General features: G+C 45.4%; 42 protein-coding genes, 1 tRNA gene, 1 rRNA gene and 1 riboswitch (1 of these 45 running past the window's edge). Of the genes, 34 read left to right on the forward strand and 10 right to left on the reverse strand.

What is annotated here, in order from left to right; genetic code table 11:
- Positions 1-3: 3 nt before the first annotated feature.
- A 5S ribosomal RNA gene (gene rrf, locus L3V31_RS18915) occupies positions 4-120 on the forward strand.
- A gap of 41 nt (positions 121-161) precedes the next feature.
- Positions 162-238, forward strand: a tRNA-Asp gene (locus L3V31_RS18920).
- A gap of 634 nt (positions 239-872) precedes the next feature.
- On the opposite strand, the gene L3V31_RS18925 is transcribed toward L3V31_RS18920, so the two are convergent.
- Positions 873-2,231 carry a sodium:proton antiporter gene (locus tag L3V31_RS18925; RefSeq protein ID WP_237318334.1) on the reverse strand — a complete coding sequence of 453 codons (1,359 nt, stop codon included), beginning with the start codon at positions 2,229-2,231 and terminating at the stop codon, positions 873-875.
- Between the two features lie 192 nt (positions 2,232-2,423).
- Here L3V31_RS18925 and metH point away from each other — a divergent pair, with 192 nt between their 5' ends.
- Positions 2,424-6,104, forward strand: coding sequence for a methionine synthase (gene metH, locus L3V31_RS18930; RefSeq protein ID WP_237318336.1), 3,681 nt, complete (start codon positions 2,424-2,426; stop codon positions 6,102-6,104).
- Positions 6,105-6,167: 63 nt separating this feature from the next.
- Here metH and lysC read toward each other — a convergent pair whose 3' ends face one another.
- On the reverse strand, positions 6,168-7,520 hold the full coding sequence (lysC, locus tag L3V31_RS18935) for a lysine-sensitive aspartokinase 3 (protein WP_237318338.1): 1,353 nt from the start codon (positions 7,518-7,520) through the stop codon (positions 6,168-6,170).
- A 102-nt stretch (positions 7,521-7,622) separates the two neighbouring features.
- Positions 7,623-7,801: riboswitch (Lysine riboswitch) on the reverse strand.
- 228 nt (positions 7,802-8,029) lie between these two features.
- On the opposite strand from lysC, the gene L3V31_RS18940 reads away from it, so the two are divergent.
- Complete coding sequence (locus L3V31_RS18940; RefSeq protein ID WP_237318340.1) at positions 8,030-9,151, forward strand: alanine--glyoxylate aminotransferase family protein; 1,122 nt, start codon at positions 8,030-8,032, stop codon at positions 9,149-9,151.
- 56 nt (positions 9,152-9,207) lie between these two features.
- Here the strand turns inward: L3V31_RS18940 and L3V31_RS18945 are convergent, their stop codons facing one another.
- The 4 genes from L3V31_RS18945 to L3V31_RS18960 all read right to left on the reverse strand — a co-directional run bounded on the left by L3V31_RS18945 (position 9,208) and on the right by L3V31_RS18960 (position 15,719).
- Positions 9,208-10,986 (reverse strand): PglL family O-oligosaccharyltransferase, encoded by a 1,779-nt coding sequence (locus L3V31_RS18945; RefSeq protein WP_237318342.1) that lies wholly within the window; start codon positions 10,984-10,986, stop codon positions 9,208-9,210.
- Positions 10,987-11,052: 66 nt separating this feature from the next.
- Positions 11,053-13,875: an excinuclease ABC subunit UvrA gene (gene uvrA / locus L3V31_RS18950; RefSeq protein WP_237318344.1), complete on the reverse strand. Its 2,823-nt coding sequence runs from the start codon at positions 13,873-13,875 to the stop codon at positions 11,053-11,055.
- A gap of 147 nt (positions 13,876-14,022) precedes the next feature.
- The gene (gene galU / locus L3V31_RS18955; protein WP_237318345.1) at positions 14,023-14,895 is read right to left on the reverse strand and encodes a UTP--glucose-1-phosphate uridylyltransferase GalU; all 873 of its coding nucleotides are present in this window, start codon (positions 14,893-14,895) and stop codon (positions 14,023-14,025) included.
- A gap of 179 nt (positions 14,896-15,074) precedes the next feature.
- Entirely contained in the window at positions 15,075-15,719 is a 645-nt protein-coding gene (locus L3V31_RS18960) for a LuxR C-terminal-related transcriptional regulator (RefSeq protein ID WP_237318346.1), read from the reverse strand.
- A gap of 277 nt (positions 15,720-15,996) precedes the next feature.
- Here L3V31_RS18960 and L3V31_RS18965 point away from each other — a divergent pair, with 277 nt between their 5' ends.
- From L3V31_RS18965 to tldD, 26 genes are all read left to right on the forward strand, one after another.
- A complete protein-coding gene (locus L3V31_RS18965; RefSeq protein WP_237318347.1) occupies positions 15,997-16,539 on the forward strand; it encodes a single-stranded DNA-binding protein in 543 nt (180 codons plus the stop codon).
- Between the two features lie 237 nt (positions 16,540-16,776).
- Positions 16,777-18,786: an RNase E specificity factor CsrD gene (gene csrD, locus L3V31_RS18970; protein WP_237318349.1), complete on the forward strand. Its 2,010-nt coding sequence runs from the start codon at positions 16,777-16,779 to the stop codon at positions 18,784-18,786.
- A gap of 11 nt (positions 18,787-18,797) precedes the next feature.
- Entirely contained in the window at positions 18,798-20,243 is a 1,446-nt protein-coding gene (locus L3V31_RS18975) for an MSHA biogenesis protein MshI (RefSeq protein ID WP_237318351.1), read from the forward strand.
- Positions 20,240-20,890, forward strand: coding sequence for a type II secretion system protein GspM (gene gspM, locus L3V31_RS18980; RefSeq protein WP_237318352.1), 651 nt, complete (start codon positions 20,240-20,242; stop codon positions 20,888-20,890). The genes L3V31_RS18975 and gspM overlap by 4 nt, the downstream gene beginning before the upstream one ends.
- Positions 20,883-21,215, forward strand: coding sequence for an MSHA biogenesis protein MshK (locus tag L3V31_RS18985; RefSeq protein ID WP_237318354.1), 333 nt, complete (start codon positions 20,883-20,885; stop codon positions 21,213-21,215). The genes gspM and L3V31_RS18985 overlap by 8 nt, the downstream gene beginning before the upstream one ends.
- Before the next feature lie 20 nt (positions 21,216-21,235).
- Complete coding sequence (gene mshL / locus L3V31_RS18990; protein ID WP_237318356.1) at positions 21,236-22,876, forward strand: pilus (MSHA type) biogenesis protein MshL; 1,641 nt, start codon at positions 21,236-21,238, stop codon at positions 22,874-22,876.
- A gap of 44 nt (positions 22,877-22,920) precedes the next feature.
- Positions 22,921-23,766, forward strand: a complete 846-nt coding sequence (locus tag L3V31_RS18995; protein WP_237318358.1) for an AAA family ATPase — start codon at positions 22,921-22,923, stop codon at positions 23,764-23,766.
- Positions 23,763-24,854 carry a tetratricopeptide repeat protein gene (locus L3V31_RS19000; RefSeq protein ID WP_237318361.1) on the forward strand — a complete coding sequence of 364 codons (1,092 nt, stop codon included), beginning with the start codon at positions 23,763-23,765 and terminating at the stop codon, positions 24,852-24,854. Before L3V31_RS18995 ends, L3V31_RS19000 begins: the two co-directional genes overlap by 4 nt.
- The gene (locus tag L3V31_RS19005; RefSeq protein ID WP_237318363.1) at positions 24,851-26,575 is read left to right on the forward strand and encodes a GspE/PulE family protein; all 1,725 of its coding nucleotides are present in this window, start codon (positions 24,851-24,853) and stop codon (positions 26,573-26,575) included. The genes L3V31_RS19000 and L3V31_RS19005 overlap by 4 nt, the downstream gene beginning before the upstream one ends.
- 8 nt (positions 26,576-26,583) lie before the next feature.
- On the forward strand, positions 26,584-27,807 hold the full coding sequence (locus tag L3V31_RS19010) for a type II secretion system F family protein (protein WP_237318365.1): 1,224 nt from the start codon (positions 26,584-26,586) through the stop codon (positions 27,805-27,807).
- Between the two features lie 3 nt (positions 27,808-27,810).
- The gene (locus L3V31_RS19015; RefSeq protein ID WP_237318367.1) at positions 27,811-28,266 is read left to right on the forward strand and encodes an MSHA biogenesis protein MshF; all 456 of its coding nucleotides are present in this window, start codon (positions 27,811-27,813) and stop codon (positions 28,264-28,266) included.
- 288 nt (positions 28,267-28,554) lie between these two features.
- Complete coding sequence (locus L3V31_RS19020; protein ID WP_237318369.1) at positions 28,555-29,055, forward strand: type II secretion system protein; 501 nt, start codon at positions 28,555-28,557, stop codon at positions 29,053-29,055.
- A gap of 65 nt (positions 29,056-29,120) precedes the next feature.
- Positions 29,121-29,351 (forward strand): type II secretion system protein, encoded by a 231-nt coding sequence (locus tag L3V31_RS19025; RefSeq protein WP_237318370.1) that lies wholly within the window; start codon positions 29,121-29,123, stop codon positions 29,349-29,351.
- Positions 29,352-29,475: 124 nt separating this feature from the next.
- Positions 29,476-29,964, forward strand: a complete 489-nt coding sequence (locus L3V31_RS19030; RefSeq protein WP_237318372.1) for a type II secretion system protein — start codon at positions 29,476-29,478, stop codon at positions 29,962-29,964.
- A complete protein-coding gene (locus tag L3V31_RS19035; protein WP_237318374.1) occupies positions 29,961-30,536 on the forward strand; it encodes a prepilin-type N-terminal cleavage/methylation domain-containing protein in 576 nt (191 codons plus the stop codon). The genes L3V31_RS19030 and L3V31_RS19035 overlap by 4 nt, the downstream gene beginning before the upstream one ends.
- Positions 30,536-31,246: a prepilin-type N-terminal cleavage/methylation domain-containing protein gene (locus L3V31_RS19040; RefSeq protein ID WP_237318376.1), complete on the forward strand. Its 711-nt coding sequence runs from the start codon at positions 30,536-30,538 to the stop codon at positions 31,244-31,246. The genes L3V31_RS19035 and L3V31_RS19040 overlap by 1 nt, the downstream gene beginning before the upstream one ends.
- Positions 31,236-31,670, forward strand: a complete 435-nt coding sequence (locus L3V31_RS19045; protein ID WP_237318378.1) for an MSHA biogenesis protein MshP — start codon at positions 31,236-31,238, stop codon at positions 31,668-31,670. Before L3V31_RS19040 ends, L3V31_RS19045 begins: the two co-directional genes overlap by 11 nt.
- 4 nt (positions 31,671-31,674) lie before the next feature.
- Positions 31,675-35,268, forward strand: coding sequence for a DUF6701 domain-containing protein (locus L3V31_RS19050; protein WP_237318381.1), 3,594 nt, complete (start codon positions 31,675-31,677; stop codon positions 35,266-35,268).
- Positions 35,269-35,420: 152 nt separating this feature from the next.
- The gene (locus tag L3V31_RS19055) at positions 35,421-36,464 is read left to right on the forward strand and encodes a rod shape-determining protein (protein ID WP_014233099.1); all 1,044 of its coding nucleotides are present in this window, start codon (positions 35,421-35,423) and stop codon (positions 36,462-36,464) included.
- A 149-nt stretch (positions 36,465-36,613) separates the two neighbouring features.
- On the forward strand, positions 36,614-37,513 hold the full coding sequence (gene mreC / locus L3V31_RS19060) for a rod shape-determining protein MreC (RefSeq protein ID WP_237318383.1): 900 nt from the start codon (positions 36,614-36,616) through the stop codon (positions 37,511-37,513).
- Positions 37,503-37,991 carry a rod shape-determining protein MreD gene (gene mreD / locus L3V31_RS19065; RefSeq protein WP_237318385.1) on the forward strand — a complete coding sequence of 163 codons (489 nt, stop codon included), beginning with the start codon at positions 37,503-37,505 and terminating at the stop codon, positions 37,989-37,991. Before mreC ends, mreD begins: the two co-directional genes overlap by 11 nt.
- A 4-nt stretch (positions 37,992-37,995) precedes the next feature.
- Complete coding sequence (locus tag L3V31_RS19070; RefSeq protein ID WP_237318386.1) at positions 37,996-38,565, forward strand: Maf family protein; 570 nt, start codon at positions 37,996-37,998, stop codon at positions 38,563-38,565.
- Between the two features lie 18 nt (positions 38,566-38,583).
- Entirely contained in the window at positions 38,584-40,053 is a 1,470-nt protein-coding gene (gene rng / locus L3V31_RS19075; RefSeq protein WP_237318388.1) for a ribonuclease G, read from the forward strand.
- Between the two features lie 11 nt (positions 40,054-40,064).
- On the forward strand, positions 40,065-43,943 hold the full coding sequence (locus tag L3V31_RS19080; protein ID WP_237318389.1) for a YhdP family protein: 3,879 nt from the start codon (positions 40,065-40,067) through the stop codon (positions 43,941-43,943).
- A 41-nt stretch (positions 43,944-43,984) separates the two neighbouring features.
- Positions 43,985-44,806: a carbon-nitrogen hydrolase family protein gene (locus L3V31_RS19085; protein ID WP_237318391.1), complete on the forward strand. Its 822-nt coding sequence runs from the start codon at positions 43,985-43,987 to the stop codon at positions 44,804-44,806.
- Positions 44,807-44,817: 11 nt separating this feature from the next.
- Positions 44,818-46,263, forward strand: coding sequence for a metalloprotease TldD (gene tldD, locus L3V31_RS19090; protein ID WP_237318393.1), 1,446 nt, complete (start codon positions 44,818-44,820; stop codon positions 46,261-46,263).
- Between the two features lie 72 nt (positions 46,264-46,335).
- Here the strand turns inward: tldD and L3V31_RS19095 are convergent, their stop codons facing one another.
- The gene (locus L3V31_RS19095) at positions 46,336-47,712 is read right to left on the reverse strand and encodes a PhoH family protein (RefSeq protein ID WP_237318396.1); all 1,377 of its coding nucleotides are present in this window, start codon (positions 47,710-47,712) and stop codon (positions 46,336-46,338) included.
- Between the two features lie 565 nt (positions 47,713-48,277).
- Between L3V31_RS19095 and rapA the strand changes: the two genes are divergently transcribed.
- The gene (rapA, locus tag L3V31_RS19100) at positions 48,278-51,187 is read left to right on the forward strand and encodes an RNA polymerase-associated protein RapA (RefSeq protein WP_237318398.1); all 2,910 of its coding nucleotides are present in this window, start codon (positions 48,278-48,280) and stop codon (positions 51,185-51,187) included.
- Between the two features lie 88 nt (positions 51,188-51,275).
- On the opposite strand, the gene L3V31_RS19105 is transcribed toward rapA, so the two are convergent.
- Complete coding sequence (locus L3V31_RS19105) at positions 51,276-52,538, reverse strand: divalent metal cation transporter (RefSeq protein ID WP_237318400.1); 1,263 nt, start codon at positions 52,536-52,538, stop codon at positions 51,276-51,278.
- A 384-nt stretch (positions 52,539-52,922) separates the two neighbouring features.
- Between L3V31_RS19105 and rluA the strand changes: the two genes are divergently transcribed.
- Both rluA and L3V31_RS19115 read left to right on the forward strand, forming a co-directional pair.
- Positions 52,923-53,675 (forward strand): bifunctional tRNA pseudouridine(32) synthase/23S rRNA pseudouridine(746) synthase RluA, encoded by a 753-nt coding sequence (gene rluA / locus L3V31_RS19110; protein WP_237318402.1) that lies wholly within the window; start codon positions 52,923-52,925, stop codon positions 53,673-53,675.
- A 32-nt stretch (positions 53,676-53,707) separates the two neighbouring features.
- Positions 53,708-54,670, forward strand: coding sequence for a D-2-hydroxyacid dehydrogenase (locus tag L3V31_RS19115; RefSeq protein WP_237318404.1), 963 nt, complete (start codon positions 53,708-53,710; stop codon positions 54,668-54,670).
- A gap of 67 nt (positions 54,671-54,737) precedes the next feature.
- Here L3V31_RS19115 and yjgA read toward each other — a convergent pair whose 3' ends face one another.
- On the reverse strand, positions 54,738-55,265 hold the full coding sequence (yjgA, locus tag L3V31_RS19120; protein ID WP_237318406.1) for a ribosome biogenesis factor YjgA: 528 nt from the start codon (positions 55,263-55,265) through the stop codon (positions 54,738-54,740).
- A gap of 110 nt (positions 55,266-55,375) precedes the next feature.
- Between yjgA and pmbA the strand changes: the two genes are divergently transcribed.
- Positions 55,376-56,719 carry a metalloprotease PmbA gene (gene pmbA, locus L3V31_RS19125; RefSeq protein WP_237318409.1) on the forward strand — a complete coding sequence of 448 codons (1,344 nt, stop codon included), beginning with the start codon at positions 55,376-55,378 and terminating at the stop codon, positions 56,717-56,719.
- Positions 56,720-56,784: 65 nt separating this feature from the next.
- Here pmbA and mgtE read toward each other — a convergent pair whose 3' ends face one another.
- Positions 56,785-57,671, reverse strand: partial view of a magnesium transporter gene (gene mgtE, locus L3V31_RS19130; protein ID WP_237318411.1) — the 3' portion only. 469 nt of this gene lie beyond the right edge of the window; only the last 887 of its 1,356 coding nucleotides appear in the window; its start codon lies beyond the right edge, outside the window — the gene reads right to left on this strand; the stop codon is at positions 56,785-56,787.

Consider the following 57,671-nt stretch of genomic DNA (forward strand, 5'->3'; position numbering starts at 1 on the left):
TTGCTTGGCGACCATAGCGTTTTGGACCCACCTGACTTCCATGCCGAACTCAGAAGTGAAACGAAATAGCGCCGATGGTAGTGTGGGGTTTCCCCATGTGAGAGTAGGACATCGCCAGGCTTTAAATTTTGGACACTTGCTTAAGCGAGTGATACCACTGCGGAGTGGTAGTTCAGTTGGTTAGAATACCGGCCTGTCACGCCGGGGGTCGCGGGTTCGAGTCCCGTCCACTCCGCCACTTATTAAGAAGCCTAGTCGAAAGACTAGGCTTTTTTCGTTTATGCATCATGGTTTCCATTTTGGGTAGGTGAGGACTGCTCGTGTGCGACTCTAGTTACTTCGTTATACCAATTGCATTAACTAATAAGTGGTTAGCCTTGTTTAGTCTTTAAAGTAGCGTGAGATAACTTTGCTTTTATTCTCTGTAAAGAGATTTCAAGCACCACAACCGCTATCAGCAATGTATTCATAGCTACCTAAGCATCTTTTTGTAGCACCTAACTCCCGCTTACTATTGGCGTAGCATCAAAGATGAGATTTAAATGCTCTGTCGTCGTTTCCATATTACTAAAAGGTGAAACAGAGCCTTCCGTATCTCCTATATTGATGCAAACTACGCCGAACGTGTAATTGGTATAACCACGCTTTCGTAAGTATTTTTTGTTCCTACTCATTTATTTGAAAGCAGTTGTCTAGAAGCTTTGAAAGGCTTCCTAAGTTCCGTACTAATCGTTAAAGTCTATTCTCGTTAATCTAAGGCGATTGATGCTCATTTCTTAGAGATAAGCGTTACTTCGTGAAGTGTAAGAGTAAAGAATATACACACATAAAAAAAGCAGCCAGATGGCTGCTTTTTTAACAGTAACTAAGCGTTAGGACTCAAGCTGTTCTTTCTGTTCGTGCGGTGCAGTATGCTCTCTTGTTTCGTAGGCGGCCAAAGCGGCACGTTCTTCCTCGAGCTTCTTTTCTTCTTCTTTGGCTTTCTCGATCATTGGTGTAATGGTTGAGCCTTGAATCAAAATAGAGAACACAACAACAGCGTAAGTCATTACCAAGATGATCTCTTTTACATCGATCAGCTTGTCTTGTACAACCCAGATTCCTGATGGGATTGAAAGTGCCATCGCAAGAGCGAGGCCACCACGAAGGCCTCCCCAAGTCAGGATTTTGACTGACCAACGGTTATATTTTCTGTACCGCTTAAAACCAATGTAAGAAAGAAAGACACTGAGGTAACGTGATGCCAGAACGAGAGGTACTGCAATGGCCATCATGATCCAGTCTTCTTGGTGGAATTTGAACAGTAGCATCGACATGCCTATCAATAGGAACAGAACGCCATTTAGAAACTCATCAACCAATTCCCAGAAGTGGTCGAGGTGATCTTCACTCTCTTTAGAGAAACCAATAAAGCGTGTCCAGTTACCAATCATAATGCCCGATACAACCATTGCTAATGGCCCTGATACGTGAAGGTACTCTGCGAAAGCATAACCTGCAGTAGGTACACCAATGGTCAGTAGGAGCTCCATTGAGTGGTCATTTGTCGCACTAATTAAGTAGTGGAAGAGCAAGCCAAGTAGGAAACCGTAAAAAATGCCCCCAATCGCTTCTTGGATAAAGAGCATTGTTACGCTACCGAGAGTTGGCGCTTCGGTTCCAAATGCGATTGTAAATAAGGTGACAAAAATAACCAGACCAAAGCCATCATTAAACAATGATTCGCCTTCGATTTGTGTAGAGATTCGTTTTGGAGCATCCAACTTTTTTACAATAGCCAAAACAGCAATCGGGTCGGTTGGAGAAATCAGAGCACCGAACAGTAAGCAGTAAATCAAATCAAACTGAATTCCGATCAGTGTGCAGGCTCCATAGAGGACAAAGCCGATGAAGAAAGTTGAAAACAGAGTGGCCGCAAGCGCTAATACTGTTATCTCCCACTTCTGATCCTTTAGGTTAGGTAATTTAATACCTAAGCCGCCTGCAAAGAGCAAAAATCCAAGGATACCTTTGAGCAAGAAGTCTTCGAAGTTGATTCTGGTTACTGTCTCTGTCGCTATCTCTGTTAGATGAAACCAGTTATTTTGACCAGCAATTAAGATGAGGAGGGAAAGAACCATTGAACCTGCAGTAATGGCAATAGTGGTTTGCATCTTTCCTATTTTGCTGTTTACAAAGGCGATTAGCATCGCAGCTGCGGAGAGAAAACATAAAGTATGATAGACCGACATTAGAACACTCTGTTTGTAACATTTTGTGAATGGAATTCTCGGCTGATGCTGCTTAAATAGCAAACATTTTTTCGTGATTATTTTATAAGTTAAGATGTCGATAAAATAATCATGAATTCTACATTTAGACGTCTAGACTCCTGAAGTTTGTGTGATAGGATGACAGCATAACGAAAGGAATGAGGCTGTACTGTGGGAAGTAATGTAAGACAACAGATTGAAGCTCAATTGAAGCAACGTATTCTTCTGATTGATGGTGGCATGGGTACCATGATTCAGGGATATAAACTTGAAGAGCAAGATTATCGAGGAGAACGCTTTGCTGATTGGCACAGTGATCTAAAGGGTAACAACGACTTGTTGGTACTTAGTCAGCCTCAATTGATCAAGGAAATACACAGCGCTTACCTCGAAGCTGGCGCTGATATCTTAGAAACCAACACCTTTAATGCGACCACTATCGCGATGGCTGACTATGATATGGAAAGCCTGAGTGAAGAAATCAACTTTACAGCCGCTAAATTAGCCCGTGAAACGGCTGATGAGTGGACGGCGAAAACACCGGAAAAACCGCGTTATGTTGCAGGTGTTCTGGGCCCAACAAACCGTACGTGTTCTATCTCTCCAGATGTAAACGATCCTGGTTACCGAAATGTGAGTTTTGAGGAATTGGTTGAGGCTTACTCTGAGTCTACTCGTGCGTTGATCAAAGGTGGTTCAGACCTAATTCTTATCGAGACAATATTTGATACCTTGAATGCTAAAGCGTGTGCGTTCGCGGTCGATTCAGTTTTTGAAGAGCTTGGTATTGAGCTTCCGGTGATGATCTCTGGCACCATTACCGATGCGTCTGGCCGAACCTTGTCAGGTCAAACGACGGAAGCCTTTTACAATTCATTACGTCATGTGAAGCCTATCTCATTTGGCTTAAATTGTGCGCTTGGCCCTGATGAACTGCGCCCATACGTCGAAGAACTTTCACGCATATCTGAATCTTTTGTGTCTGCTCACCCTAATGCGGGACTGCCAAATGCATTTGGCGAATATGATTTGTCTCCTGAAGATATGGCGAAGCATGTTAAAGAATGGGCTGAAAGTGGATTCTTGAACTTGATTGGCGGCTGTTGTGGTACAACGCCTGAGCATATCCGCCAAATGGCAGAAGCTGTTAATGAAGTCGCTCCTCGCAGCCTGCCTGATCTTCCGGTCGCGTGTCGCTTATCTGGCCTCGAGCCGCTGACTATCGAAAAAGAATCCTTGTTTGTTAACGTTGGTGAACGCACTAACGTAACAGGTTCGGCTCGCTTTAAGCGCTTAATCAAAGAAGAGTTATATGATGAAGCGTTAGATGTTGCTCGTCAGCAAGTTGAAAACGGCGCTCAAATCATCGATATCAATATGGATGAAGGCATGCTGGATGCAGAGGCATGTATGGTTCGCTTCTTGAACCTTTGTGCTTCTGAGCCTGAAATCTCCAAAGTGCCTATCATGGTTGACTCTTCCAAGTGGGAAGTCATCGAAGCTGGCCTGAAGTGTATTCAGGGCAAAGGCATCGTGAACTCGATTTCTCTAAAAGAAGGTAAAGAGAAATTTATTGCTCAAGCCAAACTGATTCGCCGTTATGGTGCCGCTGTTATCGTGATGGCATTTGACGAAGTCGGTCAGGCCGATACACGTGAGCGAAAAATTGAAATTTGTACCAATGCTTACCGTATTTTGGTTGATGAAGTTGGTTTTCCACCAGAAGATATTATTTTTGACCCAAATATTTTTGCTGTTGCTACTGGTATCGATGAGCATAACAACTATGCCGTTGATTTTATCGAAGCGGTAGGCGATATCAAACGTGACTTACCACATGCGATGATCTCCGGTGGTGTTTCTAACGTTTCTTTCTCTTTCCGTGGTAATAACTACGTTCGTGAAGCGATTCATGCGGTATTCCTCTACCACTGTTTTAAAAACGGTATGGATATGGGCATCGTTAATGCTGGTCAGCTGGAAATCTACGATAACGTACCTGAAAAACTGCGCGAAGCAGTAGAAGACGTCGTTCTTAACCGTCGTGATGATGCTACCGAAAGGCTACTGGATATAGCTGCGGAATATGCAAACAAAGGTGTTGGCAAAGAAGAGGATGCTTCTGCACTTGAATGGCGAACTTGGCCTGTTGAAAAGCGTTTAGAACACGCTTTGGTAAAAGGGATTACCGAGTTCATTGTTGAAGATACCGAAGAAGCTCGTATTAACGCTTCTAAACCGCTAGAGGTTATTGAAGGTCCGTTGATGGATGGTATGAACGTGGTCGGCGACTTGTTTGGTGAAGGTAAGATGTTCCTTCCTCAGGTAGTAAAGTCGGCGCGTGTAATGAAACAGGCGGTCGCTCATTTAGAGCCATTTATCGACGCAGAGAAGCAGGTCGGTCAGACCAACGGTAAGATCTTACTCGCTACGGTGAAAGGCGATGTACACGATATCGGTAAAAATATCGTCGGTGTCGTACTGCAATGTAACAACTACGAGATCATCGACCTTGGCGTTATGGTGCCGTGTGAAAAGATCCTAAAAGTCGCCAAAGAAGAGAACGTCGACATTATCGGTCTGTCAGGGCTGATTACGCCATCATTAGATGAGATGGTTCATGTGGCGAAAGAGATGGAACGTCTTGATTTTGATCTTCCATTGCTGATTGGGGGCGCGACAACGTCTAAAGCGCACACTGCAGTTAAAATTGAGCAGAACTACAAGCATCCGGTTGTATACGTCAACAATGCATCACGAGCAGTAGGTGTCTGTTCGTCACTACTTTCTGATGAACGTCGTCCTGATTTCGTGGAAAAATTGAAGGCCGATTATGAGCGTGTTCGCGATCAGCACAACCGGAAAAAGCCACGAACCAAGCCAGTAACACTGGAAGAAGCTCGCGCAAACAGAGTTGCAATTGACTGGGAGGCGTATACCCCGCCAGCACCAAAACAGTCGGGCATTCATATATTTGATGACTTTGATGTGGCGACCTTACGTGAGTACATCGACTGGACCCCGTTCTTTATGACTTGGTCACTGGTTGGAAAATACCCAACGATTTTCAAGCACGAAGAAGTTGGCGAAGAAGCGAAGCGTTTGTTCCATGATGCGAATGAACTGCTTGATCGTGTTGAAAGCGAAGGCCTGATGAAAGCACGAGGTATGTGTGGTTTGTTCCCTGCGGCAAGCGTAGGTGATGATATTGAAGTGTACACTGATGAATCGCGTACCGAAGTAGCGAAAGTCCTGTGCAACCTTCGTCAGCAAACAGAGAAACCAAAAGGCTTTAATTACTGCTTGTCTGATTATGTCGCACCAAAAGACTCTGGTAAGCATGACTGGATTGGCGCGTTTGCGGTAACTGGTGGTATTGGCGAGCGTGAACTGGCCGATGAATATAAGGCTAAGGGCGATGACTATAATGCGATTATGATCCAAGCGGTGGCCGATCGCCTGGCAGAAGCTTTTGCGGAATACCTTCATGAACGTGTTCGTAAAGAAATCTGGGGTTATGCTGAAGATGAGAATTTATCGAATGATGATCTAATCCGAGAAAAATACCAAGGTATTCGACCTGCGCCTGGCTATCCTGCATGTCCAGAACATACGGAAAAAGGGCCGATATGGGAGCTTCTGAATGTAGAAGAGAATATCGGCATGTCTCTGACTTCTAGCTATGCTATGTACCCTGGAGCCTCGGTGTCTGGTTGGTACTTCTCTCATCCGGACTCTCGCTACTTTGCGATCGCGCAGATCCAGGAAGATCAGCTAGAAAGCTACGCTGAACGTAAAGGCTGGGACAGGCTTGAAGCAGAAAAATGGTTAGGTCCGAATATTAACGGCTAACTCATCGGAAAGAGAAAGGGCTGCTATTAAGCAGCCCTTTTTATATGGTTGAACAAACGGAGTTTATTTTTCAAATAGCTCGGCATGCAGCTTTTGAATCGCTTGTTGTGACTCTGACTTATGAAGCAGGAAGCACAAGTTATGCGGGCTGGCACCGTAACAAATCATACGTAAGTTAAAGTCTTCTAGTGTGCCGAAGACTTGTTTTGCGTACCCTTTGGTGCCACTCATGTTGTTTCCGATCAGTGCCACCAAACATAGGTCATGCTCAACTTCTACTTTACACAGTTCTTCTAGCTCTTCTCTTACGGCTTGCGGTAGCTGTGGTGCACCACCAGAGGTATCTGTTTGATCTAGTGTTAATGAAACACTGATTTCTGAAGTGGTAATCAAGTCTACTGAGATTTTGTGTTTTGCCAGAATTTCGAACACTTTAGCCAGAAAGCCGTATGCATGGAACATGCTTGCACTACGTAAAGTGACCATAGTTTGGTTGCAACGCAATGCAAGCGCTCGGTACAGCGGTGAGCTTTCCACTTGATGACGAATCCAGGTACCACCTGCTTCTGGATCTTTAGAAGATCCCACGAACACCGGAATATCGTGGCGCAGAGCAGGAACGAGCGTAGAAGGGTGAAGGATCTTGGCGCCGAAGTTTGCCATTTCTGACGCTTCGCTAAAGCTGATTTCTGGGATTGGTGACGCTTTTGGTGCAATACGAGGATCCGTTGTGTAGATGCCCGGAACATCTGTCCAAATTTCTAAGCCTGCAGCTTTCACTCCTTCAGCGATAAGCGCAGCACTATAGTCACTGCCACCACGACCTAATGTGGTTGTATTACCTTCTTCGTCTGAGCCGATGAAGCCTTGAGTGATGACCACTGATTCCTGACAGAGTGGTACTAGCTTCTCTTGTACGAGCAGAGAAATTGCTTCGACATTTGGCTCGGCGCGTCCGAAGTTATCGTCGGTTCTTAACACATCACGAATATCAAAACGTACCGCATTGATACCACGTTCTCTCATTAGCTGAGCCAGAATGTGCGTTGACATTAGCTCACCACACGCAACTAAGTGATCGGTCAGTTTAGCACTTGCTTGGATAGAAGCTGCTTCAGCAAGGCTTGTTACTGTATCAAGGATTGCGTACACCTCTGCGCTTGCTTCAGACGCATCTCTCAATTGATAGAGGATGCCATCATGAATTTCTGCTAGCTTGCGCAGCAACTCGGCACGCTGCTCCTGATCCTGAACACCGTTAGCAAGCTCTACTAGTAGATTAGTTACACCAGAGCAAGCGCTGCTCACGACAAGGCGAGTATTTGGATTGTTTTCAATAATGGTGGCACAACGACTCATTGCCTCGAAATTGGCAACACTGGTTCCACCGAATTTTGCTACGTTAAATGCGCTCACTGCGTTCTCCCACGACTTCCTAAAAGTAATACATATCCGATATTTAGTGAGGAAAGGAACAGAGCAAAAAGAGAGGTATTTAGAATGAGATTTGAAATATTTACCCTCAGAAGCTCTTCATCAGACAATGCTGATGACAGTTGATGGGACTCAACCCACGTCAACCGACAAGTCAAACCCTGCAATTTTGACTTACCTCGGCACTACTCCCCCTGAATGATTGGTATTGGAATTGCGGTTCCACAAATCATCTACCTGGGTAGTGCTCCTCTTCTACATAAAGCTCAAACATTGAACGGTTTTGGCGTGGTAAAGTCAATGAAAATTTCAACGATCCTGCAATTTTTTACTAGCGAAATTGTGACAGTGGTGTGAACTCAATACATAAGGCTAATTGCCGAGTCCTATAAAATCCATTAGTGTGAGTTCTTTGATGCCCGAGACTTAATCAAAATACTAAAAAACAATTGTCCTCACTCGGGTCAAGTAACGTCAAACAAGGAGCTCACATGCCAATCCAAAGCTTTATCCCCCCTCATCGTGTCCTAATGGGACCTGGTCCTTCTGATATTTACCCGCAAGTATTACAAGCGCTAAGCCGCCCAACGGTTGGTCATCTGGACCCTCTATTTATTGCAATGATGGATGAGCTGAAACAACTGCTGAAATATGCTTTCCAGACAGAAAACGAGTTCACTATTGCCGTCTCTGCACCAGGTAGTGCTGGTATGGAAGCGTGCTTCGTTAACCTGATTGAAAAAGGCGATAAAGTCATCGTATGCCGAAATGGTGTTTTTGGTGAGCGCATGCGTGAAAACGTCATTCGTGCTGGTGGTGAAGTGGTTGTGGTTGATGATGAATGGGGCACGCCAGTTTCTGTCGACAAAGTTGAACAAGCTCTGCAACAGCATCCGGATACAAAAATTTTAGCGTTTGTTCATGCGGAAACCTCGACAGGTGCGGTCAGCGATGCTCAAGCTTTGGGACAATTAGCTAAGCAGCACAATGCGCTATCTATTGTGGATGCGGTGACTTCATTGGGCGGTGTGCCGTTAAAAGTAGATGAATGGCAATTGGATGCGGTGTACTCAGGTAGCCAAAAGTGTTTGTCATGTGTACCGGGCTTGTCTCCGGTGACATTTTCTCAGGCCGCAATTGATAAGATTCAATCGAGAACAACCCCTGTACAAAGCTGGTTCCTAGATCAAAGTCTCGTGCTTGGTTACTGGAGCGGAGAGGGTAAACGTAGCTACCATCATACCGCACCAGTGAATAGCCTGTATGCTTTGCATGAAGCGTTATTGATGCTGAAAAATGAAGGCTTGGAAAATGCTTGGGCCCGTCACCAATTGATGCATGAAAAACTAAAAGACGGCCTACAAAAGCTCGGTTTTGAATTTGTTGTAGAAGAAGCGCATCGCTTACCTCAATTAAATGCCGTTTACGTACCGGAAGGCATTGATGAGGCGAAGGTTCGAGCTCACCTACTGGAAACCTATAATCTGGAAATAGGTGCTGGTCTTGGCGCGTTGGCAGGCAAAGCGTGGCGTATTGGCTTGATGGGCTACGGTGCTCGTCCAGAAAACGTTGCGCTATGTTTGAAAGCGTTGGAAGAGTCGCTGACAGAGTAGCGATAGCTGAAGTAAAAAAGCGAAGGTTAGCGTTAGCCTTCGCTTTTTTCGTTTATTTACTGCTCACCAGACTGCACAGGTGAAGCGGATTGGGCTTGTGATGGTGGTTGGTAATTCACGTGACTGAAATCTACCCGAGGAAATAAGTACTGAGCCTCTGCACGAATTTGCTCGGCTTTACTGCTATCGTCTAGTCCCTGATAAGCTAGGATCAAATTGTTATAGAAAGTCGGGCGTGGTTTATCTTTTATGATGTTCAGTGACCAGTCAATGTAAGGCTGAATCAAGCTTGGATCCTGTTGATGTAAACCTATATTGAGGAATGTGCTGTACACATCCCAGTCGAATCGATCTTTCCAGACCACAGGGTTGCTGACTTGACGAAGAATATCTGTGGTCGTCGGACGTGTTGTTTCAAATTTAGTTAGTATGTAGTTGGTATGTAAGGCACTCACCATGTAGAACGCAAACACGGCAGGTAGAGCTAAGCTTACGATGCGCAGCAAACTTTTCGTGATTTTGGTGAAACCGACTTGGCGATAACGCGCCACTCTCTTATCCACCCAATATATTAGAACGAGAAAGATTACCCAATGCACTAACGAGTGATAAAACGGGTATTCAAGCTGTGAGTGCAGAACAATGGGTATGAACAAAGCTAATAAGGCTAAACGTGTCCCACGCTTGGCCTGATATATTCGGTATAGCACTAGTGTCATGGCCAAGAACAAACCTAAAATAGGCAGTAACCCACCTTCTACGGCCCAATACAATAATTCATTGTGCGGGTGATCCATTGCGGGCAATCCGGCAGGATATTTCTCGTTTAACGCATGTTGGCGAGCGGTATAAATCATGTACTCTGACTCAAACTTTCCGTAGCCATAGCCGGTGAACGGTTTTTCAATCACCATATCTACGGTTTGCGGGAAAGTATAAGCGCGAGGCGACTCCATGTTGACTTTCTCTGCTGCTAAGCCGTTGCCTTGCGGGAAAGCAATGTGCATTACCACTACTGATAACAGCAGCCCGGCTACGAGAGAAATCACCCAATGAGAAAAGCGTCTCTTGGAATTATAACGGTACATGTACGGGATAATCAGAAGGACTGCAAACAGAGAAGCCAACCAACCTGTTCTTGAAGCAAGAGCAACGATCAAAGGTATAGTTAAAACGGGTACCGCATAAAGTAAGTAGACATCACTGAGCTTACGATCGTACTTGTATGGCTGACGTGCCAGTAAGTAACTGGCAATGACTAAGCCAGTTGCGAGAAAACTTGCCATGACATTGGGTTGCTGAAATATGCCATATGGACGGTTGGCGATGGTGTCGTAGCCGAAAGGGTTACCGGGTTTTAAATAGAGATATTGCGTCAGACCAAAAATGGCTTCGATCACAACGGCCAACACGATAAACCACAAGATACGTTGACGATGCTTGTTACTGAAATGGAATTGTTGCAGGACAACGAAAAACAGCAACCCACTCCACAGGCCAATGAGTTTGTTCGCGGCTAAGTTGCTGTTTGCATTTGGGTAAAAAATCGGAATGGTCATAATGATGACACTGATAAACAAGCCGATGGTTAATTTTGAATATCTTAATGCCTGATTACGGGCAATCTGATAACAGCCAATCCCTAACGCAAAGCTAAAGGCTATCCAAGATGTCGCATTGAAGGATAAAGCCAATCCTGAGCCACCTGGATTTGGCATAAAAAAGTGCATTGCCAGCACAAACAGTACTGCCAAAGCGAGGAGAAACTTGCGATTGAGAGGAACCTGAGCTTTTGGCGGTGAAAGCCTTGTTCCACTTACATGTATAGTTACCATAGACATTGCGTTGTTTTGAATGAAAAAGACCAGCAATAGCTGGTCTTTGTACTTTACCTGTTTTTTCTATTTCAACATAGGACTAAGGAAGCGAGCCGTGTGTGAACCTTCGATCAAGGACACATCTTCAGGTGTACCTTGAGCAATGATCTCACCGCCGCCTTGGCCGCCTTCTGGACCCAGATCGATAACCCAGTCGGCTGTTTTGATTACGTCCAGGTTGTGCTCGATGACCACTACCGTGTTGCCGTGATCTCGCAGACGATGCAGTACCGACAATAATTGCTGGATGTCATGGAAGTGCAGACCTGTAGTTGGCTCATCCAGAATGTAGAGCGTTTTACCTGTATCGCGCTTTGATAGCTCTCTGGCCAATTTTACTCGTTGTGCTTCACCGCCTGATAGGGTTGTGGCAGCTTGACCAAGGCGAATATACGACAAGCCAACATCCATTAATGTTTGTAATTTACGAGCAATGACTGGTACTGGTTCAAAAAACTCGCGAGCGTCTTCCACCGTCATCTCTAAAACTTCATCAATTGTTTTGCCTTTGTATCGAACTTCTAATGTTTCACGGTTGTATCGCTTACCCTTACACACATCACAAGGAACATAGACATCCGGCAGGAAGTGCATTTCTACTTTGATTACGCCATCGCCCTGACACGCCTCACAACGACCGCCTCGTACGTTAAAACTAAAACGACCTGGCTTGTATCCGCGTGAACGCGACTCTTGCGTGCCAGCAAACAGTTCACGAATCGGAGTAAAAATGCCTGTGTATGTTGCAGGGTTAGAGCGAGGTGTGCGACCAATTGGGCTTTGATCGATGTCGATGACTTTATCAAAGTGTTCTAGGCCTTTTATCGACTTATAAGGTGATGGGTGTGCGGTTGTGGCTCCATTCAGTTGCGTATGAGCAATCTTGAAGAAAGTGTCATTGATCAGAGTCGACTTACCTGAACCAGAAACGCCAGTAATACAGCTAAACAAACCAACTGGCACTGACAAATTGACGTTTTTCAGGTTATTACCAGTTGCACCGATAAGCTCGACGGTTTTCTTAGGATCGCGAGGTGTGCGCTCTTTTGGCACCGCAATCTCTTTGGCTCCACTTAAATATTGCCCTGTGAGAGAATCAGGGTTAGCAATAATCTCTGCCATTGTACCTTCTGCTACGACGTTGCCGCCATGAACACCAGCGCCGGGACCAATATCGATCACATGGTCAGCACTGCGAATGGCATCTTCATCGTGTTCTACAACTAATACGGTATTACCCAGATCACGCAGGTGAGTCAGGGTTTTCAGCAGACGTTCATTATCCCGCTGGTGGAGGCCAATAGAAGGCTCATCAAGTACATACATCACCCCAACGAGGCCAGCACCAATTTGGCTTGCTAAGCGAATACGTTGCGCCTCACCACCAGATAAGGTTTCAGCACTGCGAGACAGATTGAGGTAATTTAGCCCCACATTAACTAAAAATTGCAGGCGGTCATTGATCTCTTTCATGACCTTTTCGGCAATTTGTGCACGTTGACCTTCCAGTTTAAGGGTTTGGAAGAAGGCTAGGGCATCCGCAATACTCAGTTCTACGATTTCAGGCAAGGTGGTGTCAGCAATAAACACATTACGTGCTTCAAGGCGCAGACGGGTACCACCACAACTAGAACAAGACTTCGTTGAGATATATTTGGCTAACTCTTCACGTACAGAGTTAGATTCTGTGTCACGATAACGACGCTCGAGGGTATTCAAAATACCTTCAAATGGATGGCGTTTTACACGAATATCACCACGATCATTGATGTACTTGAACTCAATTTCCGTACGGCCAGATCCTTTTAATATGATCTCTTGTGTCTTCTTTGGCAGAGAATTAAACGGAGCATGCAGATCAAAACCGTAGTGATCAGCGATCGATGTAAGCATCTGAAAGTAGTAATAGTTCTTTTGATCCCAACCACGGATAGCACCTTGTGCCAGACTTAGTGAATCATCTTGTATCACTCGGCTTGGATCAAAATATTGTTGTACACCCAGTCCGTCGCAAGTGCCGCACGCCCCCGCAGGGTTATTGAATGAGAACAGTCGAGGTTCCAGTTCCTGCATGCTGTAGCCACATTTAGGACAAGCAAAGTTTGCCGAGAAGATAATTTCTTCACCGTCACCATCCATTGGCGCGACGACTGCAATGCCGCCCGACAACTCCAGTGTGGTCTCGAAAGATTCCGCTAAACGTTGTTGCAGATCCGGACGAACTTTAAAACGATCGACGACAACTTCAATAGTGTGTTTTTTGTGTAACTCGAGCGTTGGTGGATCTGAAAGATCGCAAGTTTCACCATCAATTCGGGCACGGATAAAGCCTTGTGCAGCCAAATTTTCTAAGGTCTTTACGTGCTCGCCTTTACGTTCCTTAACGATTGGGGCCAGTAGCATCATCTTACTGCCTTCAGGCAATTCCAATACCTTGTCTACCATTTGGCTGATGGTTTGTGCGGCAAGAGGTGCATGGTGGGTCGGACAGCGAGGTTCACCTACACGTGCGTAAAGCAGACGCAGATAGTCGTAGACTTCGGTAATTGTACCTACGGTTGAGCGTGGGTTATGAGACGTCGACTTTTGTTCTATGGAAATAGCAGGTGATAATCCCTCAATATGATCGACATCGGGTTTTTCCATAAGAGACAAAAACTGACGCGCATAAGCAGAAAGAGACTCAACATAGCGTCGTTGACCTTCCGCGTATAAAGTGTCGAAAGCGAGGGAAGACTTACCGGAGCCACTTAATCCAGTAATAACCGTCAGTTTATCGCGAGGGATAGTTAGGTTGATATTTTTAAGGTTATGGGTTCGGGCACCGCGAACTTCTATTTTATCCATCGTTTTTGCTCTATGTATAACCAAGTTGGGCAAGTATTACATAGTGTGAGAAATGTGCAAAGGAATACTGGACAAAAAAACAGTAAACAAAAGCCCAGCATTGAGCTGAGCTTAATAACTTAAGAATAAGTGATAAGTTTGAAAAGCTTATGCTTCTCGTTGAGTTGCGTGCTTACCTAACTCAGATTTTTTTTCATCTTTTAGGTATAGGTTTTCGAAACAGTAATTCGTTGCTTCGATGTAACCTTCTACGCTACCGCAGTCAAATCGCTTGCCTTTAAATTTGTACGCAAGTACACAGCCAGCTTTGGCTTGCTTTAACAGGGCATCCGTAATCTGAATTTCACCACCTTTCCCTGGCTCTGTGTTTTCAATTAACTCGAAAATGTCAGGAGTCAGGATGTAACGGCCGATGATTGCAAGGTTGCTTGGCGCTGTGCCTTTCTCAGGTTTTTCAACCATGTCATCCACACGGAAGATATCATCTTTGATCATTTCGCCTGAGATAACGCCGTATTTATGGGTTTCTTCTACCGGAACTTCCTGTACTGCGACGATAGAACAACGGAACTGTTTAAACAGAGCGACCATTTGAGAGAGAACGCCTTCGTCTTCATTGACACACAGGTCATCCGCCAACACGACTGCAAACGGTTCATCGCCAACCAGCTCACGACCAGTAAGGATAGCGTGCCCGAGGCCTTTCATCTCTCTTTGACGGATATAGGTAAAGTTAGCTGACTCAATGATTTCGCGAATGTCCACCAACAGCTCTTCTTTGTTTGTTCCGCTGATTTGATGCTCGAGTTCGTAGTTCTTATCAAAGTGATCCATGATTGAGTGTTTGCCACGACCAGTCACAATGCACATGCCGTTCATACCGGCTTGGATCGCTTCTTCAACGCCATATTCAATCAATGGCTTGTTCACTACTGGCATCATCTCTTTTGGCATTGACTTGGTCGCAGGTAAGAAGCGCGTACCATAGCCTGCAGCAGGGAACAGACATTTTTTAATCATTGGGGGAATTTCCTTTCTCGTCATTATCTTCAAGAATTTGCGCATAACTTTAACACGAGAGATGTGTCTTAATCATGAATAAAGTAGGAAAAAATGTGAGGCACTGGCCGGAAAAAGAATGAGCGGATCGAACTAAGTGTTAGAACCGCAGTAACTTAGTTAACTGAAGGTTACGTTAATTACGACATCAGATTCTGGTCCGCCCAAGCAATGGCTTGTACGCGGTTCTTCACCGAGAGCTTTTTAAAAATTTGGTACAGGTGAGACTTAATCGTAAACTCGCTCACAAACAACTCTTCTGCCATTCGGCTATTTGACGCCCCATTTTGAAGGCAGCGCAATACTTGTAGTTCCCGAATGGTAAGGTCCACAGTCGCAGGTGCCGTGTGAGTGTTGATGACATTGCGATAGTAGTGAAGAAGTTGACTGGCCACATTTCGTGGTAACCAGTTTTGGCCATTAATGATGCCTTTTAATCCTTCACCGACTCGTTCAAGAGATTCCTCGGCGTAGAATACACCTTTTAGCTGGCCGAAAGAGAGTAATTCATCAGTAGTCAGGCGTTTCGGGACATTAAAAATAACCGTTTCAAAATTTTTCCACATGAGTGGTAAATTCTTAATCGACTGAACAAGCGATTTATGTTCACTGAAATCGATGAGCAAGATTTTATTACGATGTTTCGGCTTCGCTTCCATTAATGCATCCGTCGAGATCACCGGGATATCAATCTCGATGTACTTTTCCAGTGCCGCTACCTTTTGGGGGGCATTATCTTCGATACTGATCAGAAATAGCTTTCTGGCGTATGCTGACTTTTTCATGATGTCAAATCTCCCAATCTTCAGTGAAGGTGGTACGTTGGCATCAAAGAAGCGTTAGAGCTATATGCTTGGTGAATAAATGCGTTCAGATTCAAAGGTTCATGTTGCGATGTCTGCAACGTGAATTAAAAATGCTACATGTAATCGTTGAATAGAGTTTTTGGTTCTAGATAAGAGCCAGATAGAACACAATGGTATTAGACTTTAATCAAGTCATTAAAGCGTGCTATTCTAATGCGCTAAAATTTTAAATATCCAGAGTGAAACGGAGCACATCATGGCCAGCCGTGGAATTAACAAAGTTATTTTGGTGGGGAATCTAGGCAACGACCCTGAAATTCGTTACATGCCGAACGGTAGTGCAGTAGCAAACATTACTATTGCAACTTCTGATTCATGGCGTGATAAAGCGACTGGCGAACAGCGCGAAAAAACTGAGTGGCACCGAGTTGTGCTGTTTGGCAAACTTGCGGAAGTTGCTGGCGAATACCTACGCAAAGGCTCACAAGTGTACGTTGAAGGACAACTTCAAACGCGTAAATGGCAAGACCAAAGTGGTCAAGATCGTTACTCAACTGAAGTCGTTGTTCAGGGCTTCAATGGCGTAATGCAAATGCTGGGTGGCCGCGCTCAAGGTGGAGCACCAGCTATGGGTGGCCAGGCACCGCAGCAAGGTGGTTGGGGACAGCCTCAGCAACCAGCGCAATCGCAATACAATGCGCCTCAGCAGCAGGCTCCAAAGCAATCGGCTCCACAACAACAGCCTCAGCAGCAGTACAATGAGCCACCAATGGATTTTGACGACGATATTCCGTTCTGATCCCGATTGCACTGGAACCTTAAAGGCCGCGAATATCGCGGCTTTTTTATTATCTGTGTCCCAGACTGAATAATATTAGATATTCTCAAGTGATTACATTGTTTGCCGCTAACTAGACTATAGCGGTAAAAACAGTATGCCTCTCACAATCAAACTTATCCGATTGTTTATTAAATATCGATCAAGTATAAGTATTTCAATAAGGTATATGGTGAATAGAAAAGGAATTCGGTGTTCATGAGGTATACCCCAACTCTAAAACTAAGCACGCGGCTGGTGGCTTTTGTTACCATGATCGTGATATGCGCAATGTTTATCTTGTTTGTCGGCGGCACTCTCTCTTTTAAACGGCTTGGGCAAGAATATCTTACCCATTATTTAGAAGGGATCGTAGAGGTGGTCGACAAGGAGATGGAAGATCCGGATGCGGCATATTCCATGCAGCGTTGGATGCCCAAAATGCTGCAGGCCAGCAACATTGTTGAAATGACGTTGACGACCAATGACGCTGTCGTATATCGGTTTAAAGACACGTCCCATAAGATAGACGCGTCGGTCTTGTTTAAAAAGGAGTATCCACTTACTCACAACCAAGATTATGTGATCCATTTTAAGGCGATACCTCCGTACTTAGGTTACGGCTACTCGATGCAAGCACTGTGGTCGATCACTTTGGCGGTGATTTTGATCATTTTCTGTCTGATGCGTGGCGTCGCTTGGTTGAAAGAGCAGTTAGCTGGGTCCGAAATGCTGGAAGAGCGTGGCCGAATGATTTTGGCCGGCCGTGTTGAGCAATACGCAAAAGGTGATAAATCGGAGTGGCCTTACACCGCCAGTGAAGCGCTTGATGTACTCATTGAAGAGCTACAAGATGCTCGCCAGGAGCGCAGTAGATTCGATACTTTTATCCGAACGCAAACATTTTTAGACAAATTAACGGGAACGGCGAACCGAGTGCTGTTCGACAGTAAATTGGAATCTTCTTTACTCGAAAGTGGCGCACGTGGCGCGGTGATGCTTATACGTATCCACGATTGGAAGTTAGCTGAAGAGGAGCAAGATAAGCAAGTTACCGATGATTTTATTGTTGAAGTTGGCAGTCTGCTATCTAACCTAGTTCAGCGTTACCCTGACGTGGTTTTTTCGCGCTATTACGATTCTGACTTTGCGTTGTTTTTGCCTCTCCAAGATGCAAAAGGGGTAGCAAACCTTGCCTCACAATGTATTCGTCAGCTTGAGAAATTGACGCCACCAGAGCCTTTGGAACCTGATAACTGGTGTCACATCGGTATCACAATGTTTAAAGAAGGTGAGCGTCATAGCCAGATTATTGATGAAGCAGAAACTGCATTACGCAGCGCACAGCTACAAAATAACAATAATTGGAGTCGCTTTAAAAAATGGAATCATGATGAGGAAGTTCGGGGAAGTGTTAGATGGCGCACTTTGTTTGATAAAGCGCTGACTCCTGACAATGTACTACTGTATGCACAACCTGTTTATGTGATGAATGATTCATCGCATAAGACACCGCTGTATGAAGCGTTAACCTGCCGGATTCAAGACCCGGAAAACGGTATTGTGAAAGCGTCCAGGTTTATTGCTGCAGTTAGGCAGGTGGGTTACGAAGCTCAAATGGATAAGGCTGTGGTTAATAAATTCCTAAGAAGTTTTAAGGACAATTTTGACCATTCAAAATCATATGCGCTGAGTTTGACTGTAATCCCATTTGCTAATCGAGAATATTTCAAATGGTTTCGTGATGAATTGCTACAGTTGTCACGTGAGCAAAGAAAGTGTCTCAATTTTGAGTTTGTGGAAGCACAATTTGTAAGACACTTAGACTTTATGCGGCCAGTAGCTAAAATGCTGGCAGGTTTAGGGTGCCAGCTGATGATTGGGCAAGCTGGGCGAACTATCGTCAGTAGCCATTATTTGAAAGAGGTCGACATTCGTTATCTCAAGCTGCATCGTAGCTTAGTGACCAAGATAGATCAGCGGCATGAAAACCAGCTTTTTATTCGCAGTATGTTAGGTGCTGCCGCAAACAGTAAAACTAAAATTGTGGCAGTGGGTATTGAGAACCGAAATGAATTAAATACTTTACTTGAGTTAGGTGTATACGGTGGTCAAGGTCGCTATTTCTCGACAGAACGACAATTTCTTCCCCGTCCGCAAAAGATGCAGCCCACTCGGTCAGAACCCCAAGTTAAGCCAGGGAGACGAAATCGCTGGCGTAAAAAATAAAGATAATATTCATGGATCTTAAAGCAGTAGTAGACAAGTTTGTGCGATCGTCAGGTAGTGGTCGCGCTTGTTTTGTAGTTATTCAGCCAGACGCAATCTATTTATCGTCATCACAGAAAAGTACTCGACCGACCCGGTTTGAAGTCTCTGAGTCAAAATGGGAAAGAGCGCTTGAACAGGCACTCAGTGTCGCAGCCAGTTCTTATGATTCATTAAAGGTAGTGCTGTCTCACAACTACTATCAGATGTACCAAATCGATAAACCAGCAATGCCTCGTCATGAGTGGCCTGCTGCATTGCCGTTTTTGCTCAAAGAGCTGATCTCCGAACGTGCAATAGATATTGTTGCGGATGCTGTAGAACTGCCGAACTCAAGTAAGCTTCAGGCGTATGTGTTATCAAGAAAAACACTTGATAAGCTTGTTCAGATCGCGAATCACGCTCAGCTATCGTTAGACGCTATTGTCCCTGAAGACTGTGTATGGGGCCATACTGCCGGAGAGCTGGGTAATTTCATTTTGCTGCAACGCAGTGTTCGAGGGCACTTTCGCATCAGTGCATTTGTCGAACGTACGATTGCATTTCATCGTTCCATTCGCAGCGTGACGCCGCCGTTGACTGGTGTGCCTTCTACTGAGCTGCAAATGGACAGTCTGTCATTGGAGCTTCAGCGCTCGATTGACTACTTGTCTTCACAGCTTCGCCATGTGCAACTGCATCAGATGAAAGTGTGCTGTGATGAAGAAGATGAGCACGAGCTGGTTCAGTCTCTTAATTACCGTCTGAGCACGAAAGTTTCTCCGTTAATACATGAAGAGCATGAATTATCGGGACATGTGCTGGCTAATACTGCGACAGCAGCCAACGCGCTACACATTAACTTATACCCTGACTACTTAAAGCCGAAAAAAGAGCTTCTGACTTTAAGAAATGTGGTGATTTCTTGGGGTGTCGCGGCAGCCGCTATTTTGCTGTCTTATGGCTACGTTACTTGGCAGAGTGAAGGATTAGAAGATGAAATTGCCATTGTGAAGAGCAAAGGCGAGATCATGAAATCTGAGCTGGAGAGGGCTCAGGTCAAGTTACGCAAGCATCAGCCTGACACCAGTAAGTTAGCAGCGAAAGAGCGTCTTGAGCGTACCGTGAAGGCTAAGCGAGACTCACTAAAAGCGGTCGGGAAATATGACGATTCGCAACTGACAGGGTACTCCGGTGTGATGCAGTCTCTTGCTAAGTTAGGCAATCGCGAGATTTCTTTATCAGAAATTAGAATTAACAATAATACGTTGAATTTGAAGGGATTGGCTAAGGTCCCAAGCTCAGTGCCTAGCTGGGTGAACCGATTTAAAGATGAGATTAACCTTGTTGGTCGTACTTTCGATGACGTGAATATTGGTCGTAATGAAAAAGGTATTGTTACGTTTGAATTGAAAGCCGGGGAGGATAAAAAGAAATGAGCGAGTTCTGGCTTTCTCTGGAAGAACGTTTTGGTGAAATGAGTGCCCGAGAAAAAGTACTGATCGCCTTGTGCGGGTTGGTGACAGTGGTGATGCTGCTATTTACGCTCGTACTCGAGCCCAAACTCAACCAAATAAATAACAATGAAAAACAGCTGAGTAGCTTAAAGCAGACTAATCAAAAAACTGAGATTGATATTTTGCGTATACAAGCGCAGCTAAAGAAAGATCCAAATTCGGAAATTGATTTGGAGGTTTCAGGCCTGCTAGCTGAAAGCCAGCGCCTGTCGCAGCAGCTTTCAGAGATTATTGAACACCTTATCACCCCTTCGCAGATGGCGGGGTTACTTGAGCAAGTTTTGGAGCAACAAACGGGAATTCACTTAGTCTCTTTGCAAACGTTGCCTTCAGAGCCGATCTCTGACGATAAAGAAGTATCTCAATATTCAGGATACTACGTACATCCTGTGCGTATGGAAGTGACGGGAGATTACTTCTCTATTGCGAATTACCTGAGCAAGTTGGAAAAGTTGCCTGCAAGTTATTACTGGCGCAGCTTTCATTACAAGGTGGATGAATATCCTGAAGCAACATTAGTGTTGGAAGTGTACACATTAGGCTCTAGAGAGGCGTTTATCGGTGGTTAAGAACATCATTATCTCAATAGCCTTAACGGCAATGACGGGAGGAGTATGGGCAAGCCAAGACCCTACCGCTCCACTAGACTGGCAGAAGCCGATCACCGAATTAAACACTAAGCCAACAGAAAAACGGTACAGAGTACCGACGTTAAATAGCATTGTTTGTAACGTTGGCAGCCAATGTAGCGCCATCATGGATAACCGCATTGTAGAGCAGGGTGAACTGTTCAAAGGTTATCGCGTGACGAGCATTAATAGTGAATTTGTAACTTTAAAGCGTGGTAACCGTCAGTGGAACCTAGAGCTTTTTGGTTTAAACGTAAAAAAATAATAACCAGAGCCTGATCAGATATGCGCAAATTAGTTGTAGGAATAGCGATTGCTTCTTTAATGGGATGTTCAATGGGTCATCGTGACCCGGTGGAAGTCAAAGAAGCGCTCAATGAATCTATCAATCAAGCCAATAGCCGCACGTTAGAAGAAATCCCCTCTTCTGTTGAGGCGGACCTGATGCCAAATTTAGACTCGAATGTGTCTTCAGAACAAGGCACATCGAAGCGTTTTCGTATCCAAGCAAATGAAGTCGCCGCAAGAAGCTTTTTTGCCTCACTAGTGAAAGGTACTGAGTACAGTGTGGCGATTCATCCTGCTGTACAAGGTAACATCACAGTCAATTTGTCAGACGTTACATTGGATGAAGTCCTTAATGTGGTACAGAACATGTACGGCTATGATGTGATGAAGTCTGGTAAAGTCATTCAGGTGTACCCGGCTGGTATGCGTACCGTGACCATTCCTGTCGATTATCTACAATTCAAACGCACTGGCCGCTCACTAACGAGTATTGTAACGGGCTCAGTAACATCCGCCGGAACTTCTAACTCTGGGGGCAGCTCAGACAGCTCTGATTCGTCAAATTCCAACAGTGATAATAACAGCAACGATAGCTCGACCACCTCAACAGGCGGCACACGCATCGAAACGGTGACAGAAAGCGACTTTTGGCCAATGTTACAGCAAGCCGTTGCTAACTTAATTGGCTCAGACAGGGGACAAAGTGTTGTTGTGACGCCGCAAGCTGGTGTCATTACCGTTCGTGCTTTCCCGGATGATATTCGTGAAGTTCGCGAGTTCTTGGGTGTATCGCAAGAGCGTATGCAGCGCCAAGTGATTCTCGAAGCAAAAATCCTTGAAGTGACGTTGAGTGACGGTTATCAGCAAGGCATTAACTGGTCTAATTTATCAGCGTCTATTGGCTCTGGAGGTATTGTTGTCGAGCGTCCAGGTTCTGCACTACCGACCTTGGATGCAATTAGCACCTTACTTGGTGGCCAAACAAACGTCACTATTTCTGATGGTAACTTCGAGACCGTGTTGAGCTTTATGTCGACTCAGGGTGACTTGAACGTACTTTCGAGCCCTCGCATTACCGCAGCGAATAACCAAAAGTCAGTCATCAAAGTTGGTACTGATGAATACTTTGTTACCGAGCTTTCGAGCAATGCAGGCAATGGTGAAAACTCAAATGCAGTACCAGAAGTGGAGTTAACACCGTTCTTCTCAGGTATCTCCCTTGATGTCACTCCGCAAATCGATAACAAAGGTAATGTGTTCTTGCATGTTCACCCTGCTGTTATTGAAGTATCAGAAGAATTGAAGCAACTGAACCTTGGTGGTGACTTTCAAAATATCCAATTGCCATTGGCGAAAAGTTCCATCCGAGAATCTGACTCAGTTATTCGTGCAAAAGATGGCGATGTTGTCGTTATCGGCGGTTTGATGAAGCAGCAAAATCGTGAAATGGTTTCTAAAGTTCCATTCCTAGGGGATGTGCCAGCGTTGGGGCACTTATTCCGTAACGTGAACAACATTACCGAGAAAACAGAACTGGTCATCTTGTTGAAACCGACTGTGGTTGGTGTGAACTCTTGGCAAAAAGAGCTAGAACGCTCGCGTGACTTGTTACAAGAGTGGTTCCCAGATGCGCAATAAGCGCTGGGAAGTGTCCTGTATTTCGATGAGTTTGTGATTCGAGTATGTACTTGTCACATTTTGGATTTCGAGTTCAGCCGTTTTCACTCACCCCAAATACAGAAATGTTTTTGGGGTTAGTCCCTCATTATGAAGCAATTCAGACCATTCTGGCCGCAGTTCAAATGGGGGAAGGGGTTATTAAGGTGACCGGAGAAGTCGGCACCGGAAAAACCATGGTGTGCCGTAAACTGATTGAGCAGTTGGACTCACAAGTAGAGTTGGTTTACTTGCCAAACCCAGTCTTAAATGGTGAGCAGTTACAGTTTGCAGTTGCCAGAGAGTTAGGGATAGAGAATAACGATCCTTTGCTTATTGTGTCACTCATTCAGGAACATTTGATTCGCGTTCATTCATCAGCCAAGACAACGCTACTGATTGTGGATGAAGCGCAGGCACTTTCTCCTCAGGCACTAGAGGCATTACGCTTGCTTGGCAACTTAGAAACTGAACATGATAAGCTGATTCAGATCGTTTTATTTGGTCAGCCAGAACTTGATGAGCGCCTTGCTACTCATGATCTTAGACAGTTTCGCCAGCGCATTACGTTCAGTTGTGAGTTACGTCCGCTCTCGCTCGATGAGGGAGTAGCCTACATCAACAATCGTTTAGATATTGCGGGAAATGGAGCGCAGATCTTTTCAGTCGAGCAGAAAAAAGCGATTTGGCGTTCAGCGATGGGCATACCAAGACTGATCAATCAAATTTGTCACAAAGCTCTGCTAGCTGCGTTTAATGAAGGTTGTACTTTACTGAAAAATCAGCACGTTTATTTAGCAATACACGACACATTTGATGCCCGTAAACCCAAATTTAAAACACCCGTATTCTGGGGATGGAGTCAACGTTGAGTGCCATCAATAAAGCATTATCAGAAATCACAGAGAAAGCATCATCTTCTAAATTAACCAGAGCAGAGATTCCTCATGTTTCTCGTAGCAAGCATTGGTTATGGCTGGTGGCGGGCTTTTCGTTGAGCCTTGCTGTAGGCGGCTGGGCGGTATCTCAAGGTCCGGTTGCATCGGATGAGTTCGCACAATATCAATCAGGGGAAGCCCAGCAGGTAAAATCCACGCTGGATGAACCTGCTTATTCACCAACCAGTAAAATGACGCCTGAGACAAGTCGCCAGGTTTACACCAAGCCGGTGCAACAACAGCAAGTTATAGAAACGGCAGTACCCAATGCACCAGTGTCAGGTACGCCTAAACCTGAAGTGGACTCGTTTACGCCAAGACAAGAAGTGAGATCGGTTGCGCAAGCGCCAGTCTTACTTGCTCAAGTTGCCAGTTTTCCAAGTGAAAAGTCGGGCTCTATTACTGAAAGTTCGATGAATATTGAACAAGTTGAGCTGACGCATCATCAATTGGCACTCAAAGCGTTAGGTCGTGCAGAGAAAGCTTTGGATGCCAATGATATGCAAACCGCACTTTCTGCTTACCAAGAATCCTTGCGTTATCAACCAACCAATGTGGATACACGCCAAAAACTCGCAGCCCTTTATTTTGGAAAAGGTGACACGCGAAAAGCGTATGAAATCATTCAGGAAGGCATCAGTCTAGACACAAACAATCAAACATTGCGACTGGCTTTATCCAAGCTGTTGGTCAAAGCCAAGCAGCCTCAAGCGGCGCTTAGCCCGTTGGTTCATATGCCGCCAATGCCAAATCGTGATTATTTGGCGATGCGTGCGGTGTTGGCACAAAAGCAAAAGCAGGATGAAATTGCATTGGAGAGCTATCAATTACTGACTCAGCGCGATCCAGAAAATGCGCGCTGGTGGATGGGGTTAGGTATACAGCAGGAGCGAGCACAGCAGTTCACTTCGGCCATTAACTCATACAATAAAGCGTTGGGGAAAGTGGGGATATCGAACCAGTCACAAGCCTTTATTCGCGATCGATTGACCGTTCTTAAGCAGTTGGAGAATGCGCAATGAAAATTCAGTTAAGAAAACGCTTGGGTGACCTTCTAGTTGATGAAGCGATTGTATCCGAAGAGCAGATTCAACAAGCGCTTACGGCACAACGCAGCACGGGTCAAAAATTGGGTGACGCGTTAATTGACCTTGGTTTTATCACCGAGAAGCAGATGCTCAATTTCTTAGCGCAGCAGCTAGGGTTGCCGTTGATTGATCTTGGCCGCGCTCCGGTCGATCCTGAAGCCGTGCAAATCTTACCGGAAGTTCATGCTCGTCGACTGCGCGCGATGGTGGTTGCTCGTAATGGCCAAACGTTGCGTGTTGCGATGAGTGATCCGGCGGATCTATTCACGCAAGAGTCTCTGATGAACCTGCTTGGTGAATACAGTCTGGAATTTATCATTGCGTCGGAACGCCAGCTAATCGACAGTTTCGATCGTTACTATCGTCGTACTAAAGAGATCGCTTCATTTGCAGAGCAGTTGCAGGCGGAGCATCAAGATGTACAGAGCTTTGATTATGGGATCGACGAAACTGACAGCGAAGAAGTGACGGTTGTAAAACTGGTTAACTCCATGTTTGAAGATGCGGTTCAGGTAGGCGCGTCAGATATTCATATTGAGCCTGATGATAAAGTGCTCCGTCTTCGTCAGCGTATTGATGGTGTGTTACATGAAACGCTGTTAAATGAAGTCAACATTGCATCCGCGCTGGTTCTTCGTCTGAAGTTAATGGCTCAGCTGGATATTTCTGAAAAACGTCTGCCGCAAGATGGCCGTTTTAATATCAAAGTGCGCGGACAATCGATTGATATTCGTATGTCGACCATGCCGACCCAATATGGTGAGTCAGTGGTTATGCGTCTGCTTAACCAGTCTACGGGTTTACGTCCGTTGGAAGAGTCGGGTTTACCTCCTGAGCTACTTGCGCGCTTGCGACGTCAATTGTCACGTCCGCATGGGATGATTTTGGTCACCGGGCCGACTGGTTCCGGTAAAACGACCACACTTTATGGCGCTCTGAGTGAGCTAAATGAACCAGAAAAGAAAATCATCACCGCAGAAGATCCTGTTGAGTATCGATTGCCGCGTATTACGCAGGTTCAAATCAACAGTCGCATCGATCTAACCTTCTCCCGCGTGCTGCGCACGTTCCTGCGTCAGGATCCAGATATCATTCTGGTTGGTGAGATGCGTGATCAAGAAACTGTAGAGATAGGTTTGCGTGCAGCCCTGACTGGTCACTTGGTCCTGAGTACACTGCACACGAATGATGCTATCGACAGTGCCTTGCGAATGATTGATATGGGCGCGCCTGGTTACCTCGTGGCGAGTGCTGTGCGTGCGGTTGTTGCCCAGCGCCTTGTTCGCCGAGTCTGCCCAGACTGTAAAACAGAAGATTCTTTGGATGAATCACGCCGCCAGTGGTTAGCTGAGCGTTTTCCTAATCAAGTCGGTGTGACTTTCTACAAAGGAAGCGGTTGCCAAAACTGTAACCTGACAGGGTACCGTGGTCGAATCGGTGTGTTCGAAATGCTCGAGTTAGAAAACGAAATGATGGATAAACTGCGTGCTAATGATACGGTCGGTTTTGCCCAGGCCGCACGTCTATCTGAGAAATATAAACCTCTGTTGGCATCAGCGATGGAGCTCGCGTTGCAAGGCACTGTAAGTTTGGATGAAGTCATGGCCCTTGGGGAAGGGGATGCTTCTGGTAAAACTGATCCAATTTTTCTATAGGTAAGTGAATGCCAACTTTTCGTTATCAAGGTCGTACTCTAGACGGTTCGTCAGCCAGTGGCAAAATTGAAGCGGTTAACTCTGAATCTGCTGCGGAAGCGTTGATGAACAAGGGAGTGATCCCATTAAATCTGCGTTTAGAAAAAGAGAGAATGAAAAACCAGTTTAGCTTGTCGAAGTTGCTGGTTCCGGCTATTCCGTTAGAAGTGGTTATTCTGTTCTCGCGTCAGCTGTTCAGTTTGACCAAAGCTGGGGTGCCACTGCTGCGTTCAATGCGGGGATTACTGCAAAACTGTGAAAACAAACAGCTTAAAGAAGCCCTAGAAGAAGTGGTTTCTGAGCTGAGTAATGGCCGCAGTTTGTCATCTTCGATGCAGCAGCATAGTAGAGTTTTTAGCCCACTGTTTGTGTCGATGATTAACGTGGGCGAGAACACGGGTCGACTGGATCAGGCGTTGTTACAACTGGCAAATTATTATGAGCAGGAGCTGGAAACCCGTAAGCGAATTAAAGCCGCGATGCGTTATCCAACGTTTGTCATTGTCTTTATTACCATCGCTATGTTTATTCTGAATATCTTGGTGATTCCTGAGTTCGCTTCTATGTTCACGCGCTTTGGCGTCGATCTGCCATTACCAACTCGCATATTGATTGGGACCTCTAACTTCTTTGTAAACTATTGGGTACTGCTTATCGCTTTGATGATTGCGGCATTTATTATTTTTAAGTCTTGGGTTGCGACTGCAGCTGGCCGGGAAGCGTTTGACCGATTCTGTCTGCGCTTGCCCATAGTTGGTGATATTGTCAACCGCGCTCAATTATCACGCTTTTCTCGCACCTTCGCTTTGATGTTGAAGTCTGGCGTGCCGCTTAACCAGTCGCTGGCACTTTCTGCTGAAGCGTTAGGTAACCGCTTTTTAGAGAACCGTATTTTAGAGATGAAGTCTGCCATTGAAGCGGGCAGTACGATTTCGGTCACGGCCATCAACAGTAAGATATTTACCCCATTGGTGATCCAGATGATCGCCGTGGGGGAAGAAACGGGCCGCATTGATGAACTATTACTCGAAGTGTCTGAGTACTACGATCGTGAAGTGGATTACGATCTAAAAACGCTGACCGCTCGGATAGAACCATTACTCTTGGTGATCGTGGCTGGTATGGTAATGGTGCTCGCACTCGGTATATTCCTGCCAATGTGGGGGATGCTGGACATCATCAAAGGCGGTTAATGCGTGGTTGAAAATCAAAACCGAGCCACGCTGGTACTCTGCGGTCTGGTCGCTATTATTTTTGTTGGATTAGTGTTTAAATTCCAGTTAGTTGCAGAAGAAGCACGGGTGACGGGGGCAAGATTGGCTAAGGTCTGGATGCTCGATAGCGTCCAGAGATATAAAGAAGCCTGGCTACTGCAAGGTGAGCCAAAACAATTGGAGATGGACGGTTTTCATCTAACAATGACTGAACGAGGGCTAGTCTCTCCATTTAGCGAACAAGGCGACTTAGATTGTGCCTATTGGTTAGCGGTGCATTACCCTCAGCGTAAGATCATGACCATTGAACCATCCGCAATAGACGGGACGATAAAAAATGACCTTTATATATGCAACTATACATACAAAAAATCTTACAAGGTGATAGTTACCGCTAACACGAATAACCTAATAAGTGTCGAAATATTGTCGGAGTGATTTTTTTGACGTTTTATTACTATAAACAAGCACATAAAATAGATATAATACTCGCATTAAAATTACTAAATAGTTGTAATGTTAAGCAAGTTAGCACATATTCGATTCATTGCACTTGTAACTAAATAATAGTGAACTGTTACTCCTGAACAGGGGCAGTTCCGCTTCCATTTCGCTATTTGACTTAGTGAACTTTACAGCCCAGCACCATTGTGACTCTATCACAAATGGGGCGACCTAATTTATCTTTTGCAGTCAGACTGCATACTTACATAGAGAGAGTTAATAATGAAAAGACAAGGTGGTTTCACCCTTATCGAACTAGTAGTGGTAATTGTAATCCTAGGTATTCTAGCGGTAACTGCGGCACCACGTTTTTTAAACTTGCAATCTGATGCTCGCGCTTCTTCGCTTCAAGGGCTTAAAGGTGCAATCGAAGGTGCAGCTGGTATTACCTATGGTAAAGCAGCGATTGACGGCATTGAGAAAACAGCACCAGGCGATACAGTTCTAGTTGACGATATACTTGTAGGCTTCGGTTATCCAGTTGCTGCTACTAACGGTCTAGATAATGCTGTTAATGGCTTAAGTGCTGATTGGGCACTTGTGAACGAAGGTACTAATCCTGACACGTTGGTTGCAACGTTTGTTAGTGGTGATTTGAAAGCTGGTTTTGATGATGCTAAGAATACAGTTACTGCTATCACTAGTAGTAACTGCTTTGTGAGATACACAGAAGCGACATCAACAACTGAGCCTACCACAACAGTTGTTGATACTGGCTGTTAATAAGTTATTACTTAAAGGCCAGCTAGTCTGGCCTTTATCTCTTGATTAATCTCGGAATACCTAATATGCGTCAATCATCGGGCTTTAGTGCAATCGAATTTGTGGTTGTGCTCATTATCTTAGGTGTAATCGGCTATGTGGTATTACCAAGATTTATCAGTTTTGAACCAGAGACATATGAAGCGAAATGGGAACAAACTAAGCAAACCGCTGAGCACGTTTCTGAGACGCTAAGTAATAAAGAAACCTACGATAGAATTGAACAAGAATTAGGACGTTCAAAAACAGATAAATAACCTGTGTTGATTATTTGTACACTTGCTCGCACTTCGAATTGAAAACGTATAACCCTATCATAATTAATACAAAATCATCGTATACTTAAATCACTTGTCCTAAATTTAAGCCTGAGGTTGGGTAATGAAAATTCGCAGCTCTACATTAGGGTTTACATTAACGGAATTGATCCTAGTGATCGTTCTTCTCTCCATCCTTTCTCTCTTTGCGGCTAGCCGTTTTATCGGCAAGAGCAGCTTTTCTGCATTTGCACTTCAGGAACAAGTCATCTCTGTGATTCGTCAGGTACAAGTTAATCGAATGCAGTCGAATATTGATGGCACGGATGACAATTTTCGTTTGCAAGTTTCAAGTTCATGTATTGGCTCAGTAGCTGCCTGTGCGCTCAGTAATAGTCAGCGAGATTCACGCAGCGATTTTGTCGCTGATGATTCGGCTCAGTTCTCCATTAAAGGTGATGTCGAAAGACCCATTGATTTTAGCTTACTTGGAAATCCGCTGAATTCAGCGAGTAGCGGTGTCTCTATACTCATCGAGAATAAGAATGGTGGCAGTCGTTGTGAAGTTGATATCAACAGCCAAGGCTATGTTTCAAAAGGAGCGTGCTCATGAAAACAGTTCGCGGCATGACTTTAATTGAAATGATCATCGCTATCGTCTTGATGGGCATAGCGATGGTGGCGTTTACATCTTTTCTTGTCCCTCAGCTTCGTGATTCTGCCAATCCCCAATACCAAACTCGTGCTTCAGCTTTAGCACAAAGTTTTATGTCGCAAATCCTTGCTCGTGGTTTTGACGACAACAGTAACTTTGATGGTGGCTGGGTACGTTGTGGTGAGAAGTCCGTCAACTGCACTCCGTCTGAAGATCTTGGCGCTGAAACTGGGGAGTTACTTCCTGCAGATTTTAATGATGTTGATGACTTTATCGGTTGCTGGAGTACACCCAATACTCTCTCACAATGTAATAGTGTATCTCGAGGAAATATTGCCGATGTTTTGGCGAACGTTGGAGAAGATAGTGCAGAACAATATAAAAATTTTAGGGTAGAAGTCCAAGTTGCCTATGATGATTTAGGTGGCTCGGAGACAAGTGCTCTACCTAAGTATAAAAAAGTGACATTGACTATCTTTGCGGGCACGACTCAACCCCTGACTTTAACGGCTTTAAAAGGGAACTACTAATGAAAGAGCGTGGTTTCACTTTAATTGAAATGGTCATTACGATAGTTATTGGTAGTATCATAATGTTGGGTATTGCCGGTTATATTAAACTAGGGATGAAAGGTTACGCAGACAGCATTGACCGTCAGCGAGTACAGACAGAAGCACAGTTTGTGATCGAGAAAATGTCCCGTGAAATTCGCCATGCTGTGCCAAATAGTTTTCACGAGCCATCTGGGACAAGCAATTGTTTGGAATTTGTACCCATTGAATATTCTGGCTTTTATGTATTTACGGCGAACGATATTGAATTTTTAGTCGGTAATGATCCTGATCTTGAGTCCATTCCAGAGAAGAATCGGATGGTGATTAACCCTAGCCGTTATGAGGACCTTCAGTCATCTTCCCAAAGTATTAATATTAGTGGTTTAACCAAAACGAAAGAGGCATTTGTCGTCAGTGGTGCTGCCAGTACGATAGGTGCGACATCGGTTTCGGGTCGCCATTACATCTACCAACCCAGTTCTGAAGTCCGTTACTGCTTCGATAACGGCCGAGTACTTCGTAATAATGTCATTGTCACGGATAGTATTGATACATCAGCGAGTTACATGCGTTATGTTGAGCCTACTCTACAACGTGGTGGGCTAGTGCACATTAACTTAGAGTTTTTACAGGATGGGGAGCGTAGTGTGTATCAGCAAGACGTGCAGGTGCTCAATGTTCCGTAAACGAAATCAGCAAGGTAATATTCTCATCGTGGTGCTTTTTGTCATTATTGTGATGGGGTATTTAGCCGCCTCTCTTATGAGAATAAGTTGGTCAAATCAAAGTGGGCTAACCCGAGAGTTTTTAGGAACAAAAGCTTGGTTTGTTGCTCAATCGGCCAATGAGTGGGCACTGACACAGTTGTACCCGCTTAACGATGATGACCCTGATATCGCAGATATTTGTTTGAATGAGGTCAGTGGTGCAACCCCTAATGTTATACAAAATACGGCATGTAGGATTAATAAGATGAGTTGTTTGAAGTTGGGGGTTCTGAATGAAGGGACTTCAGAAGCACAGTCTTTATTTAGAGTGCAAGCAACCGCCATTTGTGGTTCTGGGCTGTCTCAAGTACAGCGTCAGCAAGAAGTTTGGGTTAGGGAGTAGAACAATGAACAAGATAGTCTTAATGTTTGCTTTGATAACTATGCCGTTTTTTTCTCATGCTGACGATTGGGATGAGACTGAGTCGTGTCGTGTAAAACTCAAAGATTCATTTGCTATTGAAGCTAAGTATTGCGATGACTGCGATACTGATGACATCAAATTTTATGTTCGAGGGAAAAAAGACAACACAATAGAACTGAAAGAGGATGTTATTTATCTAAAAAAAGAAGGTAATGTTAATGGCAATAGTAAAAGTGTTTTATACCGTTTATGGTCTGCCAATGACGATGTCGATGGTATTTTTAATGAAGACGAAGACCATTTAGATGGGGATACAGTTTATACCATTCGTATTGAATTTAATGATATCGAAAAGAGCGGGAATAGTTATACCGTAAACTTGTCTTACTTTTTATATGATGGAACAACACTTCTTAGAACAGGATTCGAAAGTAGAGTTGAGTTTGATGATCTGTCGAACAGCTCTGATGTGTTTTTCGAACAAGATGAAGACTTATTCGATTTAAACTGTAGACCTTCATCGAGACCAGAACCTAATCCAGAGCCAGAATTTTCAGTACCTGACAATGTTTGTGAATCGTTTCCTGAACCGATTCAAGGCTGGAAACAGAGTCAAAGTAAGCTTGTGGTTACTAACAAGGAAGTAAGGATTACAGGCTGGTCAGATGAATATTTGGCAGATAGTCAAAACTACTATACCTATAAGCAGGACTGGGAGAACGGAAGTGAATGGTCCACTCTGCGTATAGGTTTTGATAAAGGGGGGCAAGCTTGGCAACTTTATCAAAACCCAGATTCAAAGGTTTGTAACGATGCTATGGGCTGTCTCCCTGGAGATGGTGTCGCAGGGGATGGCAGTTTGGCAGGCAACGATGGTTTAGTTGAAAGTCGCAAAGCACAGACACCAACGCCTCTTGCTGCTGCTTTTAATTCCGGTCGCGTTCTAGTGATTCGCATGAAAGAAACTGACGCGAACTTCTATGGCAAAGTGTGTTTGTCGGAATCTGATGCTTGCTCGTTCACTGAGTCTGGGGGAAAGGTTGTGATTCGCCTGAAGCGCGACCTGAAGAGCCTAGATATTAAAGGTTACAACACTAATAAGACGGTAGAGCTTCAGTTGGACGGGAAACGAGTGATCGAAAGGTTTTCTTATGATTCAGGCAATGATCTGTCCCTTTACTTCAGTGACAATGCAGAACTAACGGTAAAAACGTTTATAAATACCGGTTCCAATCCAAAACTTATTTTTGGTAGTAATGTTACCGTTAATGTCGTGGGTACAGACCAACCACCAGGCTCTTACCTCAATAAGAATGCAGACTTTGCTTTAGAAGGTGCCTATTTTGATTATCGAACTTATCAAAAAGAGCTCACTTTACCTGTAATTTATGGTCCGAAAGCGAGCTTTCATTTCAAGACTAATTCAGGACAGGTATTCAAAGGCTTTATTCTTGCTAAGAGTATAGTTCTTGATACCAGTGAACATATGTACGGTGCGATCACGAGTCTTTGGTTAGATATGCGAGGATCCTCTAAAGTAAGTAAACCCGATTACTCTTGTAGCTCAATCGTACCTAATGAGGGTGATTATTCTCTTGAGCTTACCCCTGAATCTGCATTTTCACTGATTTGTGAGGATATAAGTCCGACGGTGTCCGTCGTATCCGATGGTAAGCTAGCATCAGATTTTAACGGTACGGTAGTCGTTTCTGTCGATGGTGTTGAACAACGTTATTCTGGCCCTATTAATCAATTTACAATTGAGAGCGGAGGGGCTAGTAAAGTGGTCTCTGTCAACGCTTATATAGCGAGTGAGAAAGATAGTACGCTCGTATATGGAGAATATAAATTTGTGCCGTTTAAGTTTAATGTTGAAGATCAATATGTTATAGCAAGTAAAGAGAAAAAAACGACCGTCTCAGCTTTGGCTTGTATTAGCGGGAAACGAGTGGATGTTGGTTACAACGGGCAGCCTAATGTGAGTTTTCAGTGGGTAGCTCCGAGCCGTGGGGTTGGTAAATTAGATTTTTCGCCTTCTCTGAGCGATGGGAGCTCTACCAATGCTTTGGTACTAGAAGATTCTGGCAAAGCCACTGTAACTCTAGAAGATGATAGCTTTGATTGTAGCGGTTTAGATGATTGTCCAATTGAAGGTAGTGGAATATTAAAAGGGCAATTTACGGTTTATTCTCGTCCCTGGACGTTTGCTATTTGTGCTGCTGATACCCGCTCAATGGATGGAAACATCACCGACTCAGCAACTAGTGCTTTTACTTCTGCTGGTAACGCTTTTGAACTTTATGTTCGCCCATTACGGTGGGTAGATGGTGGTCACGATAGTGATCCTGTTGGTGGTCGACAGGATATTGAAACCTCTGCGTATTGCAACTCTGCCGTTACTCAAAATTTCTTCAGTTCAGCTAATAGTTTAGCTACTAATGTCGAACTGACTCACCAAGTTGCTCAACCGAGTGGTGGCGCCGATGGCTCTCTTTCTGGAACACTTGTACATAGTAATACGGAAGGTCAAAACAACAGCTATTTATCTTTCAGTGAACTTTCCTGGAGTGAAGTTGGTGTGTTACGAGTCAATGCTGATACACAAGCTGATTACCTGGGAATGAATGTCAATCTGGGCTACCGAGATATTGGTCGCTTCTACCCTCATCATTTTAAATTGGATTCAAACAGTTGGTCTGCTGTGGATGATCAAAATGATATCAACTATATGGGACAGCCTTTTACGCTCGCTGAAATTTATATTTCACCTTATGCAAAAGGATGGAATACTGCCCTGAAAAACTATCATTCATTTGATTCTTCACTAGTTGCTGCCTTTGGTGTGGCGAAGGATAAAGATATTGATAACCAACTCATACTTGATACAGCGCTTGGTCAGTGGGGTGAAAGCGCTTCACATTCACAATGGTCTTTAAGTGATGACTCTGCCTATGTCACTAAACTAGTTTCACCGAATGGTCCATTTAATACTGATGATAACAACTCGGAAGATTCAAAGTTTGGTTTAACTATTTCGGGTGAAGATCCTGTCAAGTTTTACAGTAGTGATGACAGCGAAACACTACTTACACAGGTATTAACGAATCAACCTCCTGTAAGGTTTGGTCGTGTTAACCTTGATGATGTCGGTGGACACCAAGGTGACACCTTACGCATCCCACTACGTGTTGAATACTGGAGCGGTAGTCGCTTTGTGCAAAATGTAGATGATGACGGAACGGTTATTTATTCAGATCTTGATGGATATCCAAAGACAATTTGGTCTGACGACAAAAGCGATTGTTCGATTTTGCTAGAAGGACATGACACAGTTACAGAAGGTGTGACGCGAGAGCTATCAGCTAGGCAAGATCCGAATACATGTAACCTAGTGGGACGTCAACAATCTCGACTTTGGTTGCAGCTTAAAGGCGGTTCTAACAACCTCCCTTGGCTAAAATACGATTGGGACAATGATGGTGAGGAAGAAAACCCATCCTCTGTCGTTACCTTTGGAATCCACCGTGGTAACGATCGAGTGATTTACCGTGGCGAGCCGGGGTTAACTGCCCAGTAACAAACTTCGGTTTTTGCACTTAAGTTAGGAAACTGCAAGAAATTGGTGCTTTCCACCCATGTTTGTGTACCAATACCTTGCTGTGACAGCGAGGCATTGGTACATTTAGGACAATTTTTGTCTTTAATATTTTTGCAGGATGAACGAAGAGTATGTTTAAGAAACTTCGTGGCATGTTTTCTAACGATTTATCGATCGACTTAGGTACAGCCAACACTCTAATTTACGTAAAGGGGCAAGGTATTGTCCTTGATGAACCTTCTGTAGTTGCTATTCGTCAAGATCGTGTAGGTTCTGCAAAAAGCGTTGCTGCAGTCGGTCACGCAGCAAAGCAAATGCTTGGTCGTACACCAGGTAACATTTCTGCTATTCGTCCGATGAAAGATGGCGTGATTGCTGACTTCTACGTGACGGAAAAAATGCTGCAACACTTCATTAAGCAGGTTCATGACAACAGCATTCTGAAACCTAGCCCACGCGTTTTGGTTTGTGTTCCTTGTGGTTCGACTCAAGTTGAGCGCCGAGCGATTCGCGAATCGGCACTAGGTGCTGGCGCTCGTGAAGTATACCTAATCGATGAGCCTATGGCGGCAGCAATCGGTGCTGGCCTGCGTGTATCTGAGCCGACTGGTTCAATGGTGGTAGATATCGGTGGTGGTACAACTGAAGTTGCAGTTATCTCGCTAAACGGTGTGGTTTACTCGTCTTCTGTTCGTATTGGTGGTGACCGCTTTGATGAAGCTGTTATCAATTACGTTCGTCGTAACTACGGCAGCTTGATTGGTGAAGCAACAGCAGAAAAGATCAAACACGAAATCGGCTCAGCTTACCCTGGCGATGAAGTCCTAGAGATTGAAGTTCGTGGCCGTAACCTTGCAGAAGGTGTACCGCGTAGCTTTAGCCTGAACTCAAATGAAATCCTTGAAGCGCTGCAAGAGCCGCTTTCTGGTATTGTATCGGCAGTGATGGTTGCACTAGAACAGTGTCCACCAGAGCTTGCATCAGATATCTCTGAAAACGGCATGGTTCTGACTGGTGGTGGTGCACTACTGAAAGATCTAGACCGTCTACTGATGGAAGAAACTGGGATTCCAGTTGTTATCGCTGAAGATCCGCTGACTTGTGTAGCTCGTGGTGGCGGTAAAGCTCTAGAAATGATCGACATGCACGGTGGCGATCTATTTTCTGAAGAATAAAAGTTTAGGTGGAGCTCAAAGTGAGCTTCACCTTCATTTCTGCTCTCTCTGTAATTCAAATATGCTCCATACCTGAACGTATTTAATGCAAGATTTCAGGTTGCCAATTAAGGCTCAATAGCTATGGAAGCAATCAGGTCAAAAACAAGATGAATCCGATCTTTGGCAGAGGACCATCTCTGCAATTACGTCTGTTTTTTGCTGTCATCATGTCGGCGAGCTTAATGCTGGCGGATAGTCGTCTGGATACGTTCTCTAACGTTCGATATTTACTGAACAGTGCGGTTGCGCCAATTCAGTATGCCGCTAACTTACCTCGTAGTATGTTCGATGGTGTCTTTGAGCGTTTCAATACGCGTCAGACGCTCGTTGAAGGCAATCGTAATTTAAAGCGAGAAGTGCTACGTCTGAAAAGCGAGCTGATCTTGCTTGATCAATATAGAGAAGAAAACCAACGCTTACGAAAACTGTTGGGGTCATCATTTGTCCGTGATGAAAAGAAAGTCGTGACGGAAGTCATGGCGGTCGACACATCACCTTATCGTCATCAGGTCGTGATAGATAAAGGCCAGATCGACGGTGTATACGTGGGTCAGCCGGTTATCAACGAAAAAGGGATTGTGGGTCAGGTAACGTTTGTTGCTGCGCATAACGCTCGAGTTTTGCTGCTGACTGATGCGAAGAACGCAATTCCTGTTCAAGTAATTCGTAATGACATCAGAGTGATTGCATCCGGCAATGGTGAAATGGATGAAATCCAACTCGAACATATTCCAACCAGTACCGACATTCAGGTCGGCGACTTGTTGGTGACATCCGGACTGGGAGGTATTTACCCAGAAGGTTATCCGGTAGCGAATGTCACAGTCGTCGAGCACGATACTCGTCAGGAGTTTGCATCCATTAAAGCGGAGCCAGTGGTTGAGTTTGAGCGTCTGCGATACCTGCTACTCATTTGGCCAAATGAAGATCGTCAACACAAAGTCATGCAATCCAATGTCGATGAAGATGTAGAGCAAGCAGAACAAGAGGTAACTGATGGCCAGTAATGTATTTCGAAGCCGAATGGTTATTGGCGTTAGCTTCTTTGTTGCGCTGGTTTTACAAACTATCCCGTGGCCGGGCGATCTGGAACTGTTCCGTCCGTCATGGCTGTTTTTAGTCACCTGTTACTGGGTCTTGGCGCTGCCGAACCGGGTTAATGTGGGTAGCGCGTTAATTCTGGGTCTTATATGGGACATATTGGTTGGTTCGACTCTGGGAATTCGGGGCATGATGATGTCTATCATCATCTATTTGGTTGCGCTAAATTTCTTGTTAATCCGTAATATGGCATTGTGGCAACAATCGATTTTAATTGCCTTTTTTACTGTGTTACTGGAACTTTTGATATTCAGTGGGGAATATTTGAACCAGGACGTAGTATTTAACCCATTATCCCTGTGGACGGCGGCAATAAACTGTATACTTTGGCCATGGATGTTTTTATTAATGCGACGAGTGCGTCGAGCATGGCACGTTAGGTAAAAGTGTGAAAAAAAGCTTATCACTCGTTCTCGCTTCAGGCTCTCCCAGAAGAAAGGAGTTACTTGCTCAACTGGGTTACGATTTTGATATCGTATTACCTGATATTGAGGAAGCCAAACAGGCTCATGAGCAGGCACACGATTATGTGCTGCGTCTTTCTCTGGAAAAAGCTCAGGCAGGCTTAGCATTAGCTAAGCCTGATTCCGTTGTATTGGGCTCTGACACTGTGGTGGTATGTGATGACCAGGTGTTGGAGAAGCCCACAAATTTCGAAGATGCGAAGCGTATGCTTACTCGCTTATCTGGGCGTCAGCACCAAGTGATGACCGCAGTGAGTGTCGTTTCATCGCAACAACAACATTCAGTGGTCGTCATCACTGATGTCTGGTTCAAGCCTTTGACTCACGAAGAAATCGAACAATATTGGCAGTCAGGTGAACCATGCGATAAAGCTGGAAGTTATGGTATTCAGGGACTCGGAGGGCGTTTTGTCACCCGAATCGAAGGCAGTTATCACGCAGTAGTAGGCTTACCTTTGTTCGAAACCGATCAGCTAATCCAAGAATTTTTATAATTATTTTGAGGTGTGCACATGAGTGCAGAATTGCTGCTAAACGTGACCCCGAGTGAAACTCGTGTGGCCATGATTGAAGGTGGAGTGCTACAAGAAATTCATATCGAGCGCGAATCTCGTCGCGGTATCGTAGGTAATATCTACAAAGGCAAAGTCAGCCGAGTACTACCCGGTATGCAGGCGGCTTTCGTTGATATTGGTTTAGATAAAGCTGCGTTTTTGCATGCGTCTGATATCGTACCGCATACAGAGTGTGTGGCAGAAAACGAAAAACAACAGTTTCAGGTTCGTGATATTTCAGAGTTGGTTCGCCAGGGGCAGGATATCGTGGTGCAAGTGGTTAAAGATCCGCTTGGTACCAAAGGTGCGCGTTTAACTACCGACATTACACTTCCTTCCCGTTATCTGGTTTTCATGCCGGGCGCAAGCCACGTAGGTGTATCACAACGTATTGAAAGCGAAGGCGAACGTGAGCGTTTGAAGAAAGTCGTCAACCAATACTGTGATGAACACGGTGGATTCATTATCCGAACTGCAGCCGAGGGGGCGGATGAAAAAGAGCTTTCTCAGGACGCCGCGTTTTTAAAACGCTTATGGCTTAAAGTCATGGAGCGCCGTTCTAAATATAAAACGCGCTCGACACTTTACGGTGAGCTGGGTCTGGCACAGCGTATTCTGCGCGACTTTGTTGGCACAGAGCTGGATAAGATTCTGGTCGATTCGCGCTTGGAGTATGACAATCTTCAAGAGTTCACCTCGGAATATGTCCCTGAGTTGACCGACAAACTTGAGCTTTATGAAGGTGATAAGCCAATCTTCGATATGTACGACACGGAGAACGAGATCCAACGTTCTTTAGAGCGCAAGGTGGAACTGAAATCCGGCGGTTACCTGATCATCGATCAAACTGAAGCGATGACGACCATAGATATTAATACCGGTGCGTTTGTCGGTCGTCGTAACTTAGAAGAGACGATTTTCAATACCAATATTGAAGCCACTCAGGCGATAGCTCGTCAGCTACGCTTACGTAACCTTGGTGGCATCATAATTATCGATTTTATCGACATGGCGTCTGAAGAGCATCGTCAACGCGTTATTACTTCTCTTGAAGCAGCACTGTCGAAAGACCGAGTAAAAACCAACATTAACGGCTTTACTCAACTGGGTCTGGTTGAAATGACTCGTAAGCGTACGCGCGAAAGTATTGAACATATTCTTTGTTCTGGTTGTCCTACTTGTGAAGGTCGCGGCACAGTGAAAACGGTCGAGACTGTGTGTTTCGAGATTCTGCGCGAAATCACCCGAGTGAATCGAGCGTACGATGCTGACAACTTTGTTGTTTACGCGTCCCCGTTCGTCGCAGAAGCGCTGCTCGGTGATGAGTCACACGCTCTGGCAGAACTCGAAGTCTTTATTGGTAAGCAAGTGCGAATTCAGGCTGAGCCCCTGTACATTCAGGAGCAGTTTGACGTTGTGATGATGTAATTGGGACATTTGTGAATTTTGGTTTTAACCGTTTGGGGCGATTTTGTGCGTGGAGTTTAGCCACCGTTTTGGTTTTACTCGCGATTGTCGTGACGACACTGCGTGTCACGTTACCACAGCTCGACCACTTTCAAGATGAGATCAAAACCTGGGTCAAACAAGGCACAGGTTTTGACTTTTCTATCTCCAGCGTTGCAGGCTCCTGGCGAAACAGCCACCCCTCAATCGCGTTACTTGGTTTAGAAGCTAACCTGCCGAACAACCAGGAAGCACGCTTTGCGGTTGATGAGCTTCAGATTGAATTTGATTTGATCCAGTCGCTTATCCAGTTCAAACCGGTCGTAGCGGATCTCACTATCCACAATTTAGCGCTGGATATTCGCAGCGTCAGTATTCTCCCGAACGCTGAAAGCCAAATGCCCGTGGCGACCTCCGAGAAAAGTGAAGTGAAGCTAATCGACCAATTAGATTCACTTTTGCTGCGTCAGTTTGAAGACTTCACTATCACGGATTCGCGTATCTGGTATAAATCCGTTTCTGGTGAAACGAGACGGCTGGATATCGAGAGACTCCGTTGGAGCAATCAGGGTAAGAACCATCTGGCAGAAGGGACGGTAAGTATCGCCGACGCCAAGATTAACTCCCTGTTGGTAAGTGCTAACTTTAAAGATCATGGTTCGTTGCGTGATGTGTCGGGCGAGTTTTATATCAGCGCGCAAGATGTCTCGGTTGCGCCTTGGCTGACGACCTATATTCAAGCAGAATCTGGCGTAGAGTCCGGTAAAGTGAGCCTCAATACCTGGCTGACTCTGAAACACAGTCAGCCTAATTATGCTTATGTAGAACTGCAGCCGTCTGAGTTAATCTGGAATGAAAATGGCCGTCATGAGCTGTTTATTGAATCAGGCATCTTTAAGTTACTGCCGGATAAAAATGGCTGGAAAGTAAATGGTCACTCACTTCAAGTTCGCACCGATGAAAAACAATGGCCAGAGTTAGACGTTGCGTTTGACTGGCAGCCTTCCGGGTGGGTGCTTAACCTCTCTGAAATCGACATTGAATCCGTTACACCATTGATAAAGCTCGCACCAAAATCTGAGTCGACCAGCGAATTTATCCGTCAAATAGCGCCCAAAGGACGGCTGGAAGATATCCGACTATCAATGAATGGTGGATTGGAGACGTTACGCTATTCCGCAGAGCTGGATGAATTGGGGCTAACACAGTGGGCGTTATTACCGGGCTTTCAACACGTTCAGGGAAGGGTGTCTGGTAATATTAATCAAGCCAAAGCTAATGTGACGGTGATTGATGATGTCTTTCCTTATGGTGACGTATTTCAGGCCCCGTTGAACATTAAGCAAGGCGAAGTCGATATTGTCTGGCAGCAAGATGAAAAAGGCTGGCGTTTATGGGCTGATAAAGTCACTGCTGCTACCCCCGATTTACAGGTTTTGGGGGCATTCCGTTTAGATTTTCCGAAAGATCAAAGTCCGTTCCTATCATTCTACGCCGAGGCGGATCTGTACAATGCTGGTGAAACTTGGCGTTATTTACCGACCTTAGCTCTTGGGCAAGCTCTGACGGACTACCTCTCTATCGCTATTCAAGGCGGTAAAGTCAATACCGCCAAGTTGCTCTGGTACGGTGAGCTTGGCGATTTCCCCTATAAACAACACAACGGTATGTTTCAGGCTTGGGTAGGTCTTAAAGACGCAAAATTCAGCTTTGATACTGCTTGGCCATCCATTACTGAATTGCAGCTGAACTTGTTATTCGAAAATGATGCCATGTACTTGGATTCAAAATCGGCGACACTCAATGGTGTTGCTGCTGAGCGCATTACTGGCCGTATTCCGAGACTGGCACCTGGCGGACATATTGAAATTGAAGCTAAAGCCAGCGCACCGGGAAACGAAGTTCGTGACTACATGATGGCTACGCCTTTGGTGGATTCGGTTGGTGCCGCGTTGACTGCGTTGCAAGTCAGTGGCCCTGTTTACTCTGAGTTCCAGCTCAATATTCCTTTTAATAAAGAGAATAAACCAAGAGCTTGGGGCTTTGCGGATCTCAAAGACAATCGCGTCGATATTGACGCGCCGCCAATGACCTTAGAAAGGGCGACTGGACGTATTCATTTTGATAACGATGTCGTTACTACTTCTGGTCTTGCCGCAGAATTACTTACGCAGCCAATTTCAGTCGATTTCCGCGGCGAAAGTGCTGACCAAGGCTACGATGTAACCATTAATACGCTGGGCGACTGGGACGTAGAACCGCTAAAACCGTATGTTGGGGAGCGATGGCTGAACTTAGTTTCTGGTCACGCACCATGGCAAATGGATATTGACTTACAGCTTAATGATGTGGGTTTTACCTATCAAGTTGATGTATTAGCGCAACTCAATCGAGTCGTCAGTGAGTATCCGTATCCACTGGCGAAAAAGGCGGGAGAGTCAGGACAGGCGAAGTTACAGGCATCAGGGAACCAAGAAAATATTTCTGCTCGTCTGGGGATTCCTAACGCAAAATACCAGACGGAGATAGACATTTCTGGTGAGGTACCGCTCCTCACTGCGACCAATTTGATGATTGGGCAAGGTGGTTTTAAGACGACGCCAGTTATCGGACATGATGCCTCAATACGTCTTGATGAGCTTGATGTAGATAAGTGGTTAGAACTGCTGAATATACCCTCGAGTAGTGTCCCCTCAGTACTCTCCGCTATGAAGACGCCAACAATCCCGTTACCAACCCGGGTAGATATTGAGGCTCAGAGCGTAAAGCTCGGCAAGCTTGAATTTCATGATGTGGACGTTAATGCCAGTAAAAAGAACTCAAGTTGGCAAATGCAGGTTAATAGTCAGGAGGTGAAAGGTACAGCGGACTACCTGAAACCGAATGACTTGACGGTATCGTTAGATCACCTGCATTTGTACATACCAGGTTTTGATGAAATCGAGAAAGAGCGAAGTTCCATCTTTACCAATGAGGATCAAAGTGCGCCGTTAATCACCAAATTTGACCGCCAATTTCATGGTGAAATGCCAAACTTAAAACTGAATATTAATGATTTTTGGTTGCAAGGGTATAAAGTGGGCAAGGTGAATGTTGACTTGCAACGCAGTGTTGATCGTCTGGAGTGGAAAAAGCTTAACTTCAGTAGTGGCAAAAACAGCATTGATATGAGTGGTTGGTGGGAACTGACTGACGAGCGCAGTCACTCCAATTTGAGCATGAAGGTTAAGGGCGACAACAATACCGATCTTATGGAACGCTTCGGCATCACTTCAGGGATTCAGCAAGCTCCATTTGAACTGAATGCCAATATGGAGTGGGATGGCGCGCCTTGGGCGATGAAAACCCAAACACTACAAGGTGATGTATCGACGGAATTTGGCAAGGGGGTCATTAGTGAAGTAAGTGGAGCGGCACGTCTGCTTGGCTTGTTCAGTCTTGATTCTATCATTCGTAAGATGCAGCTCGATTTTACCGATGTATTTGATAACGGAATGGCGTTTAATTCGATTACTGGCTCAGGCAAGATTCAGGATGGCGTATTTGTCACCAATGATATCGTCATGGATGCGCTTGCTGGGGAAATGCAGATTCGTGGCATGGCTGACGTAACGAAAAGATTAGTGGATGCTGAGGTGAAGTTTACGCCTGATATCACGTCTGGCTTACCAATGTTGACTGCCTTCGCCGTCGCGCCACAAACTGCTTTATACGTATTGGCTATCTCGACGGTGATTTCTCCAGTAGTTGAGGTGTTTACTCAAGTAAACTATGAAGTCAAAGGGCCGCTCGAATCACCGACGGTTAAAGAGATATCGCGTAGTCAGGGTGAATATAAGCTGCCAGAAAAGCTGCGTGAGCAGGCACAATAAACCACCTCAGTTTTCAAAGGAATTTAAGGAAGGAAAAACACATGGAACGTGTTGGCATCATTCAAATGACTTCTGGTCCAGATATCGAAGCGAATCTGGCGTTTATCGAAAAGCAGTGTGAATTAGCTGCTAATCAGGGCATTAAGCTTGTTCTTACCCCCGAGAATTCAGTATTGTTTGCCAGCCGTGAAGAGTACCATCAACATGCAGAGCCGCTCGGGAGTGGTGTGATACAGCAACGTTTGGCTGATATTGCTAAACATAACCAACTGACTTTGATCGTCGGTAGTATGCCTATTCAAACTGCCAGAGGTGTGACGACGACAAGTATCGTCCTTCCGCCACATGGTAAGTGCATTGCCCATTATGAAAAACTGCACATGTTTGACGTCGAAGTCGCAGACGGTCATGGTAGCTACCGTGAATCCGATACTTTCACGGCAGGCAATCAAATCGTTGTCGCAGAAACGGATCTTGGTAGTGTTGGATTGAGTATTTGCTATGACTTGCGTTTTCCTGAATTATACAAAGAGCTGCGTTTAGCTGGCGCGGACATGATAGTCGTCCCTGCTGCATTTACCGCTGTGACAGGCGAAGCGCACTGGGAGATACTATTACGTGCCAGAGCGATAGAAACTCAGTGCTGGATTCTTGCCAGCAATCAAACTGGTACCCATCCTTGCGGACGAAAAACGTGGGGTCACTCCATGGTTATTGACCCTTGGGGCCGAATACACAAACAGTTTCAAGATCAGGTCGGTTTGTTGGTGGCAGAGATAGATTTGTCACAAGCCCAGCAAGTAAGGCAGAATATGCCGCTGACTCAACACAGTCGCTTTCAAAATGAATTGAGACGGAAATAAAAGAGCTAACTATGAGCACAAACCAAATAGAACAGGCACTCATCGCCCCAAATGGTCTGACAGAGCAAGATATTGCTGACACACTAGCCAGCATTGCGACACGTCAGATCGATTATGCGGACATTTACTTTCAGTCCAGCTGGCATGAGTCTCTGGTTCTAGAAGACAGCATCATCAAAGATGGCTCTTTTAATATTGATTGTGGTGTCGGTGTTCGTGCGGTCACTGGTGAGAAAACAGGTTTCGCTTACTCAGACCAAATTAATCCGGAAGGCCTCAAACAAAGTGCTATTGCGGCGCGAGGCATTGCCCAGCAAGGTCAGAATGGCAAGGTGCATGCATTTAAACGCACCGATAACCAAGCTTACTATGAAGCGGTTAATCCTTTGGCTGGTTGGGAAAAGCAGCAAAAAACCGAACTGCTAAAATCGCTTGATGCATACATCCGCACGAAAGAGCCGTTGATCAAAGAAGTGTCGATTAGCATCAGTGGCGTACATGAACAAATGTTAGTGGCCGCAACAGACGGGACTTTCGCAGGGGATATTCGCCCGTTAGTGCGTCTGTCTATCAGCGTATTAGCTCAAAAAGGTGAACGCCGTGAGCGTGGTAGCGCAGGCGGTGGCGGTCGTTTTGGTTATGACTTCTTCCTTTCTGAAACGGATGGTGTGAAGCAAGCTTTCCATTATGCCGACGAAGCGATTCGTATGGCTTTGGTTAACTTGGAGGCCGAAGCTGCACCTGCTGGTATGATGCCAGTGGTACTTGGCTCTGGCTGGCCTGGCGTATTGCTACACGAAGCGGTAGGCCACGGTTTAGAAGGTGATTTTAACCGCAAAGAGTCATCGGTTTTCTCCGGTAAAATGGGCCAGCAAGTGACGTCTTCTCTTTGTACGATTGTCGACGATGGCACACTGAAAGATCTGCGTGGTTCGTTGAATGTCGATGATGAAGGTGTCAATGGTCAGTACAATACACTGATTGAAAATGGCGTATTGAAAGGCTACATGCAAGATAAGCTTAACGCGCGCCTGATGGGTGTTAACCCAACCGGTAACGGCCGTCGTGAGTCCTACGCACACTTGCCGATGCCGCGCATGACCAATACTTACATGCTGCCGGGTGAGCACACACCGGAAGAGATAATCTCGACCGTGGAGAAAGGTCTGTACGCGCCAAACTTTGGTGGCGGTCAGGTCGATATTACTTCCGGTAAGTTTGTGTTCTCTGCTTCTGAAGCGTACTTAATTGAAAACGGAAAAATCACTCGTCCGGTCAAAGGAGCGACACTGATTGGCTCCGGCATTGAGGCCATGCAGCAGGTTTCGATGGTCGGTAATGATCTGAGCATCGACAAAGGTGTGGGTGTGTGTGGTAAAGCAGGGCAAAGTGTTCCTGTGGGTGTCGGCCAGCCTACGTTGAAGCTGGACTCGCTGACCGTTGGTGGTACCGAGTAACGCTAACGTAGAAAATCATAAAAAGAGCGCTCAATGGAGCGCTCTTTTACTTTTTAATAAACATATATCGATTTATAGGTTCTCTTCAGCAAACTCTGCCAGACGGCTACGAACCACACCATTGAGGTGGATATTTGCACTGCCTTCAAAGTTCTTGAAGCGCTCAACCATGTAAGTTAGGCCTGAAGTCACTGGTGTTAGATAGTGAGAGTCAATCTGGGCTAGGTTACCAGAACAGACGATCTTGGTGCCTTCACCACAACGGGTGATGATGGTTTTGATTTGTGAGGCGGTTAAGTTTTGGCACTCATCAAGGAGTACGAACGCATTTTGAATCGAACGGCCGCGCATAAAGTTTATCGACTTAAACTGAATGTTGGCTTTATCGCAAATGTATTTCAGAGATCCTTCGGTGCAGTGGTCGTGCTTATGCAGCGCTTCTAATGTATCGGTCACCGCAGCCAACCACGGCATCATTTTTTCCTCTTCCGAGCCTGGCAGGAAGCCGATCGATTCGCCGATATCTGGTGTGTTACGGGTTACGATGATCTTATCGAACATCTTTTTCTCGATGGTTTGTTCAAGGGCTGCCGCCATGGCTAACAGAGTTTTACCACTACCCGCAGCACCAGTGAGGATCACCAAATCAATGTCCGGATCGACGAGTGCATCTAACGCCATCGCTTGGTAGATGTTCTTCGGTGTAATATCCCAGACGCGGCGATGCATCATGCGTTCGCGACTAAGATCGAGCAGGGTGAGTTTGTCTTCATTGAGGGTTTCAACGCGGCCAGCAAAATCGCTGTCTTCATCAATGACATATTGGTTTATGAATGTTGGATCAAAAGGCTCACGGCTGAGTTTGTGGTAGGTTTTTCCGCCCAGAGCGTAGCTTTCGACCTCGTCAATACCACTCCAGAAATCGCCTTCACGTAGCTGAAAGCCTTTGGTGAGGTATTGAACGTCGTCAATCAGTTGGTCGGTTCGGTAGTCTTCAACAAAGCGTACACCAGCTCCCTTGGCTCGAAGACGCATGTTGATGTCTTTTGTTACTAACACCACTTCACGAGGTGCTCGTTTGTTTTGCAGATAAAGCACCGCGTTGAGGATGCGGTTGTCACCGGCTTTGTCGGCGAAGGCTTTGACGGTTTCTTGTAATTCGAAGTCCGCCAAAATGGAAATAGCTCCTTGATCTGGATTGTCTTTGGATACTGGAATGCCTTCTGAAATTTCATCTGGTGTGGCATCTTTAAACATGTCTTCCAAAGCGCGAATCGCAACACGAGCATCTCGTGCAACATCGCGTTTGCTGTCTTTAATTCGGTCGAGTTCTTCCAAAACGGTCATGGGTATGACGACATCGTGTTCTTTGAAAGAGAATATAGCGAAGGGCTCGTGAAGAAGAATATTGGTATCAAGTACAAAAAGTTTCCGATCGGTATCGCCCATAGCGTCTCCTTGCCTAAATACGGCTGTGCTTGCGAGTTGTTAAGTCACTTAAAGGGTGAAGTGACTTAACTCTGATTGCTTGCAATAGAGGTTGTCGGGCTATCATCGGTTAGTGTGCAACTGAGTAGCAAGACAACGTATGCAAACCCGTGTTGAGCCTAATCGTGTACCTATACGCTTAATTTACATGCGATGATATATGCAATGAATTTAAGCGCTCCTAATCAAAGTATACGTAATATTTGCTTGCAACAATGTAATAATTGACATGGTTTTTTTACAATTTGATTGCACTTGTGATTTGGGAAAAAAAGTTTCCTCTTAGTGCGGTTTCGGCGTGACCTAAATCACAGCTTAAAGTAATATTAGCGGCCTTTTTCTGCGTTCAGGCTACGGGCAATTTATCATGTTGAGCTGACTGAATATTGCTCAGCCACAAGTGGCATGACAAGTGCGATCGGCGTAGCAGAAGCCAGAATCAGATCTAAACTATTATCCATGCCTGAGGGCATGAGTAGACCGACAACAAATACGAATCAAGAATTAATAACGAGGTAGTCAATTCATGACATTTGCTTTGGGGCAGCGCTGGATTAGCGATACGGAAAGCGATTTAGGTTTAGGTACGGTAGTTGCGATGGATGCCCGTACTGTGACGTTGATGTTTGCAGCATCAGAGGAAAACCGAGTTTACGCACGCAATGATGCACCTGTTACCCGAGTGACGTTTAACGTTGGTGATGTTATCGATTGCCAGGAAGGTTGGTCTCTGAAAGTTGAAGAAGTGCTGGAAGATGAAGGTCTGTACACCTACTTCGGTACTCGAGAAGACACACAGGAAACGGCGGTCGTACTGCGTGAGATTTTTCTGAGCAACCAAATTCGCTTCAACAAGCCTCAAGATAAGTTGTATGCGGGTCAGATTGACCGCATGGACAACTTCGTTCTGCGTTACCGTGCACTAACCAATCAGTTTGAACAACATAAGAGCCCAATGCGTGGCCTTTGCGGTATGCGTGCTGGTCTGATCCCCCATCAGCTTTACATTGCGCATGAAGTCGGTCGCCGTCATGCTCCTCGTGTTTTACTGGCTGATGAAGTTGGTTTAGGTAAAACCATCGAAGCGGGTATGATCATTCATCAGCAAGTCTTGTCTGGCCGCGCTGAGCGCATTTTGATCGTGGTGCCTGAAACACTGCAACATCAATGGCTGGTAGAGATGATGCGTCGTTTCAATCTGCATTTCTCAATCTTTGATGAAGAGCGCTGTGTTGAAGCGTTCGCGGATGCAGAAAACCCATTTGATACCCAACAATACGTGTTGTGTTCACTGGACTTCCTACGCAAGAGCCGTAAGCGTTTTGAGCAAGCTCTGGAAGGCGAATGGGATCTACTGGTCGTCGATGAGGCGCATCACCTAGAGTGGAGTCAGGACAAACCAAGCCGTGAATACCAAGTTGTTGAAGGTTTGGCTGAACGCACACCGGGCGTATTACTACTGACCGCAACACCAGAGCAATTAGGTCGTGAAAGTCACTTTGCTCGTCTGCGCTTGCTTGACCCTGATCGTTTTTACGATTACGAGGCGTTCGTTGAGGAAGAAGAGCAATATGCCCCAGTCGCTGACGCGATTACTTCTCTGTTTACTGGTGAAAAGCTGCCGAACGACGCCAAAAACCAAATCACTGAATTGCTGTCTGAGCAGGATGTTGAACCGCTTTTCCGGATTATTGAAAGCAACAGTGATGAAGAGGACAAAGCGTCCGCCCGTCAGGAATTGATCGACAACCTGATGGACCGTCACGGTACGGGCCGTGTTCTATTCCGAAACACGCGTGCGGCAATCAAAGGATTCCCAGCGCGTAATGTGCACTTGATGCCAATGGATATTCCACAGCAATACACGACCTCAATGCGTGTCGCTGGCATGATTGGCGGCAAGATGAGCTCTGAAGCTCGTGCGATGAAAAACCTTTACCCTGAAGAAATTTTCCAGGAGTTTGAAGGTGACGAATCAAGCTGGTGGCAGTTTGACTCACGTGTGAACTGGCTACTGGAAAAAGTAACAGAAAAACGCAGCGAGAAGATCTTGGTTATCGCTTCTCGTGCAAGCACGGCTTTGCAGTTAGAGCAGGCGTTACGTGAACGTGAAGGCATCCGCGCGACAGTATTCCACGAAGGCATGTCTATTCTAGAACGCGACAAAGCCGCGGCTTACTTTGCTCAAGAAGAGGGCGGAGCTCAGGTTCTTATCTGTAGTGAAATTGGCTCAGAAGGTCGTAACTTCCAGTTTGCTAACCAGTTAGTGATGTTTGATCTGCCGTTTAACCCAGACTTGCTTGAACAGCGTATCGGTCGTTTAGATCGTATCGGGCAAAACCGCGATATTGATATTCACGTTCCTTACCTGAAAGGTACATCTCAGGCGATCCTGGCTCGTTGGTTCGATGAAGGTTTGAATGCTTTTGCTGAAACCTGTCCGACTGGCCGCGCTGTTTACGATAAGTACTCGGATGCTTTGATTGAGATTCTGGCATCTGGCGATATTAGTGAGCTGGACGACATCATCGAAGAATCAGCGAAAATGAACAAACAGCTGAAGTCTCAATTGGAACAAGGTCGTGACCGTTTGCTAGAAATGCACTCTAACGGCGGCGAGAAAGCGCAACAAATCGTTGAGAAAATCTCCTCAACGGACGGCGATACTAATCTGGTGACCTTTGCTCTATCACTGTTCGACACGATTGGTCTGAACCAGGACGACAAGGGTGAAAACGCACTGGTTGTGACGCCATCTGAACACATGATGGTACCGAGCTACCCAGGCCTGCCTTATGAAGGTGCGACCATCACTTTCGATCGTGAAACCGCTCTGTCTCGTGAAGATATGCACTTTATCAGCTGGGAGCACCCAATGATCCAAGGTGGTATCGATCTTCTGATGAGCGAAGGCGTGGGTACGTCTGCAGTTTCTTTGCTGAAGAATAAAGCCCTACCAGTCGGCACGATTCTGCTTGAATTGATTTACGCTGTGGATGCCCAAGCTCCGAAACGCAGTGGGATTGCTCGCTTCTTGCCGAAAACGCCGATTCGCCTAATGATGGATGCTCGCGGTAACGACTTGTCTGCGCAAGTTGAGTTTGAAAGCTTCAACCGTCAGCTTAGCCCGGTAAACCGCCACCTTAGCAGTAAGCTGGTGACGTCCGTGCAAAAAGATGTGCATCGTTTGATAGAAGCGGGTGAGGAACTGGTTGAGCAGAAAGTCGAAGAAGTGCGCAAGCAGGCTCAGCAAGATATGCAGCATAGTTTGAACGCAGAGCTTGAGCGTTTGCAGGCACTGAAAGCGGTCAATCCGAACATTCGTGATGAAGAAATTGAAACGATTGAAGAACAGATTAAAGAGCTGACAGGCTACATTAACCAAGCTCAGGTCCAGCTGGATTCGTTACGTTTAATTGTGGTTAGTCACAACTAAGCTTAAAGACGCAAACCAAATATTAAAGGCCTTCAATTGAAGGCCTTTTTCTTTTTAGATGCGTACTTTTTAGCTGCTTAGCAGCCTATTACATTAGCCACTTCCACCAGATAAACACCGCTAGGAAGCCGAACAGGTAAATCAAACCGGCAATCGACAACCATTTCAGTTTACGGCCCACGGCCAGTTCCTTAGGCAAGTCTGTTTTACTCACAAGGGTGTAGTTTAATAGCGCAAAGAATGGTGTCGTCATAAACGCCAGAATCATCGCAAAGTTCAACATTGGCAATAGCGCTGAAGCCCAAAAGATCACGATACCCAGTGCAAGTAAAGAAACGACCAGCATGATCGCGGAGGTAGCTTTCGGGTTTGTGTCTGGTTGCGAGCGCAATAGACGCTGAGAGTCTGAAATAACGCGCGAGTAGCCATCAATAACCGTGATTGTACTGCCGAAAATACAAAAGAACGCAATTACCGCGATTAGGTAACGAGACCACTCGCCGATCGTTGAGGCATACAAACCGACAAGCTGGTGGGAGAAGCCGACCCCAGAACTTTTCAGCTCAACACCAGAGCCATGCAACATCAGTGAGCCCAATGATAAAAAGACAATCGCAAGAATCGCAGTACCAATATAACCGACGTTAAAGTCGAACAGAGCAGATCGAGCAGTCACTTCTTGCTCACTGGACTGGCGTTTTAACCATGCCGAGGTTAAACACGAAATCTCGATAGGAGCAGGCATCCAACCCATCGTCACAACAATAAAGCCAATCGCTGCAATGGACCAAGGTGAAGGCGGCTCGAAGTTCGCCACTTGCTCAACAGGGTTGCCAAATGCAATCGCGACGGCAAGCAGTGTCGTAATGGCCAGAACTGACATGATGACTTTAGATAGCGTGTCCAGCGCTTTGTAGTGTCCAGCAAAAAGAATGATCAGACACGTCGCGATCACAATGATGCTCAGTGAGGCCATGGATAACGAAAATGGAATAAAATAGCCCAACAAGCTCGCACTGAACATTAACAAGGCTGCGGTATTAATCACGGCAGAAACGGCGCTTAAGAATAGAAATGCCCATAGGTAAGGGCGGCCCATTTTCGCGTAGCCTTCAACCAATGTTTTACCTGTACCCATGGTGTACTGCACGCCTGCGCGGAAAAAAGGGTATTTAAAAAAGTTTACCAGCAGAATAAGCGCGGCGAGTTGCCAGCCATAGATAGCACCAGCTTTGGTGGATGCGACGAGGTGAGAGCCTCCGACGGCCGCAGAAGCCATAAGGATCCCTGGGCCTAGCGAGCGAAAGAATAAGGATATTTTGGATTGGGGTGGTGTTATAGCGGAGTCCATGCTTCGTGTCCTTGTTATTTTATTTGTTCCCAAGTGAGCTTGGGCGAGCGCATCACAGCATAAATTCGGGTGAACGGAGAATTAATGACGTTAAGCACAGTGGTAATGTTTTAATAATGTGTTTGAACCTGAATGTATTTTTTGTATGTCTAATTTGAAGCTTCAAGGATATGAAGTCTCATGAATAGCAGGCTTTCTCTAGCACTCTATAAAGTTATTACTCACCTTGTCAAACTATATTTACATTCCCGATTTTTGTGTTTTCGATGCAACGGTTGACATTACATTTCCTTTTGTTTTGTAAGGTTATGGTTTCAAATAAAATGCGTTTTTGATATGTCCTCGCTATAATCGCGGCGTTTTTATTTTGCAGAGATTCCACTGATGGCCATGCTTGAATACACGCCTCCAACCGATCCTTGGATTGATATTGTTTTTGAAGATGATGAGATTCTGGCGGTTAATAAGCCTTCGGGGCTATTGTCGGTTCCCGGAAGACTTGCTGAGCATTACGATAGTATGTGGAGTCGGCTAAATGAGCAGTATCCGGACATTCAAGTTGTACATCGTTTGGACATGTCCACTTCGGGGTTAATGGTATTAGCGAAAAATAAACCGGCGGAAAGTGCGCTAAAGAAACAGTTTCAGTATCGTTTAACGCACAAAATTTACTACGCCCGTGTTTGGGGGCATCTTGAACAGAAAGAGGGTGAGGTTGACTTGCCGTTGATCTGTGATTGGCCGAATCGTCCATTGCAGAAAGTCTGCTTTGAAGATGGTAAACCATCCAAAACACAATTCCAGGTTGCTAAACTCGAAGAGCACGAAAATGGTGTGAAGACGACAATTGTACGTCTACTGCCTATTACAGGCCGGTCTCATCAACTCCGTGTCCACATGCAAGCGATAGGGCATCCCATTGTTGGCGATGAGTTTTACGCAACCGAAGAGGCATTGGCATTTTCTGAGCGTTTAGAGCTGCACGCTGCTGAGCTGAGCTTTTACCATCCCCAAACGGAGTTACTGAGTCGTATTTTTGTTCCGTGTGATTTTTACCCGGAAGCTGAAGCGATGATCTTTGACTATTTCGACCCAGAGCGTAAATTACCAGATTACAAAACACTGCCACGTCCATAAACTCATTCTAAGGCAGTGAACAAGGAGCCGTTATGTTACTGCCAAAAGTTGTCTTTCTTGACCGGGCGACTATCCCTGCCCATGTTCAAGTACCGCGCCCTAGCTTTGAGCATGAGTGGGTTGAGTATGGTCTTACTTCACCAGATCAAGTGGTCGAGCGACTTGCTGATGCAGAGATTGTCATCAGCAACAAAGTCATTCTTGATCAGCAAGTGCTGAATCAATTGCCTAAGCTACGTATGGTGGCGGTTGCTGCGACTGGTTTTAATAACGTTGATGTTGAATACTGCGCAAACCAAAATATTGCTGTTGCGAATGTTCAAGGCTATGCGATCCAAACCGTTCCGGAACATGTGATTGCTATGTTGTTCGCGCTACGCCGCAATCTCTTCGGTTATCATCAAGATATTGCAGCAGGCGAGTGGCAGCGAAACAAGCAGTTTTGCTTTTTCACTCACCCTATTGGTGATATTGGTGGAAGTACATTAGGCATCATAGGTAGTGGTGCATTGGGACAGGCAACAGCAAAATTAGCGCAAGCTTTAGGGATGAAAGTACTGTTTTCTGAACGAAAAGGTGTGGCTGAATGCCGACAAGGCTATGTACCGTTCGAAGACGTTCTCAAGCAATCGGATGCAATTACACTGCATTGCCCATTGAATGAACACACGCGTAATCTAATTGCTGACGCGGAGTTAAAGCAAATGAAGCCCACTGCTATCTTGATTAATACCGGACGCGGTGGGTTGGTTGACGAACAGGCTGCGGTGGATGCACTGAAAAGTGGTGAAATTTCGGCGGCGGGTTTTGATGTGTTTACTCAAGAGCCGGCTGATGAAAGCAATCCTTTGATCGCAAACATGGCGATGCCAAACTTGCTGCTGACCCCTCATGTTGCATGGGGCAGTGACTCTTCTATTCAGCGTTTAGCTGACATCTTAATTGAAAATATTAATGCGTTTGAACGCGGAGAAAGAGTCAACCGCGTTGTATAAGCACTATTGCCTCAATAAAAAAAAGCAGACGATGTCGTCTGCTTTTATCGGTTTATTTTTCTGAGAATCAGAACTCTTCTTCGTTGAGTCCTTTCAGTATTTGGAAAATTTCTCGGTACGCTTTCGCTGGCTTACCAGATTTTTTCTCTTTTGCTGCTTGACGAGCAAGTTGACGTAGACGTTGACGATCGGCTTCTGGGTACAGTTCCATTACGTCATCAATGGCTTTATCGCCTTCTTCAACCACACGATCACGCAATGCTTCCAGCTTGTGAAAGACTGCCGTCAATTGAGAGTGCTTGTTACGAACTTTATCCAGTGCTGCTTGGATTGGTTCTGGATCTTCATGACGCATCAACTTACCGATACGTTGCAATTGGCGACGACGCGCTTCGTTTTTAAAGCGTTGTGCATCAGCAATTGCTTCTCGCAGGTCTTCGCTCAATGGAAACTTTTCTAGAACGGCAGGCTTTAGGCCTACAAGCTCTTCGCCTAGCTTTTGCAGTTCTTCCATGTCTCGCTTCATCTCGGATTTACTTACCCAGATGATCTCTTCTTCTGGTTCCCATGGCGCTTTTTGATTCTTACGTGCCATTTCAGTTGCCTGTGTTTTGATTAATATTATGACTATTTTAACAAGAATCGTGGGGAGAAAGCGAAATTCTTGTTATTCTATTGAACATCAAATACAAGATGTGAAAGACAATGGATATTAAACAGCAGGTTGCTGAGCAACGTACCGAGCTAGAACAGGCCGTCGCAAGAGCACTAAAGCTTGCATCGGCTAAGTCTGATGCCGCAGAAGTCGCAATTACTAAAAGCACTGGTTTAAGTGTTTCTACCCGTATGGGGGACGTAGAAAATGTCGAATTCAATAGCGATGGTGCACTCGGCATTACCGTTTACCGAGGTCAACGTAAGGGCAGTGCGTCTACGTCCGATCTGAGTGAGGCTGCGATTGAACAAACCGTTATCGCGGCGCTGGATATTGCTCATTACACATCCGAAGACCCGTTCGCAGGGCCAGCAGCAAAAGAGTACATGGTTGACTCTATACCAGATTTGGACTTGTTCCATCCAGATTCTCCTGATCCGGATTACGCTGCAAAAGTGGCGATAGCGGCAGAAAAAGAAGCGCTAAGCTACGACAGCGCCATTAAACAAAGTGATGGTGCGAGCTACGATAGCCACTATGGCGTGAAAGTCTACGGTAATAGTCACGGCCTACTTGCAAGCTACGCTTCGAGCCGTCATAGCACCAGTTGTTGTGTGATTGGTGTCGGTAAGAACGGAGAAATGGAGCGTGATTACAGCTACACGGTTGCACGTCATCGTGATGACCTCTGGACACCAGAAACGGTAGGGCGTAAAGCCGCTGAAAACACCGTAAACCGTTTGGATGCACAGCGACTAAAAACGGGACAATACCCAATTATGTTTGCCGCAGATGTTGCGACAGGTCTGATTGGTCATTTGGTTATGGCGATAAGTGGTGGCAACCTTTACCGTCAATCGTCCTTCCTTCTTGATCATCTTGGTAAGCAAATTCTGCCAGAGTGGTTCAATATTTCAGAGTGCCCGCACGTATTACGCGGTTTGGCATCTAGCCCGTTTGACAGTGAAGGGGTCTACACTCAAGATCGTGAAATCATCACCGATGGTGTACTGGCTACTTATTTATTGACCAGTTATGCGGCGCGTAAAATGAAAATGGATCCTACTGGTCATGCTGGTGGTATTCATAACTGGTACGTGAAATCGACTGGACAAAACTTTGAGCAGATGCTGAAAGAGCTTGGTACTGGCCTGCTGGTAACTGAAGTGATGGGGCAAGGTGTGAATGTCGTAACGGGGGATTACTCTCGTGGCGCGGCTGGTTTCTGGGTCGAAAACGGTGAAATTCAGTATCCAGTGTCTGAAATTACCATTGCGGGTAATTTAAAAGAAATGTTCAACAAAATCGTTGCCGTAGGCAGTGATGTGGAAACACGCTCTCAGATTCAGACGGGTTCTATCTTGCTGGATACAATGAAGGTTGCTGGCGAGTAATCTAACCAAATACAAAAAAGCCTGATGTATGCATCAGGCTTTTTTATTATTCGTGAGCGACAACTTTAGATCATGATGGTTGCGAGCCCGAGGAATACCGATAGACCAATAACATCCGTGACGGTTGTCAGCGCCATACCACCAGCCAAAGCCGGATCGATGTTCATCTTTTTCAGCAGAATTGGAATGCTCACCCCTGCAATACCGGCAACGAGTAAATTGGTTAGCATTGCTGCAGAGATAATGCCACCTAGCATCCAGTTGCCCTTCCAGGCTACGACAATACCACCGATGATCAGCGCCCACATGATGCCGTTAAGCAAACCAATCGCCGCTTCTTTTATCAGCAGTTCGCGTTTATTCGAGTCACCGATGTGACCAAGGGCAAGGCCTCGAATGACAAGTGCTACTGTCTGGTTGCCAGCAACACCACCCATAGATGGTACGATGGTCATCAAGACCGCAATCGCCGCCATTTGGTCCAGAGTGGCTTCAAACATGTTAGAAACTGAAGCTGCAGCTAGCGCTGCTAGGACATTGGCACCTAACCAAATACTACGTTTACGCGCAGATTTTACGACAGGTGCGAAGGTATCTTCATCATCGTCCATACCCGCCATACTCATCATCGAGTGTTCAGCGTCTTCACGAATAACGTCAACCACGTCATCGATAGTGATACGACCAACCAGGTGTTGATTTTCATCCACGACCGGAGCAGACACCCAATTACGACGTTCAAACAGGCTCGCGACATCAGAATCACTGGTGTCCACCATGATCGCTTCGTCCGCATCTTCCATAACATCGATAATTTTGACGTCAGGTTGGGTCGTGATCAGCGTTGTGATTGGTAGTTCACCTATCAGTTTGCTTTCTTCATCAATGACATACAAAGCATCTGTCGCTTCTGGCAGTTCGCCTTTCATGCGTAGATAGCGTAAGACTACAT

Source organism: Vibrio sp. J1-1, assembly GCF_021728395.1.
Taxonomy (GTDB): Bacteria; Pseudomonadota; Gammaproteobacteria; order Enterobacterales; family Vibrionaceae; genus Vibrio.

What these genes read in the sequence shown, in the direction of transcription:
- L3V31_RS18925 (WP_237318334.1), bottom strand. Translation starts at nt 2,231, where the DNA reads ATGTCGGTCTATCATACTTTATGTTTTCTCTCCGCAGCTGCGATGCTA.
- L3V31_RS18940 (WP_237318340.1), top strand. Translation starts at nt 8,030, where the DNA reads ATGCCAATCCAAAGCTTTATCCCCCCTCATCGTGTCCTAATGGGACCT.
- L3V31_RS18945 (WP_237318342.1), bottom strand. Translation starts at nt 10,986, where the DNA reads ATGGTAACTATACATGTAAGTGGAACAAGGCTTTCACCGCCAAAAGCT.
- uvrA (WP_237318344.1), bottom strand. Translation starts at nt 13,875, where the DNA reads ATGGATAAAATAGAAGTTCGCGGTGCCCGAACCCATAACCTTAAAAAT.
- galU (WP_237318345.1), bottom strand. Translation starts at nt 14,895, where the DNA reads ATGATTAAAAAATGTCTGTTCCCTGCTGCAGGCTATGGTACGCGCTTC.
- L3V31_RS18960 (WP_237318346.1), bottom strand. Translation starts at nt 15,719, where the DNA reads ATGAAAAAGTCAGCATACGCCAGAAAGCTATTTCTGATCAGTATCGAA.
- L3V31_RS18965 (WP_237318347.1), top strand. Translation starts at nt 15,997, where the DNA reads ATGGCCAGCCGTGGAATTAACAAAGTTATTTTGGTGGGGAATCTAGGC.
- csrD (WP_237318349.1), top strand. Translation starts at nt 16,777, where the DNA reads ATGAGGTATACCCCAACTCTAAAACTAAGCACGCGGCTGGTGGCTTTT.
- L3V31_RS18975 (WP_237318351.1), top strand. Translation starts at nt 18,798, where the DNA reads ATGGATCTTAAAGCAGTAGTAGACAAGTTTGTGCGATCGTCAGGTAGT.
- gspM (WP_237318352.1), top strand. Translation starts at nt 20,240, where the DNA reads ATGAGCGAGTTCTGGCTTTCTCTGGAAGAACGTTTTGGTGAAATGAGT.
- mshL (WP_237318356.1), top strand. Translation starts at nt 21,236, where the DNA reads ATGCGCAAATTAGTTGTAGGAATAGCGATTGCTTCTTTAATGGGATGT.
- L3V31_RS18995 (WP_237318358.1), top strand. Translation starts at nt 22,921, where the DNA reads ATGTACTTGTCACATTTTGGATTTCGAGTTCAGCCGTTTTCACTCACC.
- L3V31_RS19005 (WP_237318363.1), top strand. Translation starts at nt 24,851, where the DNA reads ATGAAAATTCAGTTAAGAAAACGCTTGGGTGACCTTCTAGTTGATGAA.
- L3V31_RS19010 (WP_237318365.1), top strand. Translation starts at nt 26,584, where the DNA reads ATGCCAACTTTTCGTTATCAAGGTCGTACTCTAGACGGTTCGTCAGCC.
- L3V31_RS19020 (WP_237318369.1), top strand. Translation starts at nt 28,555, where the DNA reads ATGAAAAGACAAGGTGGTTTCACCCTTATCGAACTAGTAGTGGTAATT.
- L3V31_RS19025 (WP_237318370.1), top strand. Translation starts at nt 29,121, where the DNA reads ATGCGTCAATCATCGGGCTTTAGTGCAATCGAATTTGTGGTTGTGCTC.
- L3V31_RS19030 (WP_237318372.1), top strand. Translation starts at nt 29,476, where the DNA reads ATGAAAATTCGCAGCTCTACATTAGGGTTTACATTAACGGAATTGATC.
- L3V31_RS19035 (WP_237318374.1), top strand. Translation starts at nt 29,961, where the DNA reads ATGAAAACAGTTCGCGGCATGACTTTAATTGAAATGATCATCGCTATC.
- L3V31_RS19040 (WP_237318376.1), top strand. Translation starts at nt 30,536, where the DNA reads ATGAAAGAGCGTGGTTTCACTTTAATTGAAATGGTCATTACGATAGTT.
- L3V31_RS19045 (WP_237318378.1), top strand. Translation starts at nt 31,236, where the DNA reads ATGTTCCGTAAACGAAATCAGCAAGGTAATATTCTCATCGTGGTGCTT.
- L3V31_RS19050 (WP_237318381.1), top strand. Translation starts at nt 31,675, where the DNA reads ATGAACAAGATAGTCTTAATGTTTGCTTTGATAACTATGCCGTTTTTT.
- L3V31_RS19055 (WP_014233099.1), top strand. Translation starts at nt 35,421, where the DNA reads ATGTTTAAGAAACTTCGTGGCATGTTTTCTAACGATTTATCGATCGAC.
- mreC (WP_237318383.1), top strand. Translation starts at nt 36,614, where the DNA reads ATGAATCCGATCTTTGGCAGAGGACCATCTCTGCAATTACGTCTGTTT.
- mreD (WP_237318385.1), top strand. Translation starts at nt 37,503, where the DNA reads ATGGCCAGTAATGTATTTCGAAGCCGAATGGTTATTGGCGTTAGCTTC.
- rng (WP_237318388.1), top strand. Translation starts at nt 38,584, where the DNA reads ATGAGTGCAGAATTGCTGCTAAACGTGACCCCGAGTGAAACTCGTGTG.
- L3V31_RS19085 (WP_237318391.1), top strand. Translation starts at nt 43,985, where the DNA reads ATGGAACGTGTTGGCATCATTCAAATGACTTCTGGTCCAGATATCGAA.
- tldD (WP_237318393.1), top strand. Translation starts at nt 44,818, where the DNA reads ATGAGCACAAACCAAATAGAACAGGCACTCATCGCCCCAAATGGTCTG.
- L3V31_RS19095 (WP_237318396.1), bottom strand. Translation starts at nt 47,712, where the DNA reads ATGGGCGATACCGATCGGAAACTTTTTGTACTTGATACCAATATTCTT.
- rapA (WP_237318398.1), top strand. Translation starts at nt 48,278, where the DNA reads ATGACATTTGCTTTGGGGCAGCGCTGGATTAGCGATACGGAAAGCGAT.
- L3V31_RS19105 (WP_237318400.1), bottom strand. Translation starts at nt 52,538, where the DNA reads ATGGACTCCGCTATAACACCACCCCAATCCAAAATATCCTTATTCTTT.
- rluA (WP_237318402.1), top strand. Translation starts at nt 52,923, where the DNA reads ATGGCCATGCTTGAATACACGCCTCCAACCGATCCTTGGATTGATATT.
- L3V31_RS19115 (WP_237318404.1), top strand. Translation starts at nt 53,708, where the DNA reads ATGTTACTGCCAAAAGTTGTCTTTCTTGACCGGGCGACTATCCCTGCC.
- yjgA (WP_237318406.1), bottom strand. Translation starts at nt 55,265, where the DNA reads ATGGCACGTAAGAATCAAAAAGCGCCATGGGAACCAGAAGAAGAGATC.
- pmbA (WP_237318409.1), top strand. Translation starts at nt 55,376, where the DNA reads ATGGATATTAAACAGCAGGTTGCTGAGCAACGTACCGAGCTAGAACAG.